Genomic DNA, 57671 nt, shown 5'->3' with positions numbered 1-57671 from the left:
AGCGCTTTCTTCCCGGTCTCATGGCAAACCTTCTGCTTAGGCCGGTTGGGATAATCGCAAATCAGCGGCAAATCAATAATGCCGTAATCTTCTTCAACCCGTCCCCAGACGCGTGCGATATACACTTTCTTGGTTTCGCGTTCGCGGAACTGGCGTTTAAGCTCACGCTCAGCTTCTTTGGTCAGCGCCACCACAATCACGCCACTGGTCGACATATCCAGACGATGCACCGATTCCGCTTCCGGATATTGCTGCTGAATGCGCGTCATCAGGCTGTCCTGATGCTCGGCTAATTTCCCCGGCACCGAAAGCAACCCGCTTGGTTTATTCACCACCATGATGTGTTCATCCTGGAAAATCACCTGCAACCAGGGATCGGTCGGCGGATTGTAATTCTCCAGCGGCCGGGTTTTGGACGGCTCAGGCATTGTCGGTTGATGTTCGCTCATAGCGGTTTCAGTCTGCATTCAGGGTGAAATAAAAGAAGGGAGGCAGAAGCGGCTGCATCCCGACAGGCTTACTGGTGGCTGACGACCACCAGACGGATCGCATCCAGACGCCAGCTGGCGTCGTTCAGATTGGCCAGCACCTGCTTACGGTTTGAGTCTACCGATTCCAGTTCGTCATCGCGAATGTTCGGGTTCACTTCTTTCAGCGCTTTCAGACGATCCAGCTCTTTCGTCAGTTGCTCGTCCGCTTCGACTTTCGCCGCTTCAATCAGCGCACGCGCCTGCTCAGCAATTTCCGCTTCAGCTTGCTGCAACATGGCGTGAACGTCCTGCTGCACAGCATTGACCAGCTTGCTGGAGTTATGACGGTTGATGGCGTTCAACTGGCGGTTAAAGCTCTCGAATTCCACCTGCGCGGCAAGGTTAGTGCCTTTGCGATCCATCAGCATGCGCACCGGCGTTGGCGGCAGGAAGCGGGTCAGTTGCAGGTGTTTCGGCGCCTGACATTCGACCACGTAAATCAGCTCTGCCAGCAGTGTACCGACCGGCAGCGCTTTGTTTTTCAGGATCGACACCGCACAGCTGCCGGTATCACCGGACAGGATCAGATCCAGACCGTTGCGTACGATCGGATGTTCCCAGCTGATAAACTGCGCATCTTCACGCGACAGCGCCTGTTCACGGTCAAACGTCACCGTACAACCGTCTTCCGGCAGGCCCGGGAAATCCGGCACCAGCATGTGATCGGATGGCGTCAGAACGATCATATTATCGCTGCGATCGTCCTGATTGATGCCGACGATATCGAACAGATTCAGTGCGAAATTCACCAGATTGACGTCGTTATCCTGCTCGCCAATCTCTTTCGCCAGCTGCTGCGCACGTTCGCCGCCGTTGGAATGCATCTCCAGCAGACGGTCGCGGCCATTTTCCAGCTTCTCTTTCAGCGCGTCATGTTCCGCACGGCATTTGAGAATAAAGTCGTCCAGACCTTCCTGCTCAGCCGGTGTGGCGAGGAACGTAATCAGCTGATCGTAAGCGCTGTCATAAATCGTCCGGCCGGTCGGGCAGGTATGTTCGAACGCATCCAGCCCTTCATGGAACCAGCGGACCAGCACGGACTGCGCGGTTTGCTCAAGGTAAGGCACCATGATGTCGATATTATTTTGCTGGCCGATACGGTCCAGACGGCCAATACGCTGCTCAAGCAGATCCGGGTTGAACGGCAGATCGAACATCACCATCTTGCTGGCGAACTGGAAGTTACGGCCTTCGGAGCCGATTTCAGAACACAGAAGAACCTGCGCGCCTTCTTCCTGCGAAGCGAAGTACGCGGCGGCGCGGTCACGTTCGATGATCGACAAACCTTCGTGGAACACGGCGGCGCGGATCGCTTCGCGTTCACGCAGAACCTGCTCCAGTTGCAGCGCGGTGGCGGCTTTGGCGCAAATCACCAGCACCTTTTCGTCACGGTTGGCGGTCAGATAACCGAGCAGCCATTCCACGCGCGGATCGAAGTTCCACCAGGTGGCGTTTTCGCCTTCAAATTCCTGATAAATCTGCTCCGGATACAGCATGTCGTGCGCACGGGCTTCGGCGGTTTTCTTCGCGCCCATAATGCCGGAGACTTTAATCGCGGTCTGATACTGCGTCGGCAGCGGCAGTTTCACCGAATGCAGATGGCGCTCCGGGAAACCTTTTACGCCGTTACGGGTGTTACGGAACAGCACGCGGCTGGTGCCGTGGCGATCCATCAGCATGGAAACCAGCTGTTTCGCGGCGGCTTCATCACCTTTATTGGCGGCGGTCAGCAGCGCGTCGGTGTCTGCATTACCAACGCTTTCGCCCAGCAAGGCCAGCGCTTCCGGCGTCAGCGGCTCTTTATTAAGCAGCAGCGTCACGGCATCCGCGACCGGCTGATATTGCTGCTGTTCTTCAATGAATTCTTCGTAATCGTGGAAACGATCCGGATCCAGCAGGCGCAGACGCGCAAAGTGACTTTCCTGGCCCAGTTGCTCCGGCGTGGCGGTCAGCAGCAGGACGCTCGGGATTTGCTGAGAAAGCTGCTCGATAACCTGATATTCGCGGCTTGGCGCGTCTTCGCTCCACACCAGATGGTGCGCTTCGTCGACGACCAGCATGTCCCAGGACGCATCGGACAACTGCTCGAGGCGGGACTTATTGCGGCGCACGAAATCAAGAGAACAGATAACCAGCTGCTCGGTTTCAAACGGGTTCGTTGCTTCATGCACGGATTCGGCATAGCGGTCGTCATCAAACAGAGAGAAACGCAGGTTGAAGCGGCGCAGCATCTCAACCAGCCACTGATGTTGCAGGGTTTCAGGCACCACGATCAGCACGCGTTCGGCGCGGCCGGACAGCAATTGCTGATGAATAATCATGCCGGCTTCGATGGTTTTACCCAGACCGACTTCATCGGCCAGTAAAACGCGCGGCGCATGGCGCTGCCCAACTTCGTAAGCAATGTGCAACTGGTGCGGGATCAGGCTGGCGCGCATACCGCGCAGGCCGCCGAATTCCAGACGGAACTGCTCGCGCTGATATTTACGTGCGCGGAAACGCAGGGCAAAACGATCCATGCGGTCAATCTGACCGGCGAACAGACGATCCTGAGGTTTGCTGAATGTCAGTTTGCTGTCGAGCAGCACTTCACGCATGGCAACGCCGGTTTCTTCTGTATCCAGACGGGTACCGATATAGGTCAGTAAACCTTTGTCTTCAATGACTTCATCGACTTGCAGCTGCCAGCCTTCGTGGCAACTGATGGTATCACCGGGATTGAACATCACGCGGGTGATCGGGGAATCATTTCGGGCATACAAACGGTTTTCACCGGTGGCGGGGAAAAGCAGGGTAACCATGCGCACATCCAGCGCAACCACGGTTCCTAATCCTAATTCGCTTTCCGTATCGCTTATCCAGCGTTGACCCAATGTAAACGGCATAATCTCTCTCTGTGTTATTTGCTCTGTGTACGACAACTGCGGCAGCGACTGCGCATTGCTCGCCATGCCTCTGATAATGCTTGGGCAATAGTTTTCTTTTCCCGTCAGCAGGCGGGAAGTGATTCACTGTGTGAGGATGATTCAGAAATGGGAAAGGGCGCTATGGTAATGGAAGGTAAGCGATTCGTCACCTTAGAATCACATCCGCAGCGCCTTCTTTTGCTTAAAATAACCCCATCTGACCTGTAATGAGTGTAGCAAAATCGTCATGAAGGAAAGGCAAAATGCCATCGGCCACCGGTTCCAGCTGGCGTTCGATGTAGTGATCGTAATCGACCGGTGACTGGCGGTTCTCCAGCGGTTCCGGCCCGGAAGTGGTCATCACGTAGCTTATCCACCCGCCGTTCTGGTACTGCTTTGCGCGGCCATGCTGCACATTATACTCATCCGCCAGCCGGGCAGCGCGGACGTGCGGCGGCACATTTTTTTCGTAATCACTGAGCTTACGGCGCAGGCGTTTGCGGTACACCACCTTGTCGTCCAGCTCGCCGTTGAGCGTGCGCGCCACATAATCGCGGACATAATCCTGATACGGTTTCTGATGGAAAATCCGCTGATACAGCTCCTGCTGAAACTCCTGCGCCAGCGGCGTCCAGTCGGTGCGCACCGTTTCCAGCCCCTTATAAACGATGTGTTCGCCGTCTGCGTCTTTCACCAGCCCAGCATAACGCTTTTTACTGCCGGTTTCGGAACCGCGGATCGTCGGCATCAGAAAGCGTTGATAATGCGTTTCGAATTCCAGCTCCAGCGCGCTTTCCAGCCCGTATTCCTGCTGCAAATGCTGTTTCCACCAGGCATTCACCTGCTCCACCAGACGGCGGCCAATGACATTGGCGTCTTCCTGCGTATGCGCTTTATTGAGCCAGACAAAGGTGGAGTCCGTATCGCCGTAAATCACCTGATAACCTTCGGCCTCAATCAGCTCGCGGGTCTGGCGCATGATGTCGTGCCCGCGCAGCGTAATAGAAGAAGCCAGACGCGGATCGAAGAACCGGCAGCCGCTCGAGCCGAGCACGCCATAAAAGGCGTTCATGATGATTTTCAGCGCCTGCGACAGCGGTTTGTTGTTGTGTTTTTTCGCGGCTTCGCGCCCCTGCCAGATCTGGCTGACGATTTCCGGCAGGCAATGTTTTTCCCTTGAGAAACGGGCGTTGCGGTAGCCGGGAACAGAATGTTCATCGTCCGGCTGTTGCAGCCCGGCCACCAGCCCGACCGGGTCGATCAGGAATGTGCGGATAATCGACGGGTACAGACTTTTGTAATCGAGCACCAGCACGGAATCGTATAGGCCGGGGCGGGAATCCATCACGAATCCGCCGGGGCTCATTTCACCTTCCAGCTCGCCCAGATTTGGCGCGACATAACCGGCGCGGTGCATGCGCGGTAAATAAAGGTGGGTAAAGGCGGCGACTGAACCGCCGCTGCGGTCGGCGGCCAGCCCGGTTACCGACGCGCGCTCGAGAAGAAACGGCATCAGCTCGGTTTTGGCAAAAATACGCGTGACCAGCTCGCAGTCTTTCAGGTTGTAACGCGCCAGCGCGGGTTTGTTTTCACGAAAACGTTGTTCGATTTCGGCCAGACGCTGATACGGGTTATCGCTGGATTTCCCTTCGCCTAATAAACTTTGCGAGACGAATTCAAGACTGAAGGAATTGAAGTTCCAGAAGGCGGATTTCAGGGCCTCAATGCCGTCGATAATCAGGCGGCCAGCGGCGGCGGCAAAAAAATGCCCCTGTTTGAAGCCGTGCTCGCGCCATTCCAGCTCACTGCCGCCACGCCCGAATTTGAGCGGGATTTTGTAGCGGTCGGCATGCTTTTGTAAAACGCGCAGATCGAACTGTATGACGCTCCAGCCGATAATCGCATCCGGATCGTAAGTTTCCAGCCACTCGTTGAGCTTTTGCAGCAGTTGCGGACGGCTGTCGACGTATTCGAGATTGAAATCGAACTGACTGTCCCGGTCACCGTTCGGCGGCCCGAGCATATAAACGTGGCGCTGCCCGCAGCCTTCCAGCCCGATGCAATACAACTCGCCGTTACCGCTGGTTTCGATATCCAGAGAACAGAGTTTCAGCGGCGGGCGGTATTCCTGCGCCGGTTTCATCTTCGTGTCGAGCAGCAGATTGCCCGCCCCCGGCTTGCCGCTGAACCACACCGGCGCGGTGATATAACGCTCCATCAGAAAACGTTCCGGCGGGCGGATATCGGCTTCATAGACCCTGACGCCGTTCTCTTTTAACAGCTTTTCAATGCGCATTAACTGCCGGTGTTGCGGGCAATACAGGCCGAGAACCGGCCGGGAATGGAAATCCTGCAACGGTAATTCGCGCAAACTGACATTTTTTTCACCGGTCAGCAGACGTTCAGCCTGCGTACGCTGTTCCGCCGGAATAAAGGCCACCGACTCCTGCAACGGCAGACGAACTTTCTGCGGGCCATCGTCAGTCGCCAGCCACAATTCCACTTCCGTGCCACGCGGCGTGTCGCGCCAGTGGCGGGTCAGTACGAATCCCTGACGCGGCGAGGTGTCAGTGGTGCGTGCGGCGGAGGGAGTGGATTGTGCGTTAATAAGCGCCTCGCAAGCGGAATGAAAAATCAATGACAGAGTATGGTTATTTATACAGTCTTTGTCCACGACTCTGGATTCTGCCAAATACGCATACAATTACTGGGTTGACGGCAATACTTCAGGCGCTGACAATTCAGCCGCTTGATGTATTTACTACAATCAAAGTTCAGAAAACTGACACTAGTCTCATTATTTATCCGTACTGATGCTCTATGCCTTTTGCGTCACAATTACTGGGAATTTATGGAAGCCTATTTACAACATCTGGTCGCTCAGTCGGTGGGCTTTGCTTTAATTATTGTCGCCGTAGTGGCTTTTTTCGAATCGCTGGCGCTGGTCGGGCTGATTCTGCCCGGCACGGTGATGATGGCGACACTCGGGACGCTGATCGGCAGCGGTCAGGTCGGCTTGTACGAAGCGTGGCTGGCCGCCGGGCTCGGTTGCTTCTTTGGCGACTGGGCGTCTTACTTCATCGGGCGGCGTTTTAAAGAACCGCTGCATCAGTGGAAATTCCTGCAACGCTATCAGTCATTGCTTGATAAAACCGGGCACGCGCTTGATCGTCACAGCTTTGCAACGGTGATTATTGGCCGCTTCATTGGCCCGACGCGTCCGCTGGTGCCGCTGGCTGCCGGTATGCTGAACCTGCCGCCGTATAAATTTGCGCCGCCGAATATCATCGGCTGCATCACCTGGCCGCCGGTCTACTTCCTGCCGGGAATTCTGGCCGGCGTCGCGATCGACATTCCGACCGGCCACAACAGCGCGGTCTTCAAATGGATGCTGTTTGCGGCCTTCGTGCTGATCTGGCTGAGCGCCTGGCTTCTCTGGCGCTGGTTCCGTGCCGGAAAAGCCACGCCGGACGCGATGACAAAATGGTTACCGCTGCCGCGCCTGCGCGTGGTTTGTGTGCTGAGTCTGGTCGCGACGGCGGTGAGCATCGTGATGCTCAGCAAACAGCCGATGATGCCGGTCTACGGTCATTTGCTGTGGAAAGTGATTACCCGCTAACGGGAACGGCAATATCCTGCAAAAAGTCTTGTGCAGGATATTGCCGCATTATTTCGGTTTGCGTGAAAATAATATCGTCTGCTAATTGTTCGTGATAACGTGTCCCCGTAAACCGCTCGCCTTACTGTTAATATTGACTTTATTTCCTTAATTTGAACTCACTCTCATATCTGACCGATAGTTTATTTTTTCTTTCGGTTTTACTGCTTTGCGATTTTTTATAATGAGTTGTTTTGTATAGATAAAAATCCTTTTTTGGCTATTTATAGATAAAAGCTATAAATGCCCCGCTAAATCAATATTGGTTTAGCCCTTTCCTCATCGTGAATACTCCCAGCGCTCGGACTTTTGAATCTAATATGCACAGTTTTCAGGAATGTGCATTTCTGGCTAAGGGAATTAAGCGCGATGAAGAAATTAATTAAATATACATTACCTCTGGCATTAATATTTTTAGCGCCCGGCGCTCAGGCTGAATATTTATGGGGCTTCTTTGATACCGGTTTGCATTATCTGGACTGGACACAAAACACCACGCACCGGACCGGAATGAAATCGCATAAAGATGACTTTTTCTATCTTGAACTGGAAGGCGGTGCGGGATTTACCTGGGGTGAAACTTACGGTTTCTTCGATCTGGAAAATCCGCTGAATAAAGAACATGACCAGCCGGGAGATGAACAGCGCTATACCTTTAAAAGCACCAACCGGTTCTATCTGGGTAATTCAGGTTTTAATCTTTACGGCCATTTATATGGCACCTACGGTGCGCCGCTCGGCGTGCATTTCCATGATGTCATGGCGTTATACGGAATAGGCTACAACATTAAAGCGGGTAACTTCTGGTACAAGCCTTTTATCGCCAAACGTTATACCGATCAGACGTATTACACCGGCGATAATGGCTATGTATTTGGCTGGGTCGCCGGATATGACTTCACCGCATGGGGCGAGAATTTCAGCCTGACCAACTGGACGGAATATGAGTTTGACCGCGCCGATCAATATGCTGCCGGCAACGGCGGTAAAGAGGGCGTCAACGGTGGCGCAGGCTTCTGGTGGAAGCCCAATCCCAGCCTGACGATCGGATTACAATATCGCTATGCGGATAATAAATTGGGTGAAAGTTTCCTCCAGGACGGAATTATCTACTCCATAAAATATAACTTCTGATCTGCTCGCATCGCATTGCTCATGCTCTTCTGAAAGGAAATAAAATGACAATACAAATCCGGCTGAAAATTATGTTCTTCCTTCAGTTCTTTATCTGGGGTTCCTGGCTGGTGACGCTGGGTTCTTATATGATCAACACATTGCATTTTACCGGAGCGCAGGTGGGTTTAGTTTACGGCGCTAAAGGTATTGCCTGTATTATTATGCCCGGCATCGTCGGTATTATTGCGGACCGCTGGGTAAAGGCCAATAAACTGTATGCGCTGTGTCATTTCTTGGGTGCGCTTGCTTTATTTACGGCGGCCGGCATTGCTGATCCCCATCTGATGTTCTTTGCGATGCTATTTAATGCCATGGTATATATGCCGACCATCGCGTTATCCAATACCATTTCCTATATTTGCCTTGAGAAAGCCGGGCTGGATACGGTGAAAAACTTCCCTCTGGTGCGCGTGTTTGGCACGGTCGGGTTTATTTTTGCAATGTGGGTTATCAGCCTTTCCGGTTTTGAGCTCAGCAATATTCAGCTGTATATCGCGTCGGGCATCTCGGTGGCGCTGGCTCTGTACGCGTTAACGCTGCCGGCTTGCCCGACATCCGGCGTGAAAAAAGGCAGCTCGTGGGTGAGCTTGCTGGGGCTTGACGCGTTTGTGTTGTTCCGCCAGAAGAAGATGGCCGTTTTCTTCCTGTTCGCCATGCTGCTGGGTGTTTCCCTGCAAATCAGCAACACATTTGCCAGCCCGTTTATGCATGATTTCTACCGTAATCCGCTGTTCCACGACAGCCTGGTGGTGAAGTATCCGTCCATTCTGTTGTCGATGTCCCAGATCGCCGAAGTCTTCTTTATTCTGACCATCCCGTTCTTCCTGTCCCGGTTTGGGATCAAGCGGGTCATGATGATCAGCATGGCGGCCTGGACGCTGCGCTTCGCACTGTTCGCTTTCGGCGATCCGTCGTTTGGCGGGATGGTTTTCCTGTTGCTGTCGATGCTGGTGTACGGCTGCGCGTTCGACTTCTTCAATATTTCAGGGGCGATTTTTGTTGAAAAAGAAGTGGCGCATAACATCCGTGCCAGCGCTCAGGGCTTATTTATGACAATGGTGAACGGCGTCGGGGCGTATGTCGGCGCCATAGCCAGCGGGCATGTAGTTGATCACTTTACGGTGGATGGCGTGAAAGACTGGCAAAGTATCTGGCTTTCCTTTGCCGCTTATACCGTGGCTCTGGTGATCGTGTTTGCCTGCACGTTTAAGTACAAACATAACCCGGCAGAATTCGCCAAACCGGTTCTCAGCCACTGATATCCGGCCGCCGGATGCCCAGCACTTTGGCTTCCGGCGCGGTGCCGTCAGCCAGCGCCTGCGTCGGGCCATCGTAGAAAATCCTGCCGTCCACAATCAGCAAGGTGCGCGGCGCAATCCGCGCCGCATCGTCCAGATTGTGCGACACCATCAGCAGCGTGAGATTACGCTGCCCGCACACTTTATCCAGCAAACTCAGCATTTCGCTGCGCAGCGCAGGGTCGAGCGCAGAAAACGGTTCGTCGAGCAGCAAAACCGGCTGACTGCGTAACAGGCAACGCGCCAGTGCCACGCGCTGACGCTGCCCGCCGGAAAGTTGCGACGGCAGACGCTCCAGACAATCTTCCAGCCCGACCTGCCGGGCGATTTCTTCTAATGCCTGCTTTTGTTGTGCGCTGAGTTTCAGCCCCGGATGCAGCCCCAGCCCCATGTTCTGGCGTACGGTCAGATGCGAGAACAGATTGTTTTCCTGAAACAGCATCGACACCGGACGTTTCGCCGGGGGTGTTGCGCTGTGATCGGCACCGTTCAGTAAAATTTGCCCGCTGACCGGCGTCAGAAAACCCGCCACCAGGCTGAGCAGGGTACTTTTCCCCGCGCCGCTCGGGCCGAGGATCGCCACACGTTCACCCGCCGCGACGCGCAAATCAAAGCGCATCGGCAAATGCTCGTACAGATAGGTCAGTTTATTCAGCGTCAGCATGGCGGCCCGGCAATTTCTCAATCAGGGTAAATAACAGGAAGCATAGCAGCAGGAGTAAAAGCGCCGTGACCGCACCGTCCTGGCTGCGATAGGAACCTATCTGCTGATACAGATAAAACGGCAACGTGCGGAAATTCTCATTGCCAAACAGCGCTATTACACCGAAATCCCCGAGCGACAGCACACAGGCGAACGCCAGTGCCTGCGCAATCGGGCGTTTCAGCGCACTGAGTTCGACGCGGCGCAACCGCTGCCAGCCGTGCATATCCAGCGAAAGGCACAGCGGATTGTAGCGTTCGGCCACGTCGCGCATCGGGTTATCCAGCACTTTTAAAGCGTAAGGTACGGCCATCAGTGCGTTGGTTAAAATGACCAGCGGCCACGGCGATTGCGGCAATCCGGTGGTGTCACTGAGCAGCAGGAAAAAGCCCGTGGCCAGCACGATGCCCGGCATCGCGAGGATCAGCATTCCGCTGAGATCCATTGCCTGCGCCCAGCCATTTTTCTGGCGCAAACGCAGCTCGCGGCTGCTCCACAGCAACATCATCGTCAGCAACACGCACAATAATCCGCTGCCCAGCGCGATGCGGACTGACGTCCATAAAGCCTGCCACAGCGCGGGCTGTTGCAGCACGCTGACGGCGGCGCGATTTATACCATCGAAAACCACGGCCAGCAGCGGCGGCAGGATCAGCAGTAAAGCCAGACCAATCAGCAGGCCGTCGGTAATGCGGCGCAGCGGGGAGTCGTCCGGATTGCGCCAGCGCTGAGCCTGCGTTTGCCCGACCGGCAGCGCCTGACTCAGTTTCTGACTGAGCAAGACCAGCGCCAGACAGCAAAACAACTGGATCAGCGCCAGCGTGGCGGCACGGCCTAAATCATAGTCGTAACTCAGCGCCTGAAAGATCGCCAGCTCAATGGTGGTCGCCTGCGGGCCGCCGCCAAGGGAAAGGACGGTCGCAAAGCTGGCGAAGCACAGCATAAAAATCAGCGCTGCCGCCGGGAAAATCTGACGACGCAGCGCGGGCCATTCGACAAAGCGAAACTGCTGCCACGCGTTCATCCCCAGCTGAGCCGCCAGCTGACGCTGCTCAACTGCGATATTTTCCAGCGCCTGTAATAAAAGACGGGTTGCCAGCGGCAGATTGAAAAATACGTGCGCCAGCAAAATGCCCTGTAAACCATACGGCGAAAAATGGTAATCCACGCCCAGCCAGCCGCAAATCTGCGCCAGCCAGCCCTGTCTTCCGTATACGCTGAGAATGCCGAACACCGCGACTAAAACCGGCAATACCAGCGTCATCGCGCACAATCGTAATAACAGCTGACGGCCGGGAAAACGGCGGCGGAAGAGGGCGCGGGCCAGTAAAATGGCGGGCAGCACCGAGCAGAGCGCCGAAAGCAGCGCCTGCCAGAAAGTGAAGCGGATAACGTGCCAGAGATACGGATCCTGCCACGCGGACGCACCGCTCATTTGTGGCGCATGACGCCACAGCGAGCCTAATGCCAGCGCGGCGACCAGCAGCATCGCCAGTGACGCCACCGCGCCCGGCCACAGCCAGCGGGGGATCAACGGCTGACGGCGTTCTGCCATGCCTGAATCCATTCGCTGCGGTGAGAAGCCACATCCTGTGCGCTGTATTGCAAGGATTTTGCCGGTACAGTCAGCTGTTTAAAGGCATCAGGCAGTGGCGTGCTGATCACCGGATACATCCAGTTGCCGGTCGGAATGACTTTCTGGAAATCTTCAGTAGTGACGAATTTCATGAACTGTTCAGCCAGTTTTGGCTGTTTGCTGCTGGCCAGTTGGCCCGCGACTTCCACCTGCATGTAATGACCTTCGGTGAAGTCAGCGGCGGCATAATTGTCTTTCTTCTCTTCGACAATGTGATACGCCGGAGAAGTGGTGTAGCTCAGCACCAGATCGCTTTCGCCTTTGAGGAACAGGCCGTAAGCCTCGCTCCAGCCTTTGGTGACGGTCACGGTTTTCGCTGCCAGTTTTTGCCACGCTTCAGGCGCTTTGTCGCCATAGACTTTTTGCATCCACAGCATCAGGCCGAGACCCGGCGTGCTGGTGCGCGGATCTTCGTAAATCACTTTCCATTTCTGGTCGCTGTTGATCAGCTCATCAAGGCTTTTTGGCGGGTTTTTCAGTTTATTTTTGTCATACACGAACGCGAAATAACCGTAGTCGTAAGGCACAAACGTCGTGTTATTCCAGCCACCCGGCACCGTCAGTTTAGCATCGGTTTTCGGCGCTTTGGCAAACAGGCCGGTTTGCTCAGCGGCCTGCAACAGGTTGTTATCCAGACCGAGCACCACGTCCGCTTTCGTGTTTTTGCCTTCCATCCGCAGACGGTTCAGCAGAGATACGCCGTCTTCCAGCGCGACATATTTCAGTTCGCAGCCGCACTGTGCCTCAAAGGCTTTTTTGATCGCCGGGCCGGGGCCCCAGTCGGCAGAGAAGGAATCGTAGGTATATACCGTCAGAACGGGTTTTGCAGCAAAGGCAGGTGCAGAAAGTAACAGCAGGCAGGACAATAATTTTTTCAACTTTGCGCTCCAAAAAAGAAAAGGGGCAAAGGATTTTGAGTGAGCATCGCACAGTCTCAAATCCCTCCGCCGGGGTTAACCGGATCAGGTTCGACGGGTATCAGGTCTCAGCCATATTTAAACGTGCTGCGCGTGTGTTGATCGGGCGTCGTGCAGTGCTCGAAATGCTCACGTACTTTGTGTACGCTCCGCTTTCTGTGCGCTGGACTTCACCCGCTGAACACGCGCTCGCGGCGTTTAAAAATCGAGGTCATTCTTTATTACAAAAGAAGTCTCTCGGGCACCCCGTTGAGAACGGATGTCATTCTAGAGATTAACGGCGCAATGCGATAGTCCGATTAGCTGTCGGGCGGCGCGAACCAGGCAGATTTGAAGTCGAACCAGCCGAGGGTGTTCATCCGCACGCCGCGCATACTGCGCTGGCCTTGCAAAACCAGCCAGTGATGAAACAGCGGATGAATATGGTGGCTGGCGATCTGCTTCTGGCTCCAGTCGGCAATCGAGAGCTTTCCGGCGTGCCATAACGCGGCGTCTTCATCCATTGTTTGCGGGAAGCAATACGCCAGCAGCGGCAGTTCGAAGAACGAGGCAAACAGCGAAAACTCGAGCGGCAACGTGAAGTTGGCACTGCCCAGCCACAGATCAGTTTTCACGCCGCCGCGATACCACACCGCATAATCGACAATCTGAATCACCAGCTCAATGCCTTCTGCTGCCAGCAGCGGACGCAGTGCATTGCAGATGGCGTGATGTTCCGAGTGCTCGTTATAAAACGTCAGCGTGACCTGCGTGAGACCGTCAGGTTTGGGCGGGCGAGGCAGCAGCGCTTTATGATGCCAGCGCGGCAACAGGCCGTACGCCGGTGACCAGTAACGCTGGTAAACCGGCTCGGCGGCGTTGAGCAGCGCAATCGGATTGAACAAATCGCACAGCCACTGGCGCGTTTGTGCGTTTTGGCCGACCGGCGAACGCTGGTCGAAAAGCAGAAAATAACAACCTTCCTCAAGGCGGCTTTCAAGCTCACTCTTGCCGGATTCGTCAGCCTGAAGCTGGACGCCGGAATGCACCAGTTCCTCACTGAGTTCAGGTAAAACCCAGATATTGACCTCATCGATCAGCGCCCGGAATCCAAAATATTCGTCAAACGCGCGGATCCGCAGCTGCGTTTTCTGATTCCGTACCACGGCATACGGGCCGGTTCCCACCGGATGGCGGGCAAAATCGGGCAATGACTCCCATTCCTGCGGCAGGATTGTTGCGTGAATATTCCCGAACAGCCACGGCAGCCAGTGGTCGGGCGCGTTCAGATGGATGTCGATGACGTTTGGCGTCGGCGAGATCACTGAGACGATATTGCCGAATAAGCGGTGTGTTTTGAGACGAGCGAAGGTGGTAATAATATCGGCCATTTCCAGCTCACGACCATGATGAAAATGAATGGCCGGACGCAGATAAAACCGCCAGTGCAACGGAGAGATTTCCTGCCAGTGATGGGCCAGATCACCTTCTACTTCCCCTTTTTCCTCATTTATGCGCGTCAGTCCGCTGAAAATCTGTCGCGCGATGTGCGTTTCCGAGCGGCGTAACATAGTACCAGGCAGCAGGTTAAACAGCGGGCGATAGTACAGCACGCGCAGAATATGTTTGCCCTGACGGAAGCTGCGCCCCAGCTGGGATAACAGCATCTGGCGCACCATGCTTTTATCGCCAACCAGCTGTACCAGCTGATCGATCCGGTCCTGTTCAAGCAGTTCTTCGGCGCGTTGTTGCTGGAGCGCAAGGCCGGTGTACAAAAAAGTCAGCTTTGACCGCTTACCGCGCCCGGCTTCGGCATCCCAGCTGAGCCACCCCTGATCCTGCATGGTGCTGAGCAGGGACCGCATATGCCGCCGCGAGCAGTTCAGGATTTCCGATAACGCCAGCAAAGTGGTTTCGGTTTCTTCGCCGTGGCAGCTTTGCCACAATCTGATGAACTGCTGTTGCAAACGGGACGAGGTCATAAAAGAGGAACTCCGGAGGAAATCTCATCAATTTATCTTTCCTCATATTACCCCGATACTGATCTCCAACGAAAGCCAGTCATGAAGGTCAGGAGGTCATCATGAAAAACACGCTAACCGCCCGTTTCTATCAGCGCTACTTCGCTGCCATCAGCAGAAATGCGGCCAGAAATCATGCTGACTGGCTGTCATGGGTTCCGGTGGAATACCGTTTAGACATTCTCTCCCGCCTGACGCAGTGGGACATCGCCTCGCAGGATGATGAACAATACCGCCGTCATTTATAACCCGCAGTCGCGGCCAGATTCGATTTTCTGAGTAATGGTGTAATGTCACCAGCCAGTGGGGTAACTCACTGGTTTTTTTCTATTGATTATCCCCTTCACACTTCGAGCCGCAGATGCGTTGGCCGCTCTTGCTCACCCGAATCACTGACTCATGTCAGCTCATCGGGATTCGCGCGATTGCCGCCTTCCTGCAACTCGAATTGTTTTGGGTATACACTGTATGTTTCTTTGTAAGACTTTCATTTCTCAGGGATGGCGTTATGTCTAAACCTCGTATTAATGCAATTTATGTCACCTTTCTGGTGGTGTCCTTGCTGTGTGGTGTCGCGGGCGCGTTGCAGGCGCCGACGCTTAGCCTGTTTCTGACCAATGAAGTGAAAGTCCGGCCGATGTGGGTCGGTTTCTTTTATACCGTCAACGCGATTGCCGGGATTGCGATCAGCTTTCTGCTGGCGAATCGTTCGGATAACAAAGGCGACCGCCGCAAGTTGCTGATGTTCTGCTGCCTGATGGCCATCGGCAACAGTCTGGTGTTTGCTTTCAGCCGTGATTATCTGGTGCTGATCACCGTCGGGGTTTTGCTGGCGGCGATCGGGAATGCGGCAATGCCGCAGCTGTTTGCGCTGGCGCGCGAACACGCCGATCGTTCATCCAGCGAAGTCGTCATGTTCAGCTCGATGATGCGTGCGATGCTCTCGCTGGCGTGGGTGCTGGGGCCGCCGCTGTCATTCATGCTGGCGCTGAATTACGGTTTCACGCCGATGTATCTGAGTGCGGCCGCGGTGTTTATCGGCAGCATACTGATGATTGCGTTTTTCCTGCCGTCCGTGCCACGCCTCGAACAGCCGGTGGATGAAAAAGTCGTGCCGGTCAGCGCGTGGCGGAACAAAGATGTGCGTCTGCTGTTTTTCGCATCATTGCTGATGTGGACGTGCAATATCATGTACATCATTGATATGCCGCTGTATATCACCAGCGAGTTAGGTTTGCCGGAAGGGCTGGCGGGCTTGCTGATGGGTACGGCGGCAGGGCTGGAAATCCCGGCGATGCTGGTGGCCGGCTATCTGGTCAAACGTTTTGGTAAACGCAAACTGATGCTTTATGCGGTGGCGAGCGGGGTGATTTTCTATGCCGGTCTGGTGGCGTTCCCGTTCAAAGCCGCGCTGATGATCCTGCAACTGTTTAACGCGATTTTCATTGGTATCGTGGCGGGTATCGGGATGCTGTATTTTCAGGATCTGATGCCGGGGCGCGCCGGTTCGGCGACCACGTTATTCACCAACAGTATCTCGACCGGCGTGATTTGCGCAGGTTTGCTTCAGGGCGTGATCGTGGAGAACTTCGGCCACTATCCGGTGTATTGGGCGGCGACCGTTCTGGCGGTTCTGGCGCTCGGCCTGATGTATAAAGTCAAAGACGTCTGACCGCACTGAAAAGAAAAACCCGCGAAGTTCGCGGGTTTTTTTACGCCTGAAGCATAGTCATCAGTGCATAAATGCAGGCTGATTTTTCTCGTAGCCGGAGATGTTCTCTTCGTGCTGCAAGGTCAGGCCGATGCTGTCCAGACCGTTAATCATGCAGTGACGGCGGAAGCTGTCGATGACAAACGGATAGCTTTTGTCACCGGCTTTCACGGTTTGCGCTTCCAGATCCACTTCAAACTGAATGCCTTCGTTGTCTTTCACCAGCTGGAAAAGCTCGTCAACTTCCGCTTCGCTCAGCGTGATGGGCAGCAACTGGTTATTGAACGAGTTACCGTAGAAGATATCGGCAAAGCTCGGTGCGATGACCGCGTGGAAACCGTAGTCGGTCAGTGCCCACGGCGCATGTTCACGGGACGAGCCGCAACCGAAGTTTTCGCGTGCCAGAAGAATGCTCGCGCCTTTGTAGCGCGGTTTGTTCAGCACGAAATCCGGGTTAGGTACCTGACCGGCGTCATCCAGAAAACGCCAGTCATTGAACAGATGCTGGCCGAAACCGGTGCGGGTCACTTTCTGCAAAAACTGTTTCGGGATAATCGCATCGGTATCGACGTTTGCTGCATCCAGCGGAACCACCAGACCGATGTGTTGGGTAAATTTAGCCATGGTGTTTTCCTCAGTTCAGTTCACGGATATCAGCGAAGTGGCCGGTGACCGCTGCTGCGGCAGCCATTGCCGGGCTGACCAGATGCGTGCGTCCGCCACGGCCCTGACGGCCTTCGAAGTTACGGTTGCTGGTAGACGCGCAGCGTTCGCCCGGTTCCAGACGGTCGTTGTTCATCGCCAGACACATGGAACAGCCCGGCAGACGCCATTCAAAACCGGCCTCGATGAAGATCTTATCCAGACCTTCTTCTTCCGCCTGCGCTTTGACCGGACCTGAGCCTGGCACCACAATCGCCTGCACGCCGGTCGCTACTTTGCGGCCTTTGGCAATAGCTGCGGCGGCGCGTAAATCTTCGATACGTGAGTTGGTGCAGGAACCGATAAAGACTTTGTCGATGGCGACGTCGGTCAGTTTAATGCCCGGCTGCAAATCCATATACGCCAGCGCTTTTTCAGCGGAAGCGCGTTCTACCGGATCGGCAAATGATGCAGGATTTGGGATCACCTGATTAACGGCCATCACCTGACCCGGGTTGGTGCCCCAGGTCACCTGTGGGGCAATTTCAGAGGCGTCCAGCGTCACGATGGTGTCAAACTTCGCGCCGTCTTCGGTTTTCAGGGTTTTCCAGTATTCTACCGCGGCGTCCCAGTTCTGCTCTTTCGGCGCAAACTGACGGCCTTTCAGATAAGCAAACGTGGTTTCATCCGGCGCAACCAGACCGGCTTTTGCACCCATTTCAATCGCCATGTTGCACAGGGTCATACGGCCTTCCATGCTCAGCGCTTCAATCGCTTTACCGCAGAATTCCACCACGTGGCCGGTACCACCCGCACTGCCGGTTTTACCGATAATTGCCAGCACGATGTCTTTTGCCGTGATGCCCGCAGGCGCTTCGCCGGTAACTTCAATCTTCATCGTTTTCGCGCGGCCCTGTTTCAGGGTTTGCGTCGCCAGAACGTGCTCAACTTCAGAGGTGCCGATACCGAAAGCCAGCGAGCCGAATGCGCCGTGCGTGGCGGTATGGGAGTCGCCGCACACGATAGTCATGCCCGGCAATGTCATACCCTGCTCAGGGCCGATGACGTGAACGATGCCCTGGAACGGGTGGTTCAGGTCATACAACTGCACGCCAAATTCCGCACAGTTTTTGATTAATTCCTGCATCTGAATGCGCGCCATTTCGCCGCTCGCATTGATGTCTTTGGTTTGCGTGGATACGTTGTGATCCATGGTCGCAAAGGTTTTTCCCGGCTGGCGCACAGGACGGCCCATTGCGCGCAGGCCGTCGAATGCCTGCGGAGAGGTCACTTCGTGAACCAGATGGCGGTCGATATATAACAATGGCGTTTCGTTTTGTGCTTCGTAAACCACGTGAGCATCAAACAATTTTTGATACAGAGTCTTGGCCATGTTATGCCCCTTCTTTCACAAAGCGGGCAATAATGTCGCCCATTTCACTGGTGCCCAACGCCTGCTGGCCGTTCGCCAGATCGCCGGTGCGGTGACCTGCTTCCAGCGCTTTATTCACGGCCTGTTCGATTGCATTTGCCGCGTCATCCGCGCCCAGGCTGTAACGCAGTAACAGCGCCGCAGACAGGATTTGTGCAATCGGGTTAGCGATGTTTTTACCGGCGATATCCGGTGCAGACCCGCCTGCCGGTTCGAACAGACCAAACGCCTGCTCATTCATGCTGGCAGAAGGCAACATGCCCATAGAACCGGTGATCATCGCGCATTCGTCAGACAGGATGTCGCCGAACAAGTTGGAACACAGCAGCACGTCAAACTGGGACGGATCTTTAATCAGCTGCATGGTCGCGTTGTCGATGTACATGTGGCTCAGGCTGACGTCCGGGTAATCTTTTGCGATTTCGTTAACCACTTCGCGCCACATAATCGAGGTCTGCAACACGTTGGCTTTATCGATGGAGGTCACTTTGCTGCGGCGTTTACGCGCAGATTCAAACGCGATACGTGCAATACGTTCGATTTCAAAGCGGTAATAGACTTCGGTATCAAACGCTTTTTCGTGCTGACCCTGACCTTCGCGGCCTTTCGGCTGACCGAAGTAGATACCGCCAGTCAGTTCGCGTACGCACAGAATGTCGAAGCCTTTTGCGGCAATGTCGGCACGCAGCGGGCAAAACTCCTCCAGACCCTGATACAGACGGGCAGGGCGCAGGTTACTGAACAATTTGAAGTGCTTACGCAGCGGTAATAATGCGCCGCGCTCCGGCTGATCGTTAGGTGGCAAATGTTCCCATTTCGGGCCGCCGACGGAGCCAAACAGAATGGCATCAGCTTGTTCGCAACCCGCAACGGTGGCTTCCGGCAACGGGCTGCCGTGTTTATCGATGGCTGCGCCACCGACGTCATATTCGCTGGTCGTAATTTTCAGGCCAAAACGCTGACGCACTGCGTCCAGAACTTTGTAGGCCTGGGCCATAACTTCAGGGCCAATTCCGTCTCCGGGTAAGACGGCAATATGATGGGTCTTGCTCATGTTCACACCGTTTCCTGATTATTTTGAATGTTGTTGTGTTGCTGACTTTCCTGCTGCAAACGTTGTTTTTCAATCTCAACTTGTTTGCTGCGCCAGATGTTGTTCAGTACGTGCACCATCGCTTGTGCGGAGGATTCAACGATGTCTGTCGCCAGACCCACGCCGTGGAAGCGGCGGCCATTAAAGGAGACGACAACGTCGACCTGGCCCAGTGCGTCGCGGCCCTGGCCTTTTGCACTCAGCTGGTATTTGACCAGCTCAATCTGATAGCCGGTGATGCGGTTGATGGCCTGATAGACAGCATCAACCGGGCCGTTGCCGGTGGCGGCTTCGGTCATGATTTCTTCGCCACAGGCCAGATTCACAGAAGCCGTGGCGGTAATTTTGGAGCCTGACTGCACGCTGAAGTTATCCAGACGGTAGAATTCCGGCTCTTCCTGCTGCTTATTAATGAAGACCAGTGCTTCTAAATCGTAGTCGAAAACCTGACCTTTTTTGTCGGCCAGCTTCAGGAATGCGGTATACAGATGATCCATGTTGTAATCGGATTCTTTATAGCCCATTTCTTCCATACGATGCTTCACGGCCGCGCGGCCGGAGCGGGAAGTCAGGTTCAGCTGAATCTGGTTCAGACCGATAGATTCCGGGGTCATGATTTCGTAGTTTTCGCGGTTTTTCAGCACGCCGTCCTGGTGAATACCGGAAGAGTGTGCGAACGCGTTAGACCCGACAATCGCTTTGTTGCCCGGGATTGGCATGTTGGTGATCTGGCTGACAATCTGACTGGTGCGGTAGATTTCTTTGTGATTGATGTTGGTGTGGACATTCATGTATTCCGAACGGGTGCGGATTGCCATGATCACTTCTTCCAGCGCGGTATTCCCGGCGCGTTCGCCGATACCGTTCAGCGTGCCTTCAACCTGACGCGCACCGGCCTGAATGGCGGCGATGGAGTTACCGACCGCCATACCCAAATCATCGTGACAGTGTACGGAGATAATCGCTTTATCGATGTTAGGTACGCGTTCGTACAGGTTAGTAATGATGCCGCCGAACTGAACTGGTGTGGTGTAACCGACGGTATCGGGGATATTAATGGTGGTCGCACCGGCTTTGATGGCGGCTTCCACGACGCGGCACAGGTTGTCCAGCGGCGTACGGCCTGCATCTTCGCATGAGAATTCAACGTCATCGGTGTAATTACGGGCGCGTTTCACCGAGTGAACCGCCATATCCAACACCTGATCAAACGAACGCTTCAGTTTGGATTCAATGTGCAGGGTAGAGGTTGCCAAAAAGACGTGGATACGGAACGCTTCAGCTACGCGCAACGCTTCGGCTGCGGCATCGATGTCACCGTCTACGCAACGGGCCAGACCGCAAACACGGCTGTTTTTAATCTGGCGCGCGATGGTTTGTACAGACTCGAAATCGCCGGGAGAAGAGACCGGGAAGCCGACTTCCATGACATCCACGCCCATTCTTTCCAGCGCCATTGCAATTTGAATCTTCTCTTTAACACTCAGGCTGGCTTGTAACGCCTGTTCACCATCACGCAGCGTGGTATCGAAAATAATGACTTGCTCGCTCATGGGTTATTCCTTGTCTGTTTTATTTTCGCGCCCTGCGGGGAGATAAAAAAAAACCCGCGCATCGGCGCGGGTTTATTGTCTGTGGAAGTTGAAATCAGTTCTGATTTTCGCCCACTGGCTTACCGCGCAAATTTTCTGCGTTGAGTAGTAGGCCTAGGAGACGGGTAATCATGAACATGTTTTCAGCTTCTCATAATCGGGTGGTCAGAACGGATATCGTTCAAACAGTGCCTAAAGTGATACGGGAATGTCCTTTGTATGTCAACCTTCACTGTGTGGAAATCGCTAAAAACCGTGCAAATGATATTTTATCTCATTTAGCATAAAAAACTGGTTGCGGGAGTCTGTCCGGCGCAAAGCTTTTTGCGGTTTTTTCCCTCACTCTGCGTATATAAAAAGGTCAAAAAGAGACACCATTTTTAAACAGCGTGCTAAATTACCTTTCTAATACAGGTGATTAGGGATGATGTAGTTCTGCTTAACTTATTATTCATTTTTCGCATGTTGTTTACCCAACTATTTTATTGTCTTATATCATCAGTTTTTAAGGGGGAAGTGAGATTCATATTTCCCTTTATGATTATTAGGAAATGCGTTTCTATATCCTTTCCTAATTAACATGATGAAATTCCACGGAATTACCGGTCATTGTTTCTGCAGGTCTGATATTCCTCCGTGTCCTGTTTTTATAAAGAAAGTTATTAACGTCATTACTGCTTTTATTGGAGTAATTTTGATGGAGAACTTCATGTCAGATATCACTACAGAAATTAAAACTAAGCAGCCGGAAGCCGAAACACATCTTCGTAATGTGGATTTGAATTTACTGACGGTATTCGATGCTGTAATGCAATTACAGAATATTACCCGCGCTGCCAATATGCTGGGAATGTCCCAGCCCGCAGTTAGTAATGCCGTAGCCCGGCTGAAAGTGATGTTCAATGATGATTTATTTGTGCGTTATGGCCGCGGTATTCAGCCCACCATGCGCGCCCGTCAGCTCTTCGGACCTGTCCGTCAGGCTTTGCAGCTGGTCATGAATGAGTTGCCGGGTGCAGGTTTTGATCCCAATATCAGCATGCGCCAGTTTAATGTGGCAATTTGCAGCCCGCTGGATAAACGCCTGACGTCTCAGGTTTTAAATGCCATTGATACATTATCAACCGGTGTCAGCATTAAATTGCAGACCATCGTCAATGATAATATCGAGCACCAGCTGCGTTATCAGAATATTGAATTTATGATCAGCTATCGTAAATTTGAACGTGCTGATTTTTGTAATCAGGCATTATTTAATGACGAACTCGTTCTGGTCGCCGCGAAAAATCATCCGCGTATTAGCCCGCATATGTCAGATGAAAAATATCTGAAAGAAAAACACGCCGTGATGGTTCTGGATCGTTTCTATTCATTCAGTTCGGCTTATTACGACGATCCTGAGTTGCAATCTCTGATTGCTTATCAGGGAACCGATCTTTTCAGCGTAATGGAAATTGTGTCGAAGACCGATATGGTCGCTCTGGTTCCGCGCTGGCTGGCACAATCCAATGCCGGAATGCTCAATTTATCCGTGATCCCTTTGCCGTGGATGAAAAATCATCTGACCTGCTACCTTTCCTGGCATGAATCTTCCAGCAAAGATAAAGGTAATATGTGGATGAAATCTTTATTAAGCCAATGCGTTCTGTCCTTGTAGTAAGCCAACGAATCACACTTTTACTGAGGCTCAGGCTGAAGTAAAAGTGGCTGGTTATGAAGTTCTTTGGAGTTTTTTATCCTGCCTGTTTTTTTCACCTCGTTAAAAGCTGGCAGGTTTTTTTTTGCAATAAAAAACGTCCGTCCCCCTTTCCAAAAGCGCGTTGCGCACCCACAATTTAATTTCACCGTGCACGGTTTGCCGGTAGACTGCGTTAAATTTTTGTAATGACGCTATGCAGTCAGATCCTCCTCCTTTCCTGATTACGCTGGATGCCGGTACAAACACTCAATGAATCCAACCTTAAAAAACTATCATCTGATTACCCGTTTTCGCCAGCAAGTCAGTGCCCGTGCTGAGCAAGTTGCTTTCCGTGAATGGTCCCCTGCGGCAGAAACCTCCCTGACCTGGCGCGAGCTTGGCGAAAAAGTGGATGCCCTGTCCGACGTGTTATTGCAGGAACAGGTGAGTGTTCAGGAACGCATCGCGATTTGCGGAAATAACTCCATGGCGTGGGCCATCGCCGATCTGGCGATCCTCCAGTTACGTGCCGTGACCGTGCCCATTTATGCCACGAATACGCCTTCCCAGTCGGCGTATGTGCTCAATGATGCCGATATCCGCATTCTGTTTGTTGTGGGCCAGAAACAGTATGACGCGGCAGTTGCCCTACGCGATTTGTGTCCACAGCTGAAACATATCCTGGTGCTGGACAGCAGCGTTGACCTGCGCGGTATCGCGATGGCGCGGCACGTTTCCCAATTCGTTCCGCAGGACCGGCTGCTGGCAGCCGAACGTGAAGCCCGCGTGAACGCCGGCGATCTGGATGATTTGTTCACGCTGATTTACACCTCCGGCACCACCGGCGAGGCGAAAGGCGTCATGCTCGATTACACCAGCATGGCGACGCAACTCCGGCAACATGAAGAACGCCTGAGCATTTCGGACAGCGATGTTTCACTGTGTTTTCTGCCGCTGGCGCACGTTTTTGAACGGGCCTGGAGTTTTTTTGTGCTCCACTCCGGCGCGCAGAATGTTTTCCTGCGCGAAACCGATCTGGTTCGCGATGCGTTGCAGGCAGTTAAACCAACGGTCATGTGCGCCGTTCCGCGCTTCTATGAAAAAGTCTTCAGTGCGATCCACGATAAAGTTGCGCGTTCTGGCTCGCTGAAAAAACGGCTTTTCCACTGGGCGGTGGCGCAGGGCAAAGAAAAGTATCTGACGGAACGTCGCGGCGAACGTTATTCGTTCTGGCTTTCTCCGGCTCATTTTCTGGCGGACAAACTGGTGCTGAAAAAACTGCGTGGCCTGCTCGGCGGTAATCTGCGTTTTCTGCCTGCGGCTGGTGCGAGCCTGGATGACAATGTCATTCTGTTTTTCGAATCTCTCGGGCTGCACATTAAATACGGTTATGGCCTGACGGAAACCTGCGCCACGGTGACCTGCTGGGAAGAAAAAGATTTTCGATTTGGCTCAGTAGGAACGGCGTTACCGGAGATAGAAGTGCGCATCGGGGATGAAAATGAAATCCAGGTGCGCGGCCCGACGTTGCTGCGCGGTTACTTTAATAAGCCGGAAGAAACTGCCGCCAGTTTTACCGCTGATGGCTGGTTCAAAACCGGCGATGCCGGGAAAATGGACGAGCAGGGCAACGTATTCATCACTGAACGCCTCAAAGATCTGATGAAAACGTCGGGCGGGAAATACATCGCGCCGCAACGGATCGAAGGCACGCTGGTGCAGGATCGTTACATTGAACAGGCGGCGGTAATTGCCGATGAGCGGCATTTTGTTTCCGCGCTGATCGTGCCGGATTTTGATGTGCTGAACATGTATGCACAGGCGCATCACATTGATTATTTCAACCGCGCCGGGCTGGTGAAAAACGAACAGATCCTGTCGCTCTTTGCGCATCAGTTGCGCGAGATCCAGCACGATCTGGCTGGTTTTGAGCAGGTGAAAAAGTTCGTGCTGCTGACCAAACCGTTCACGATGGAAGCCGGTGAACTGACACCAACGCTCAAACTGCGACGGAAGATCATTTTCAGCCGCTATCAGCAGGAAATCGATCAGCTTTATCGCGAGTAACGGCGAACCTGCCGTTTGCTGCTTTTCTTCTAGAAATACCGGCCGACGCCCGTTTGCCGGTTTCTTCCTGATTTTTATGTCAGCCCCGGACATAATTTAATACTGTAATTTTTCCGACCTTCCTGATATTTCTGACTGGTTCCCGCACGCAGGCAGTGTTTTGTCCCGAACGGGTGAATGAAGGCAGCGTGAGGCAAAAAAACAACAGTTCCGGACAATTTTTGGCGTTTGCCTGACTCAGATTCTGACGCTAAGGTACTGAGTTAGATTCGTGAACGCCAATAAGAACAGCAGGGTTTTTTAAGCCCGACAGAAAGTCCTAAAATTCAGCGATTTATCATTAAATCGTTGCCTGATAGAACAGCTAGCTGAAAGAAAAGTCATCCTATAAAAGAAGCAAAAAGCCTGGAGGCAAAACCATGGAGATGTTGTCAGGAGCCGAGATGGTCGTCCGGTCGTTAATCGACCAGGGCGTTAAGCACGTATTCGGTTATCCCGGCGGAGCGGTGTTGGATATCTATGATGCCCTGCATACGGTCGGTGGGATTGATCATGTGCTGGTGAGACATGAACAGGGTGCTGTTCATATGGCTGACGGTTATGCGCGCGCCACAGGCGATGTGGGCGTGGTGCTGGTGACTTCCGGTCCCGGCGCAACCAATGCTATCACCGGTATTGCCACGGCTTATATGGATTCCATTCCACTTGTGGTGCTATCCGGCCAGGTACACAGTTCACTCATTGGGTATGACGCGTTTCAGGAATGCGACATGGTAGGGATTTCCCGCCCGGTGGTGAAACACAGTTTTCTGGTAAAACGCGCGGAAGATATTCCGACTGTATTGAAAAAGGCGTTTTATCTGGCATCAACCGGCCGACCTGGTCCGGTGGTGGTCGATTTACCTAAAGACGTGGTGAACCCGCAAATCAAGCTGCCGTACGCCTATCCCGAGCAGGTTACGATGCGTTCGTATAACCCGACCGTGCAGGGCCATCGCGGGCAAATCAAACGTGCGGTTCAGACTCTGCTGGGTGCGAAAAAGCCGGTGCTGTATGTCGGCGGCGGCGCGATCAACTCTGAATGTGATGCTGAGTTACTGCAACTGGCCGAGAAACTGAATCTGCCGGTGACCAGTTCCCTGATGGGACTGGGCGCGTTCCCGGGCACGCACCGCCAGAGCCTCGGCATGCTTGGCATGCACGGTACGTACGAAGCCAATATGGCGATGCACAATGCGGATCTGATCTTCGGTGTGGGCGTGCGTTTCGATGACCGGACCACCAACAATCTGGCGAAGTACTGCCCGAATGCGACGGTCATGCACATTGATATCGACCCGACTTCTATCTCCAAAACAGTCAATGCGGACATCCCGATTGTCGGCGATGCGAAGCAGACACTGGTTCAGATGCTGGAACTGCTGGCGCAAAGCGATGAGAAGCAGGAGTTCGATGCGCTGCGCGACTGGTGGCAGAATATTGAGAACTGGCGCGGACGCGAGTGCCTGAGCTACGACAAAAATACCGGCACCATCAAACCGCAGGCGGTTATCGAAACGCTGCATCGTCTGACCAAAGGCGAAGCGTATGTGACGTCTGACGTCGGCCAGCACCAGATGTTTGCTGCGCTGTACTACAAATTCGACAAACCGCGCCACTGGATCAACTCCGGCGGTCTGGGCACCATGGGCTTCGGCTTACCGGCCGCGCTGGGCGTGAAACTGGGCCTGCCAGACGAAACGGTGATTTGTGTGACCGGCGACGGCAGTATCCAGATGAATATTCAGGAGCTTTCTACCGCACTGCAATACGATTTGCCGGTGATTGTCGTCAACCTGAACAACGGTTATCTCGGCATGGTGAAACAGTGGCAGGACATGATTTATTCCGGCCGCCATTCCCAGTCTTACATGCAGTCCCTGCCTGATTTCGTCAAACTGGCGGAAGCTTACGGTCATGTGGGTATTGCTATCCGTAAGCCTGAAGAGCTGGAAAGTAAACTGGCGCTGGCGCTGGAACAGAAAAATCGTCTGGTATTTGTTGATATCAGCATTGATGAAACAGAACACGTTTACCCGATGCACATCCGTGGCGGTGCGATGGACGAAATGTGGTTAAGCAAAACGGAGAGGACCTGATCATGCGCCGGATTTTATCAGTATTACTGGAAAACGAATCGGGCGCGTTGTCCCGCGTAGTCGGCCTGTTCTCTCAGCGTGGCTATAACATTGAAAGCCTGACCGTGGCCCCGACCGATGATCCGACGTTGTCCCGCATGACGATTCAGACCGTGGGTGACGCCAAAGTGCTGGAGCAAATCGAAAAGCAGCTGCATAAGCTGGTTGACGTACTGCGTGTAACCGAACTGATCCAGGGCGCGCACGTTGAGCGTGAAATCATGCTGGTGAAGGTGCAGGCTTCGGGTTATGGCCGTGAAGAAGTGAAGCGTTCGACAGAGATTTTCCGCGGGCAAATCGTGGATGTTACTGCAACGCTTTACACCGTTCAGCTGGCGGGAACCAGCGATAAACTTGACGCATTCTTAGCCAGCATTCGTGATGTGGCTGAAATTGTGGAAGTTGCCCGTTCCGGCGTTGTCGGCGTTTCCCGCGGTGAGAAAATCATGCGCTAAAGAGTAAATAATCAGCAGGATGTAAAATTTATCTGCTTCATAAAAGCCCAACTTTTTCGTTGGGCTTTCTTTTTTGCGCCTCAGGTGAAGCGATTCGGTAAAACACCTTGCCCGGCAATGGCTTCTGGGGTTAGATAAAGCATTATCTTTATTAAGGGGTTTTCTCAGTGAAGCTGGATGAGATCGCGAGGTTAGCGGGCGTTTCGCGTACGACGGCCAGTTATGTCATTAACGGCAAGGCGAAACAGTATCGTGTCAGCGATAAGACAGTCGAAAAAGTCATGGCTGTCGTGAAGGAACATAACTATCACCCGAATGCGGTGGCAGCAGGTTTGCGTGCCGGCCGTACACGTTCTATTGGTCTGGTGATCCCCGATCTGGAAAACACCAGCTACACCAAAATCGCAAATTTCCTTGAGCGTCAGGCCAGACAGCGTGGGTATCAGCTGCTGATCGCCTGTTCTGAAGATCAGCCGGATAACGAGATGCGCTGCATCGAACATCTGCTTCAGCGACAGGTCGATGCGATAATTATCTCCACATCTTTACCGCCGGAACATCCTTTCTATCAGCGCTGGGCCAACGATGATTTCCCGATCATTGCACTCGACCGCGCACTGGATCCTGAGCATTTCATCAGCGTCGTGGGCGCTGATCAAGACGACGCCCTGATGCTGGCACAGGAACTGCGCACATTCCCGGCTGAATCGGTGTTGTATCTGGGGGCGCTGCCTGAGCTTTCCGTGAGTTTCCTGCGTGAGCAGGGCTTCCGCCAGGCGTGGGCCGAAGATTCACGTCAGCCAAAATACCTGTACGCCAACGCGTACGATCGCGAATCAGCGGCGGTTGTTTTCGCCGAGTGGCTGAAAACCAACCCGATGCCGCAGGCGTTGTTCACCACGTCGTTCCAGCTGTTGCAGGGCGTGATGGACGTGACGCTGAAAACCGAAGGGCGTCTGCCGGTGGATCTGGCGATTGCGACTTTCGGCGATAACGAGCTGCTCGATTTCCTTGAATGTCCTGTTCTGGCGGTCGCTCAGCGTCATCGTGACGTGGCTGAACGCGTGCTTGAACTGGTGCTGGCTTGCCTTGATGAGCCGAAGAAACCGAAAGCCGGACTGACGCGGATCCGCCGTAATCTGTTCCGCCGTGGCCGTCTGAGCCGCAAGTAAAACCCCAACGGGCATTCTTCCTGAGTGCCCGCCACTTTCCTCCCCGCACGTCCCAATCTGTGTTCCAGCTTATTCGACTTATTTTTGCGGATAATACAATTATGAAAATTCCCATAGGAGATGAATGGGTAATTTAGGAGCATTCCCAGACAACTGAATTATTAAGAAATGTTTTCGCGCTTCCGTTGCCGATATAAACCTCCCAATCAATTTCTAAAATACGTTAATGCTGCCTGCAAAAGTGCTGTAGAATTCCCCGCTTAATTTCCCTCAGCATGCGTTTTGAAGAACGCTGATGGTTTTTAAAACGCCTCAAAGGCTTATGCCATGCGGGCTGGCATACAAAATGATGATGATTTAGCAGTGATAGCCAGAAAAAAATTGAGAATGATTTTTTTTATGGCAAACCGGTCAAGAAATGAGAGTTAGATAGCAGAAGAATATAAATAGTTAAATAATGTTCAGTTTGGTTTTTTTTTAAACGAAATTATTAACCCTGCGAAATTTCTTCAACTAATCATGACGTTATTTTCTATCCCTCCTCTAAAACACCTCACTACAATGCGCAGTGCTTTCGTTTACCTGCGTAAATATTGCCAAACCGCCTCTGCTCTGGCTTGACAAGGTTTTAAAACCATCCGTAAACTCTTTTCTGTGGGAATTTGTGGGGGAAAGTGGTGAAAAGGGTCATAGAGGGGTAGATCGGTCATGTTTCGTGGCGCGACGATGGTTAACCTCGACAGCAAAGGGCGACTTGCCGTACCCACCCGTTATCGGGATTTGCTGAGCGAAGAATCGCAAGGTCAAATGGTGTGCACCATAGACCTCCATCACCCATGTCTTCTCCTTTACACCCTCCCTGAATGGGAAGTTATCGAACAAAAATTGTCCCGTCTGTCGAGCATGAATCCCGTCGAGCGCCGCATTCAGCGCCTTTTACTCGGGCATGCCAGTGAATGTCAGATGGATAATGCCGGACGTTTACTGATTGCAACCACACTGCGTCAGCACGCCGGGCTCGCAAAAGAAGTGATGCTGGTTGGACAGTTCAACAAGTTTGAACTGTGGGATGAACAGACCTGGTATCAACAAGTTAAGGAAGACATCGACACTGAACAATCGTCTCAGGAACCGCTTTCTGAGAGATTACAGGACTTGTCATTATAAGCATGGTTGAAAACTACAAACACACTTCCGTTTTGCTGGATGAAGCCGTCAACGGCCTCAACATTCGACAGGACGGCATTTACATAGACGGAACTTTTGGCCGTGGTGGCCATTCACGTCTGATTCTGTCCCAGCTTGGGCCGGACGGACGCTTGCTGGCGATTGACCGCGATCCACAGGCAATCAAAGCCGCAGAAGCTATTGACGACTCACGGTTCTCGATTGTTCACGGGCCGTTTTCCGATCTTGCAGAGTATGTCCGCGATCGTGGCCTTGAAGGCAAAATTGATGGCGTGCTGCTGGATCTGGGTGTTTCTTCACCGCAGCTGGACGACGCCGAACGCGGCTTCTCTTTCATGCGCGACGGGCCTCTGGATATGCGTATGGATCCAACCCGGGGTTATTCAGCCGCAGAATGGCTGATGAAAGCGGAAGAAGAAGACATCACCTGGGTATTGAAAACGTTTGGCGAAGAGCGCTTCGCGAAGCGTATTGCGCGCGCGATTGTTGAGCGTAACCGTGAATTGCCAATGACCCGTACTAAAGAACTGGCGGATTTGATTGCGAATGCCTCACCGTTTCGTGAAAAGCATAAGCATCCGGCTACGCGCAGTTTCCAGGCGATCCGCATCTACATCAACAGCGAGCTGGAAGAAATTGAACGTGCGCTGGACGGCGCGCTGGAAATTCTGGCACCAAAAGGGCGTTTGTCCGTGATCAGCTTCCACTCGCTGGAAGACCGTATCGTGAAGCGCTTTATCCGCCAGCACAGTCGTGGCGCTCAGGTTCCGGCGGGTATCCCGATGACCGAAGCGCAGATCGCTGAACTCGGCGGACGTTCGCTGAAATCTGTTGGAAAAATGATGCCGTCCGAAGCGGAAGTTTCGGAGAACCCGCGGGCACGCAGCTCTGTTCTGCGTTTTGCTGAGAGAACGAGCGCGTGATTGGCAACGAACGCCACGGACTGGTGGGGGTCATTGCCAGCGATATTCTTCGCAACGGCAAGATCCCAATGATTCTGCTGATCGCCGTTCTGGTCAGCGCAATATTCGTTGTGACCACGGCGCACCGCACGCGTTTACTGACGGCGCAGCGTGAACAACTGGTACTGGAAAGGGACGCGCTGGACATTGAATGGCGCAACCTGATCCTCGAAGAGAACGCTCTCGGCGATCACAGCCGGGTAGAACGCATCGCAACGGAGAAATTGCAGATGCAGCACGTTGATCCATCTCAAGAAATTATTGTGGTTCAGCCTTAAAATGCGCACGGAGAATACAGGCAGCTAATGAAAGCAACACGCACCGCGAAGTTAAAGCGTCCCGAAGATCAAGCCAGCTTTATCAGCTGGCGTTTTGCGTTGTTGTGCGCCTGTATCCTTCTGGCTTTGGTTGGCCTGATGTTGCGTGTGGCTTATCTGCAAGTTATTAACCCAGACAGACTGGTCAAAGAAGGGGATTTACGTTCCCTGCGCGTCCAGACCATTCCAACATCTCGCGGCATGATCACCGACCGTTCAGGCCGTCCTCTGGCGGTGAGCGTTCCGGTCAATGCGATCTGGGCCGACCCGAAAGAAATTAACGATCGCGGTGGCATCACGGTTGATACGAAATGGAAAGCACTGGCCGACGCGCTGAACATGCCGCTGGATCAGCTTTCAGCCCGAATCAATGCGAATCCGAAAGGCCGCTTTGTGTATCTGGCGCGTCAGGTGAATCCGGCCGTTGGCGAATATGTCCATAAACTCAAGCTGCCGGGCATTTCCCTGCGTCAGGAATCCCGCCGTTATTATCCGGCCGGGCAGGTTACGTCGCACGTCATTGGCGTCACCAACATTGACGGCGAAGGCATCGAAGGCGTTGAGAAGAGCTTCGACCGCTGGCTGACCGGTAAACCGGGTGAACGTACCATCCGTAAAGACCGTTTTGGCCGCGTTATTGAAGACATCTCCACCGTCGACAGCCAGGCTGCACACAATCTGGCGCTGAGCATTGATGAACGTCTGCAAGCGCTGGTGTATCGCGAGCTGAATAACGCCGTGGCTTTCAACAAAGCGGAGTCCGGCACTGCGGTATTGGTCGATGTGCAAACGGGTGAAGTGCTGGCGATGGCTAACAGTCCGTCTTACAACCCGAACAACATGCCGGATACGCCGAAAGACGTGATGCGTAACCGCGCGATTACTGACATTTTCGAACCGGGTTCTACCGTTAAACCGATGGTCGTCATGACCGCGTTGAAAAATGGCGTGGTTCGTGAGAACAGCGTGCTCAATACGCTGCCGTACCGGATCAACGGCCATGAGATTAAAGATGTGGCCCGTTACGCGGAGCTTTCCGTGACGGGTATCTTGCAGAAGTCGAGTAACGTCGGTGTTTCACGACTGGCGTTATCGATGCCATCCGCAGAGCTGGTAGACACTTACTCGCGATTCGGATTGGGAAAACCAACCAATTTGGGGCTGGTTGGAGAAAGCAGTGGCTTATACCCTAAAAAACAACGGTGGTCTGACATAGAGAGGGCCACCTTCTCTTTCGGCTACGGGCTAATGGTGACACCTCTCCAGCTAGCGCGAGTCTATGCCACGATCGGCAGTATGGGCATTTATCGTCCGTTGTCGATCACACGTGTTGATCCGCCGGTTTCCGGCGAGCGCGTGTTCCCTGAACCTCTGGTGCGCACCGTCGTTCATATGATGGAAAGCGTTGCGTTGCCGGGCGGCGGCGGCGTGAAAGCCGCGATCAAGGGTTACCGTATTGCGATTAAAACCGGTACTGCGAAGAAAGTCGGTCCGGATGGCAAATACGTCAATAAATACATTGCCTACACCGCAGGCGTTGCGCCGGCCAGCAATCCAAAATTTGCTCTGGTGGTCGTCATTAACGATCCGCAGGCAGGGAAGTATTACGGTGGGGCCGTTTCCGCACCGGTGTTTGGCGCCATCATGGGCGGAGTATTGCGCACCATGAACGTTGAACCTGACGCGCTGACTGCCGATGAAAATGCAGACATAGTAAATAATCAAAAAGAGGCAACAGGTGGCAGATCGTAATTTGCGCGACATCTTAGCGCCCTGGGTGAGTGAAGCCCCAGCAGTAGCGCTAAAAGACATGATCTTAGACAGCCGCATTGCGGCTGCCGGTGATCTGTTTGTCGCGGTCTCAGGCCATACCAGTGATGGGCGTCGTTTTATTCCCCAGGCAATTGCTCAGGGCGTCGCTGCCGTCGTGGCCGAAGCAAAAGGTGAACAAGAGCACGGAACGGTCTGCCAGATGCATGGTGTACCGGTGATTTATCTTGAGGATCTCAACGTCTTGCTTTCCGAACTGGCAGGACGTTTTTATCAGCAGCCAGGCAAATCATTGCGTCTGGTTGGCGTGACCGGCACCAACGGTAAAACCACCACCACACAACTGCTGGCGCAGTGGAGCCAGTTGCTGGGCGAAACCAGCGCGGTGATGGGGACCGTGGGGAATGGCCTGCTCGATAATGTGGTTCCGGCGGAAAACACCACCGGTTCTGCCGTTCAGGTCCAGCATATTCTGGCTGATTTAGTAAAACAGGGTGCCACCTTCGCCGCGATGGAAGTCTCTTCCCACGGGCTGGTGCAGCATCGTGTCGCCGCGCTGCCGTTTGCTGCCGCTGCGTTTACCAACCTGAGCCGCGATCATCTGGATTACCACGGTGACATGCAGAGCTACGAAGATGCCAAATGGCTGCTCTTCTCCTCGCATCCGGTCGGTCAGAAAATTATCAATGCTGACGATGAAGTCGGGGCGCGCTGGCTGGCGAAAACCCCGGATTCCGTTGCGGTCAGCATGGAAGACAAAATCCCGGCGGGCTGGAAAGGCCGCTGGCTGGTTGCCCGTAGCGTGAACTATCACGACAACGGCGCGACGGTGAATATCGATTCAAGCTGGGGCGAAGGCAAGCTGGAGAGCCGCCTGATGGGCGCGTTCAATGTCAGCAATCTGCTGGTTGCACTGGCGACTCTGCTTTCCCTTGATTATCCGCTGGCACAATTGCTGGCGACGGGGTCCCAGTTACAACCGGTTTGCGGGCGTATGGAAGTCTTCAACGCGCCGGGTAAACCGACCGCCGTTGTCGATTACGCACATACGCCGGATGCGCTGGAAAAAGCGCTGGCGGCTGCCCGTTTGCACTGCAAAGGTCAACTGTGGTGCGTGTTCGGTTGCGGTGGCGATCGCGATAAAGGTAAACGTCCTCTGATGGGCGGGATCGCCGAACAGTTCGCCGATCGCGTTATCGTGACCGATGACAACCCGCGCAGCGAAGAACCTCGCGCCATCGTGGCGGATATTCTTGCCGGATTGCTTGATGCAGGCCGTGTGCAGGAAATCCACGGTCGTGCGGAAGCGGTGACCAGCGCCATCATGCAGGCGAAGGAAGATGACGTCGTACTGATTGCCGGTAAAGGCCATGAAGATTATCAGCTGGTGGGAAATCAGCGTCTTGATTACTCCGATCGCGTGACTGTCGCACGTTTGCTGGGGGTGATCGCATGATCCGCGTTTCTCTGCAAACTCTGGCTGACGCGCTCAACGCCGAACTTGTCGGCGCGGATACACAAATTGACAGCGTGACGACGGATACCCGTCAGATCACCTCCGGCTGTCTGTTTGTGGCGCTGAAAGGCGAAAAATTCGATGCACACGATTTTGCGGCAGACGCCGTTAAAGCGGGTGCCGGAGCATTGCTGGTGAGTAAGCGCTTACCGGTGGAGGTCCCTCAGTTAGTGGTCGCTGACACCCGCATTGCGCTGGGCCAACTCGGCGGCTGGGTTCGCCAGCAGGTTCCTGCCCGCGTGGTCGGCCTGACCGGCTCTTCCGGCAAAACCTCTGTGAAAGAAATGACCGCAGCAATTTTGCGTGAGTGCGGCAATGTGCTGTATACCGCAGGCAATTTCAATAACGACATCGGCGTACCGCTGACGTTACTGCGCCTTACCGCAGAGCATGATTTTGCCGTCATTGAGATGGGCGCAAACCATCCGGGCGAAATCGGCTATACCACCGCGCTGGCACGTCCTGAGACGGCGCTGATCAACAACCTCTCTGCGGCCCATCTGGAAGGTTTTGGTTCTCTGGCTGGCGTTGCCCGCGCAAAAGGCGAAATTTTTGAAGGATTGCCTGAAAACGGTATTGCCGTGATCAACGCTGAGAGTAATGACTGGCCAAACTGGCAGCACAAACTGACCGGAAAAACCGTCTGGCAGTTCTCTTCTGCACAAAATGAAGGCATCGATTTCAACGCGACCGACGTCAGACTCAGCCCGCTGAACACCGCTTTCACTCTTCATTCACCAAAAGGCAGCATTGATGTTTCGTTGCCGGTGCCGGGACGCCACAACATTGCCAACGCTTTGGCTGCGGCTGCGCTGGCGCTGTCTGTCGGCGCTTCGCTTGAAAACGTGCGTGCTGGCCTGAATACCCTGCAATCCGTCAAAGGGCGTCTGTTCCCGATTGCCCTTAGCGAAGGTAAAACCCTGCTCGATGACAGCTATAACGCGAACGTTGGTTCAATGACGGCAGCGGCACAAGTGCTGTCAGAAATGCCGGGCTACCGCGTGATGGCCGTAGGCGATATGGCTGAACTGGGCGCTGAAAGCGAAAGCTGTCACCGTCAGGTCGGTGAAGCGATACGTGCAGCAGGTATCGATAAAGTATTCAGTATTGGCCACGACAGCCGCATCATCAGCGATGCCAGCGGATGTGGTGAGCATTTAGAGGATAAGGCAGCCCTGACGGCCCGTTTAACGAGCTTACTGTCTGAACATGCGGTAATTACCGTTTTGATTAAAGGTTCACGTAGTGCCGCAATGGAGCAGGTAGTACGCGCGTTACAGGAGAATGCAACATGCTAGTTTGGCTGGCCGAACACTTGGTCAAATATTATTCCGGCTTCAACGTCTTTTCCTACCTGACGTTTCGCGCCATTGTCAGCCTGCTGACTGCTTTGTTCCTGTCTTTGTGGATCGGACCACGGATGATTGCCCGTCTGCAAAAAATGTCTTTTGGTCAGGTTGTCCGTAACGACGGCCCTGAATCGCATTTCAGTAAACGCGGGACGCCAACGATGGGCGGCCTGATGATCCTGGCTTCCATCACGATTTCCGTCCTGATGTGGGCTTACCCGTCTAACCCGTATGTCTGGTGCGTGCTGTTTGTTCTGCTGGGTTACGGTGTTGTCGGTTTTATCGATGACTACCGCAAAGTCGTCCGTAAAGATACCAAGGGTCTGATCGCCCGCTGGAAATACTTCTGGCAGTCAGTTATCGCACTTGCCGCCGCCTTCACGATGTATGCCATCGGGAAAGACACGCCAGCCACCGAGCTGGTTGTTCCGTTCTTCAAAGACATCATGCCGCAGCTTGGCCTGCTGTATATCCTGCTGAGCTACTTCGTGATTGTCGGAACCAGTAACGCAGTCAACCTGACGGATGGTCTGGATGGTCTGGCGATTATGCCAACCGTGTTCGTCGCTGCCGGTTTTGCGCTGGTGGCTTGGGCGACCGGTAACATGAATTTTGCCAGCTACCTGCACATTCCTTACCTTCGCCACGCCGGTGAACTGGTGATCGTGTGTACCGCCATTGTCGGCGCCGGTCTTGGCTTCCTGTGGTTCAATACCTATCCGGCCCAGGTCTTCATGGGCGATGTCGGTTCACTGGCTCTGGGCGGTGCGCTGGGGACTATCGCCGTGTTGCTGCGTCAGGAATTCTTACTAGTGATTATGGGCGGTGTGTTTGTGGTTGAAACGCTGTCGGTCATCTTGCAAGTCGGGTCCTTTAAGTTACGCGGTCAGCGCATTTTCCGTATGGCGCCGATCCATCACCATTACGAACTTAAAGGCTGGCCGGAACCGCGCGTTATTGTGCGCTTCTGGATCATTTCGCTGATGCTGGTCCTGATTGGCCTGGCGACGCTGAAGGTGCGGTAATTATGGCTGACTATCAGGGTAAAAAAGTGGTCATCATCGGGCTGGGTCTGACCGGCCTGTCCTGTGTTGATTTCTTTATGGCACGGGGCGTGACGCCGCGTGTTATTGATACCCGCGTCAGCCCGCCCGGACTGGATAAACTCGCGGATAACATTGAGCGTCATCTTGGTTCGCTCAATGAAGACTGGTTGCTCGATGCGGATCTGATTATCTCCAGCCCCGGTATGGCGCTGGCCACCCCTGCACTGAGCGCTGCCGCCGATGCGGGTGTGGAAATAATCGGTGATATCGAACTGTTCTGCCGCGAAACGCAAACGCCGATTGTGGCGATCACCGGTTCTAACGGTAAAAGCACTGTCACAACGCTGGTCGGCGAAATGGCGAAAGCTGCCGGATGGCGCGTCGGTGTGGGCGGTAACATTGGTCTGCCAGTCCTGACCATGCTTGATCATGAATACGATTTGTTTGTGCTCGAACTGTCCAGCTTCCAGCTTGAAACCACGCACAGCCTGCACGCAGCGGCCGCGACGATCCTCAACGTGACCGAAGATCATATGGATCGCTATCCGTTTGGTTTGCAGCAGTACCGCGCGGCAAAACTGAAAGTTTATGAGAATGCCGCGCTGTGCGTTGTTAACGCTGATGATGCGCTGACAATGCCGGTGCGTGGCGCTGATAAGCGTTGTGTGAGTTTTGGTGTGGATGTCGGTGATTACCACCTGACACGCCAGCAGGACGATATCTGGCTGCGCGTGCGTGGCGAGAAAGTTCTGAATACCAAAGAAATGCCGCTGACGGGTCGCCACAATTATACCAATGCGCTGGCTGCCCTGGCGCTCGCAGATGCCGTGGGGATTCCTCATGCATCAGGCCTGAAAGCCCTGACGACCTTTACCGGTCTGGCACACCGTTTTCAGGTGGCGTGGCAACACAATGGCGTCCGTTGGATCAACGATTCCAAAGCGACCAACGTGGGCAGCACCGAAGCGGCCCTCAACGGCCTGCACGTTGAAGGCACATTGCATCTTCTGCTGGGTGGTGACGGAAAATCTGCGGATTTCTCGCCGCTGACGAAATATTTGCAGGGCGATAATCTGCGCATCTACTGCTTTGGCCGTGACGGCGCGGAGCTGGCGGATTTACGTCCTGAAGTTTCTTCTCTGTTTGAAACGATGGAACAGGCGATGCGTGATATCAGCACGCGTGTGGTGTCAGGCGACATGGTTTTACTGTCTCCGGCCTGCGCGAGTCTTGATCAGTTCCGCAGTTTTGAACAACGCGGTGATGTTTTCACTGCGCTGGCGAAGGAGCTGGGTTGATGCGGATCCGTATCCCGGGGCTGAGCCTCGTCGGAAAATTTAACGACTGGGTGATGGGGTCGAAAGAAAACGACTCGCTGACGCTGGTGCTGTATGACCGGACGCTGCTGTGGCTGACCTTTGGTCTGGCGATTATCGGCTTCGTGATGGTGACATCGGCTTCGATGCCGATCGGCCAGCGTCTGGCTGATGACCCGTTTTTGTTTGCCAAACGTGATGCGATTTACCTTGCCCTGGCCTTCGGACTTTCGCTGGTCACGCTGCGTGTACCAATGGCGATCTGGCAGAAATACAGTAACGTTCTGCTGCTGCTTTCCGTGGTGATGTTGCTGGTTGTGCTGGTGGTGGGGAGTTCGGTTAACGGGGCATCGCGCTGGATTTCACTGGGGCCATTGCGTATTCAGCCCGCAGAGTTTTCCAAGCTGTCACTGTTTTGTTATCTCGCCAGCTATCTGGTGCGAAAGGTCGATGAAGTCCGGAGTAACTTCTGGGGTTTTTGTAAACCGATGGGCGTAATGGTGGTTCTGGCGGTTCTCCTGCTGGCTCAGCCTGACCTCGGTACCGTAGTTGTACTGTTTATTACCACGCTGGCGATGTTGTTCCTGGCGGGGGCAAAGATGTGGCAGTTCCTGGCCATCATCGGGTCCGGTGCTTTCGCCGTTGTGCTGCTGGTTCTTGCTGAACCCTACCGTATGCGCCGCGTAACGTCCTTCTGGAATCCATGGGCCGATCCGTTTGGCAGTGGCTACCAGTTAACCCAGTCACTGATGGCATTTGGTCGGGGTGAATTCTGGGGCCAGGGGCTCGGGAATTCGGTGCAAAAACTGGAGTATTTACCGGAAGCGCATACCGACTTTATCTTCTCCATTTTGGGTGAAGAGTTAGGGTATTTCGGTGTGGTTTTGGCTTTGTTGATGGTATTCTTCGTCGCTTTTCGCGCCATGTCCATCGGGCGTCGCGCCCTGGAGATTGACCAGCGTTTCTCCGGCTTTTTGGCCTGCTCAATTGGCGTGTGGTTCAGCTTCCAGGCGCTGGTTAACGTTGGGGCAGCGGCGGGGATGTTACCTACGAAAGGTCTGACCTTACCGCTCATCAGTTACGGTGGTTCGAGTCTGTTAATTATGTCGACGGCAATCGTGTTATTGCTGCGAGTGGATTTTGAAACGCGTCTGGCAAAAGCCCAGGCGTTTGTAAGGAGCGCCCGATGAGTGGCAATACCCGGCGTTTAATGGTGATGGCGGGCGGTACCGGCGGGCACGTTTTCCCCGGTCTGGCCGTTGCACATCATCTGATGGCGCAAGGCTGGGAAGTTCGCTGGCTGGGCACGGCAGATCGAATGGAAGCGGATTTGGTGCCGAAAAATGGCATCGAGATTGATTTCATTAAAATCTCAGGATTACGTGGGAAAGGTCTGAAAGCGCAACTCACTGCCCCTGTTCGCATATATCATGCGTGGCGCCAGGCGAAAGCTATCATGAAAAGCTTCCAGCCTGATGTGGTTTTAGGTATGGGCGGTTACGTTTCCGGCCCCGGCGGTCTGGCGGCATGGTCGCTGGGTATTCCGGTGGTGCTGCATGAACAAAATGGTATTGCGGGCATGACCAATCGCGGTTTGTCGCACATTGCCAAAAAAGTATTACAGGCGTTTCCCGGTGCATTCCCGAATGCAGCCGTGGTGGGGAATCCGGTGCGCAACGATGTGCTGGCGCTGGAATTACCGCAAACCCGTCTGGCCGGGCGTGAAGGTCCAATCCGTGTGCTGGTCATTGGCGGAAGTCAGGGCGCACGGGTGCTGAATCAGACCATGCCGGAAGTGGCAGCGCTGATGGGCGAAAAAATTACGTTGTGGCATCAGGTCGGTAAAGGCGCGCTGGAGTCGGTGAATCAGGCTTACGAAAAAGCCGGTCAGACTCAGCATAAGGTCACCGAATTTATTGATGACATGGCACAGGCTTATGCCTGGGCAGATGTCGTGGTCTGCCGTTCCGGTGCGCTGACCGTCAGCGAAATTGCCGCTGCGGGTTTACCGGCGATCTTCGTGCCGTTCCAGCATAAAGATCGTCAGCAGTACTGGAATGCGTTGCCGCTGGAAAAAGCCGGTGCCGCGAAGATCATCGAGCAGACAGATTTTAGTGCCGCAGCCGTCTCTGATCTGATGGCCAGATGGGACAGAACCCATCTGATGGAAATGGCTATCGCTGCACGCGCAGCCGCTATTCCCGATGCGACAGAGCGCGTGGCCGCAGAAGTGGTCGCCGTCAGCAAAAAATGAAATTGAACGGGCCATGCGCAGCGTGGTCCCAGCCGTAAGAAACGGATTAATCAGTAACCTGAAATAGTGAATAAAAACGTGAATACACAACAATTGGCGAAACTGCGTACCTTCGTGCCTGAGATGCATCGTGTCCGGCACATTCACTTTGTTGGCATCGGTGGTGCCGGCATGGGTGGTATCGCCGAAGTGTTGGCCAATGAAGGCTATCAGATTAGCGGTTCTGACTTAGCGCCGAACGCGGTCACTCAGCAACTGACTGCACTGGGTGCGACAATTTATTTCAATCACCGCCCGGAGAATGTGCTGGATGCCAGCGTGGTGGTGGTTTCGACGGCAATCTCTTCCGATAACCCGGAAATTGTTGCCGCCCGTGAAGCGCGTATCCCGGTTATCCGTCGTGCGGAAATGCTTGCCGAGCTGATGCGTTTTCGTCATGGCATTGCCGTAGCTGGGACACACGGTAAAACCACGACCACGGCGATGGTCACCAGTATTTACGCAGAAGCCGGGCTGGATCCGACTTTCGTAAACGGCGGGTTGGTTAAAGCTGCGGGGACGCATGCGCGTCTGGGTTCCAGCCGTTTTCTGATTGCAGAAGCGGATGAAAGTGATGCGTCGTTCCTGCATCTGCAACCGATGGTGGCGATTGTGACCAACATCGAAGCAGACCATATGGATACGTATCAGGGCGATTTTGAAAACCTGAAACAGACGTTTGTGAATTTCCTGCACAACCTGCCGTTCTACGGACGTGCGGTGATGTGCATTGATGATCCGGTGATCCGTGAGCTGATCCCACGCGTAGGCCGCCATATGACGACCTACGGTTTCAGCGAAGACGCGGATGTCATTATCGAGAATTACCGTCAGGTTGGCGCACAGGGGCACTTCACGATACGTCGTCAGGATCTGCCGCTGATCAGCGTAACTTTGAACGCACCGGGCCGACATAACGCGCTGAATGCCGCTGCGGCCGTTGCTGTTGCGACAGATGAAGGTATCAGCGATGACGCAATCTTGCGCGCGCTGGAAGGCTTCCAGGGAACGGGGCGTCGTTTTGATTTCCTGGGCGATTACGCGCTGGAAAATGTGAATGGAAAAACCGGAAGCGCAATGCTGGTTGATGACTACGGTCACCATCCGACAGAAGTGGATGCGACAATCAAGGCTGCGCGAGCGGGCTGGGCGAACAAGCGTCTGGTGATGATTTTCCAGCCTCACCGTTACACGCGTACCCGCGATTTGTATGACGACTTCGCGAATGTGCTGTCTCAGGTCGATGTGCTGATCATGCTTGACGTTTACCCGGCCGGTGAAGCGCCCATTCCGGGTGCCGACAGCCGCTCGTTATGCCGCACCATTCGTGCGCGAGGCAAGCTGGATCCTATTCTGGTTTCTGATATTGACGCAGTACCTGAAAGTCTGGCGCAGATCCTCGAAGGTGACGATTTAGTGCTGGTGCAGGGTGCCGGTAACGTTGGCAAAGTGGCCCGTAAATTGGCTGATCAAAAGTTGCAGCCAGTGAAAAAAGGTGAAGAACATCATGTCTGAGAAAGTAGCGGTATTGTTGGGTGGTACTTCCGCAGAACGCGATGTCTCATTGCAGTCCGGTGCTGCCGTGCTGGCAGGTTTACGCGAATCAGGTGTGGATGCGCATGGCATCGACACCAAAACATTTAACGTGGCGCTTCTTAAAGAAGAAGGGTTCAGCAAAGTCTTTATCGCGCTGCATGGCCGCGGCGGTGAAGACGGTTCGCTGCAAGGACTGCTTGAACAAATCGGCCTGCGGTATACCGGCAGCGGCGTGATGGCTTCCGCGCTGACCATGGATAAATTCCGCACCAAGCTGGTGTGGCAGGCGCTGGGTTTGCCAGTTGCTCCGTTCGTGGCATTGCATCGTTCACAAATTGAAGAAGCAGGGCAGGGCGCTCTGGCGGCTAAAATCGCCGAGTTAGGCCTGCCGGTTATCGTCAAACCGAGCCGCGAAGGTTCCAGCGTTGGCATGAGCAAAGTGACAACTGAAAAAGAGTTGTTGCCAGCCCTGCAGGAAGGCTTCCGTCATGACGATAACGTACTGATTGAAAAATGGTTAAGTGGCCCGGAATACACGGTAGCTATCGTTGGCGATCAGGTTATGCCATCAATCCGTATCCAGCCAGCCGGAACGTTTTATGACTATCAGGCGAAGTATCTGTCTGACGAAACACAGTATTTCTGCCCGAGCGGTTTAAGCGAGGAGCAGGAAAAACAGTTATCTGCGCTGGCCTTACAGGCTTATCAGGCACTCGATTGCAGTGGCTGGGGGCGTGTTGACGTGATGCAGGACGGTGACGGCAGTTTTAATTTGCTGGAAGTGAATACTTCGCCGGGAATGACCAGCCACAGCTTAGTGCCGATGGCGGCTAAACATTCCGGGCTGAGCTTCCCGCAACTCGTTTTCCGTATTCTGGCTTTGGCTGACTGATATGTCTCAAGCCGCCCTGAATACCCGAGAGCGTGAGACGGCCGAGAGCAACAGCGGCCGTCGCAGTAACGGTGGCCAGCTGGCAGGGATTGTGTTCTTGCTGTTGGTGGTAGGAACTATTTTATGGAGTGCGTGGGCCGTTATTGGCTGGATGCAGGATGCGAACCGGTTGCCGTTATCCCAGCTTGTGGTTACGGGAGAACGTCATTACACGACCAACGATGATATTCGTCAGGCGATTCTGTCCTTAGGGGCACCAGGAACGTTCATGACGCAGGATGTAAACGTCATTCAGCAGCAGATTGAACGTTTACCCTGGATAAAACAGGTCAGCGTCCGCAAGCAATGGCCGAATGAATTGAAGATACACCTGGTGGAGTATGTGCCGGTCGCACACTGGAATGATCTGCATATGGTTGATGCCGATGGCAAATCATTCAGCATACCCGCTGAACGTGTGGTCAAACAGAAAATGCCGTTGCTTTACGGTCCGGAAGGCAGCGAACAGGATGTTTTGCAGGGCTTTCAAACGATGAGCCAGGCGCTGGCCGCCGGGAAATTCACGCTGAAGGCAGTAGCAATGAGTGCGCGTCACTCGTGGCAGTTAACTCTGGATAGCGACGTCCGGCTGGAATTGGGAAGAGATGACCGGATGGGGCGTTTACAACGTTTTATCGAGCTTTACCCGCGATTCCAGCAACAGGCTGAAGCCGATAAAAAACGCATTACGTATGTCGATTTACGTTATGACAGCGGTGCGTCGGTAGGTTGGGCTCCGGAGTTTATTGACCAGCAAAACAGTAATCAGCAACAGAATCAGGCACAGGCTAAACAACAATGATCAAGTCGACGGACAGAAAACTGGTAGTTGGGCTGGAAATCGGTACGGCAAAAGTCGCCGCATTGGTGGGGGAAGTTCTGCCCGATGGCATGGTCAATATTATCGGTGTGGGCAGTTGCCCGTCCCGGGGCATGGACAAGGGTGGCGTGAATGATCTGGAATCGGTGGTGAAGTGCGTACAGCGCGCCATCGATCAGGCTGAACTGATGGCGGATTGCCAGATTTCCTCTGTTTACCTTGCTTTGTCCGGTAAACATATCAGTTGCCAGAATGAAATAGGGATGGTTCCTATTTCAGAAGAGGAAGTCACGCAGGAAGATGTAGAGAACGTTGTGCATACCGCGAAGTCGGTCCGCGTACGTGATGAACATCGTGTTCTGCATGTGATCCCTCAGGAATATGCCATTGATTATCAGGAAGGGATCAAAAACCCTGTCGGACTTTCCGGCGTGCGTATGCAGGCAAAAGTTCACCTGATTACCTGCCATAACGATATGGCGAAGAACATTGTGAAAGCGGTTGAACGCTGTGGCTTGAAAGTTGACCAGCTGATTTTTGCCGGTCTGGCGGCCAGTTATGCGGTTCTGACCGAAGATGAGCGTGAATTAGGGGTCTGTGTCGTCGATATTGGTGGTGGAACCATGGATATCGCGGTTTATACCGGCGGCGCACTACGTCATACTAAGGTCATCCCTTATGCAGGGAACGTGGTCACCAGCGACATCGCTTATGCGTTTGGAACGCCACCGACTGATGCCGAGGCCATCAAGGTTCGCCACGGTTGTGCATTAGGTTCGATTGTCGGCAAAGACGAAAACGTCGAAGTGCCGAGCGTAGGCGGACGCCCGCCACGCAGTCTGCAACGTCAGACACTGGCTGAAGTCATCGAGCCTCGTTATACAGAATTGCTGAATCTAGTGAACGACGAAATTTTGCAATTGCAGGAGCAGTTACGTCAGCAAGGCGTAAAACATCATCTGGCCGCAGGTATTGTTTTGACAGGCGGCGCAGCACAAATTGATGGTCTGGCAGCTTGTGCGCAGCGGGTATTCCATACCCAGGTGCGTATCGGGCAACCTCTGAACATCACAGGGCTGACAGATTATGCGCAGGAACCTTACTACTCAACTGCGGTAGGGCTGCTGCACTATGGAAAAGAGTCTCACCTGAGTGGTGAGGCCGAAGTGGAAAAACGCGCCTCGGTGGGCAACTGGTTCAAACGAATCAACAGCTGGCTGAGAAAAGAGTTTTAATGTTTTAACAACGGGATCATGCTGTTATGGCTTTTGATCCCGACGCGACAGGCACAAAACGGAGAGAAACTATGTTTGAACCTATGGAACTGACCAACGACGCGGTGATTAAAGTCATCGGCGTCGGCGGTGGCGGCGGTAACGCTGTCGAACACATGGTGCGTGAGCGCATCGAAGGTGTTGAATTCTTTGCCGTTAACACAGACGCCCAGGCGTTGCGTAAAACGGCTGTAGGCCAGACAATTCAGATCGGTAGCGGTATTACCAAAGGTCTGGGTGCTGGCGCGAACCCTGAAGTGGGTCGCAATTCTGCAGAAGAAGACCGTGAAGCCCTGCGCGCTGCGCTTGAAGGTGCTGACATGGTCTTTATCGCAGCGGGCATGGGCGGCGGTACCGGTACCGGTGCTGCGCCAGTGGTAGCTGAAGTTGCAAAAGATTTGGGTATTCTGACCGTTGCTGTCGTGACTAAGCCTTTCAACTTTGAAGGCAAGAAGCGTATGGCATTCGCGGAGCAGGGTATCGCTGAACTGTCCAAACATGTGGACTCCCTGATCACTATCCCGAACGACAAGCTGTTGAAAGTTCTGGGTCGCGGAATCTCTCTGCTGGACGCCTTCGGTGCGGCCAACGACGTGCTGAAAGGTGCGGTGCAGGGTATCGCAGAGCTGATCACCCGTCCGGGTCTGATGAACGTCGACTTTGCAGACGTGCGCACCGTAATGTCCGAAATGGGTTATGCCATGATGGGTTCCGGCGTGGCATGTGGTGAAGACCGTGCTGAAGAAGCGGCTGAAATGGCGATCTCCAGCCCGTTGCTGGAAGATATCGACTTGTCCGGTGCGCGCGGCGTTCTGGTCAACATTACAGCGGGCTTCGACCTGCGTCTGGATGAATTCGAAACCGTGGGTAACACTATCCGTGCTTTCGCTTCTGACAACGCGACCGTGGTTATCGGTACTTCCCTTGACCCGGAAATGAATGACGAACTGCGTGTTACCGTGGTTGCGACCGGCATCGGCATGGACAAACGTCCTGAGATCACTTTGGTGACCAACAAGCCAGCCAGTCAGCCAGTGATGGATCACCGTTACCAGCAGCACGGGATGTCTCCGTTGCCGCAGGAAACCAAGCCAGCGGCTAAAGTGGTGAATGATCAAAGCGCGCAATCTAATAAAGAGCCCGACTATTTGGACATCCCGGCCTTCCTGCGTAAGCAGGCAGACTAGTCCGAATTGTAGGATCTCCGCTCTTTGTGCTAAACTGTCCCACCGATCTTAAGGTAAGCTTAGGTCGGTTGGATGGATAACATTGCGAGATAAATACGATGATCAAACAACGTACATTAAAACGTATCGTTCAGGCGACGGGCGTCGGTTTGCATACCGGCAAGAAAGTCACCCTGACTCTGCGTCCTGCACCGGCAAATACCGGGGTCATCTATCGTCGCACTGACTTGAATCCACCGGTTGATTTCCCGGCAGATGCAAAATCCGTGCGTGATACCATGCTCTGTACTTGCCTGGTCAATGAGCATGACGTACGCATTTCTACGGTTGAACACCTTAATGCGGCACTCGCTGGCCTGGGCATTGATAACATTGTTATCGAAGTCGATGCGCCTGAAGTGCCGATTATGGACGGTAGCGCTGCGCCTTTCGTCTATCTGTTGATGGACGCTGGGATCGAAGAACTGAACAGCGCGAAGAAATTTCTGCGCATCAAAGAAACTGTGCGTGTTGAAGACGGTGATAAGTGGGCAGAGTTCAAACCATTCAATGGTTTCTCTCTGGACTTCACTATCGACTTCAATCACCCGGCGATTGATTCCAGTTCACAGCGTTACAAAATGAACTTCTCCGCAGAAGCATTTGTTCGCCAAATCAGCCGCGCACGTACTTTTGGTTTCATGCGTGATATCGAGTATCTGCAGTCACGTGGTTTGTGCCTGGGTGGCAGCTTTGATTGCGCGATTGTTGTGGATGATTACCGTGTGCTTAACGAAGATGGCCTGCGTTTTGAAGATGAATTCGTTCGTCACAAAATGCTTGATGCTATCGGTGACCTGTTCATGTGTGGGCATAATATCATTGGTGCGTTTACCGCATTCAAGTCTGGCCATGCGTTGAACAACAAGTTATTGCAAGCGGTACTGGCTAAGCAGGAAGCCTGGGAATTAGTTACCTTCCAGGATGAAGCTGAAATGCCTCTGGCTTTTAAAGCACCTTCCACAGTATTGGCGTAATCGGTACTGATATCATTACTTATTACGACTGGTTGTTTTGGCACCCTCTCCGGCCAATTCAGCCAGTCGTTCTAATGCCTTTCTGAGTTTTTCCGGGCTACGGCTCGCCAGCCCTCTTAATTCTTCCGCACTCTGCGCACTCAAATGTCTGACCGGCATGGATTCAGATGCGATCGCTTTATTTTTAACCGCAATCTGCGAAGCATTTTCCATTTTCGCCATGAGCGAAGGATTAATCCTGATGTCGATTGACGACAATGATGGTAGAATTTGCGCTCGAAGTGCAGAGAGCAATGCGGGTTGTTCATAGCGTAAGCGCATCATCCAGCTGGCATTAGCTATCTCAAGTACTAAAACTCCCTGTCGATAATTACCGACACGACACCATGGTTGCATGGGCGCCGGTAACAGACCTTTCACTGCGCGGTTAAGTTTTAATAACGCCGCAGCACGCTGTTGAACAATACGCAGCGGGCTTTGCTCTGTAGAAGAGGCATCATCGAACAGGATATCTAATAATTGTGGGCGGCTATCGCGCATGATGGGCTCCGGCGGATTGTAAACTTGTGATTGGTATTCTAAATCGTTGGCGACAATTTGGCAGAAGGTATTTTTGGCCGCATCTCCTGTTGGGGATGGTCGCGGCGAGCCTTGGCGTGTCAACGAACCTCTCGCAAACGGAACTGCCTGCGGTTCCCAATACGTCCTCAAGTCTAAACCGACTTAACATCGGCAGTACAGGGCTGAGTAACCTCGCGTTGCTACAGGCAAATCGCCGCCCGTCTTTCGGTGTGGATTACTGGCAGCAGCATGCACTGCGCACGGTCATCCGTCATCTTTCTTTTGCGCTGGCGCCGCAGGTGGTTTACACCGCAGCTCAACCTGAAATTGTCGCGCAGGAAGCAGAACCTCTTCACGTACAGCAACTTGCGCTGCTGGTGACCCTGAATGCATTACTGACGCATGAATCCAAACCACCGGTTATCATTCGTCACACGCAACAACCTTTCCTGAATTTCTCTTCATCGCATCAAACCGGACTGTGGTTAGCACAGGTGCAAGGCATTCGTGCCGGCCCTGCCTTCCTGATTTAACAGACTGTAAATCTAAACTCTATCTATAAATCAATAAATTAGTGGCTACATTTAGTGGCCTCCAAGAGATATTAAGCATCATGTTAATCAAATTATTGACCAAAGTTTTTGGTAGCCGTAACGATCGTACACTGCGTCGCATGCGTAAAGTTGTGGACCTTATCGGCCGCATGGAACCTGAAATTCAGAAGCTGACCGACGAGCAACTGAGAGCTAAAACCGATGAGTTCCGTGAGCGTCTGGCAAAGGGCGAAGTCCTGGAGACTCTGATCCCGGAAGCCTTTGCAGTGGTTCGCGAATCGAGTAAACGTGTCTTCGGTATGCGCCACTTTGACGTCCAGTTACTCGGCGGTATGGTGTTGAACGAGCGCTGCATCGCGGAAATGCGTACCGGTGAAGGTAAAACGCTGACCGCAACGCTGCCGGCTTACCTGAACGCATTGAGCGGTAAAGGCGTTCACGTTGTAACCGTCAACGACTACTTAGCCCAGCGTGACGCCGAAAATAACCGTCCATTGTTTGAGTTCCTCGGTCTGAGCATCGGTATTAACCTGCCGGGTATGCCTTCTCCGGCTAAACGCGCTGCTTACGCTGCCGACATCACTTACGGTACAAACAACGAATACGGCTTTGACTACCTGCGCGACAACATGGCTTTCAGCCCTGAAGAACGCGTTCAGCGCAAACTGCACTACGCGCTGGTGGATGAGGTTGACTCCATCCTGATCGATGAAGCTCGTACTCCGCTGATCATTTCCGGTCCGGCAGAAGACAGCTCAGAGATGTACACCCGCGTGGACAAACTGATCCCTAAACTGATCCGTCAGGAAAAAGAAGATTCCGACACCTTCCAGGGTGAAGGCCACTTCTCCGTGGATGAGAAAGCGCGTCAGGTTCATCTGACCGAACGCGGTCTGGTTCTGATCGAAGAAATGCTGGTTGAGGCAGGCATTATGGAAGAGGGTGAATCTCTGTATTCCCCGACCAACATTATGCTGATGCACCACGTCACCGCTGCGCTGCGTGCGCACGTGTTGTTCACCCGCGATGTCGATTACATCGTGAAAGACGGTGAAGTTATCATCGTTGACGAACACACCGGTCGTACCATGCAGGGGCGTCGCTGGTCTGATGGTTTGCATCAGGCAGTCGAAGCGAAAGAAGGCGTAGATATTCAAAACGAAAACCAGACGCTGGCTTCAATTACTTTCCAGAACTACTTCCGTCTGTATGAAAAACTGGCCGGTATGACCGGTACTGCGGATACTGAAGCGTTCGAATTCAGCTCCATTTACAAACTGGATACCATCGTTGTGCCAACGAACCGCCCTATGGTGCGTAAAGACATGGCCGATTTGGTGTACATGACTGAAATGGAAAAAATTGGGGCGATTATCGAAGATATCCGTCAGTGTACTGCCAAAGGCCAGCCGGTTCTGGTGGGTACCATTTCGATTGAAAAATCCGAAGTTGTTTCCAACGAACTGACTAAAGCGGGCATCGCGCACAGCGTTCTGAACGCCAAGTTCCACGCAAAAGAAGCAGATATCGTCGCACAGGCTGGTCAGCCAAGCGCGGTAACCATCGCAACTAACATGGCCGGTCGTGGTACCGATATCGTGCTGGGCGGCAGCTGGCAGGTCGAAGTTGAAAACCTCGGCGAAGAAGCGACCGACGAAAAAATCGCAGAAATCAAAGCAGCCTGGCAGATTCGCCACGATGCGGTTCTGGCTTCCGGTGGTTTGCACATTATCGGTACTGAGCGTCACGAATCACGCCGTATCGATAACCAGCTGCGCGGCCGTGCAGGTCGTCAGGGTGATGCCGGTTCATCACGCTTCTATCTGTCTATGGAAGATGCCCTGATGCGTATCTTTGCGTCTGACCGTGTGTCGAGCATGATGCGTAAACTGGGTATGAAACCGGGCGAAGCGATTGAGCACCCTTGGGTGACCAAAGCGATTGCCAATGCTCAGCGTAAAGTTGAAAGCCGTAACTTTGATATTCGTAAGCAATTGCTGGAATACGATGATGTCGCCAGCGATCAGCGCCGTGCGATCTACAGCCAGCGTAACGAATTGCTGGACGTGTCTGATGTCAGCGAAACCATCGCCAGCATCCGTGAGGACGTGTTCAAGGCGACTATCGACAGCTACATTCCGCCGCAATCTCTGGAAGAAATGTGGGATGTTCAGGGTCTTCAGGATCGCCTGAAACAAGATTTCGAGCTGGAAATGCCGATTGCAGAATGGCTGGATAAAGAGCCTGAATTGCATGAAGAAACCCTGCGCGAACGTATTATGGAAATCGCGAAAGAATCTTACGCCCGCAAAGAAGAAGTGGTTGGCGCAGAAATGATGCGTAACTTCGAGAAAGGCGTGATGCTGCAAACGCTTGATTCCCTGTGGAAAGAGCATCTGGCCGCAATGGACTACTTGCGTCAGGGCATCCATTTACGGGGTTATGCGCAGAAAGATCCTAAGCAGGAATACAAACGCGAATCCTTTGCTATGTTTGCCGCCATGCTGGAATCACTGAAATATGAAGTGGTCAGCGTGCTGAGCAAAGTTCAGGTTCGTATGCCTGAAGAAATTGAAGCAATGGAAATTCAGCGCCGCGAAGAAGCCGAGCATCTGGCCCGTCAGCAGCAGCTGAGCCATCAGGATCAGCAGGAAATTGAAGTGGCTGAAGCTGCACGCCTTGCCGCATCCGGCGAGCGTAAAGTCGGCCGTAACGATCTCTGCCCGTGTGGTTCCGGTAAGAAATACAAACAATGCCATGGCCGCCTGCAAAAGTAAGATCTCAGGCTAAGTCATCGTGTTAATCTTAAAGGCGGCTAATCACCGCCTTTATTTTTGTCTAAAAAATCCTTATATAAGACAGTCATTATAGTCAGTCAATAGGTGGAAAAGTGACGCTTAAACAACTGAATATCGCAGCCGGTATTATCCGGAATTCCGGTAAAGAAATCTTTATTACTCAACGTGATGCGTCTTCGCACATGGCAGGGTTCTGGGAATTTCCGGGCGGTAAAATAGAAGCGGGTGAAACGCCTGAGCAGGCTGTCATTCGTGAGTTGCAGGAAGAAGTGGGCATTGAGGCGAAAGCCCCTGTTTTACTGAAAACGCTTGAGCACCGGTTCCCGGATCGCATAATCACGCTTTACTTCTTTCTGGTGGAAGATTGGCAGGGCGAGCCATATGGAAAAGAAGGGCAACCAAAGCGCTGGGTTAAACAGTCAGACCTGAAAGCGGAAGAATTTCCTCCGGCCAACGAAGCTGTCGTAAACGCTCTGAAAAACAACGAATTCTGATTTTCCGGGCATCAGAGCGCCCACAAAAAAGGGGCTATGCCCCTTTTTAAACTTTGGTGTCTGCGACATCTGCCGGAAGTCAGTGTGAAATCTCTTCTTCACTCCAGTCATCCAGATCATTCACATCCCCTTTACTCGGAATGCGTTTCTCTTCGTCGGCCCACTCACCGAGATCGATAAGCTGGCAGCGCTTGGAACAAAAAGGACGATAAGGGCTTTCTTCGCCCCAGACCACCGTCTTGTTACACGTCGGGCAATTTACTTCAATAATTTCGGGATCCATTTGCAACTCCTAGCAGCAGGCAAGTTCAAAATTCAGTCGTGCCGGAACCACGCCATGCTCGCTGTCCAGCGGTAAGAAGCGAATGGCATAACGGGTTTTGTGCCCGGAAACTTGCGGGTAAAGCAGGTTTTCCAACGAGAGGCGCAAGCGTAACAGATCTGCACCTTCTGCGTTATCCTGGAAAAAACCATTCAGGCTGATTTGATTACGAAAAGCGCCGGACTGGCGAATTAAACCCAGCACCATCGTGAGTGAGTTGTTGAGCGGCGCCAGTGTTTCAAGCCAGTTCTGGACTTCGCTGTCGCGCTGGGATTGAGCCAGATGTAGCCAGATATGCAGCGTCGGCAAATCAAAACTACAGCAACCGCCGGGAATACTCTGACGCTGACGAACCAAAGCAATCAGACGATCTTCTTTAAGAGCCTGACCGATTCGCGGTGCTTTCATCAATACGGAAGCGCACTGTTTCAGTTCGGCACGCAATCCGTCAATCCGCGACGCATCTACCCCCGGAACATCCTGCCATTGGGATAATTTCTGTTGCTGGCGTTCCAGCTCTTTCAGCAAATCAGTACGGACTTCTCCGCGCTCCAGCACGTCCAGTAAATCAGACGCGGTGCGAAAGAACAGCAGGGCGGAAGCCGCAGCAGTAATTTGTGCATTCGCGTGCATCTGCTGTAGCAGGAATTCGATACGCAACCAGGTACGCATTTTTTCATTCAGAGGATGTTCAAAAAGAACGGTTGCAGCTACATCAGTCATGCTTGGCAATATCCTGTCTGTTTTCGCCCGCTGCCAGTTTCAGATAGCAGCGATGTAATTGGGCAACACGCGGTTCGATCGTTTGAGGATCTCCGCTGTTATCAATAATGTCATCCGCGCAGGCAAGGCGTTTTTCACGACTCACCTGCGCGGCAATAATACTTTCAGCCTGATGGCGGTCAACGCCGTCGCGCAACATGGTGCGGGAAAGCTGAATTTGTGGCTCGACGTCCACCACCAGAACGCGATCAGCCTGCGTTTGCAATCCGTTTTCAATCAGCAACGGCACCACCCAAAGCACATAAGGCGTATCGGCCTGCGCAATAAGGTGCTGTGTCCGAGTGTGAATAATAGGGTGTAATAATTTATTAACCCATTCTTTTTCAAGCGGATTACTAAAAATACGCTCCCGTAACGCCGGGCGATTCAGCGAGCCATTGGCAAGAATAATACTTTTGCCAAATCGTTTGCCCAGTTCTTCCAGCGCCTGCTCACCTGGCGCTACAACCTGGCGGGCAATAATATCTGCATCGACAATGCTTATGCCATGACGGCTGAAGCTTTCGGCAACGGTACTTTTGCCGCTTCCGATACCTCCGGTCAATGCAACGACGTAGCTCATACTGGCGCTCTGATAAAATTAGTTAGGTATCTGATAAAATTAGTTAGGTAAATGATAAAGAGATTATGAGTAAGTGCAAGCCGCCGTCGTCTTGGTTTTGATGCGAAAAATTATTCACCAGCCCAATCAAAAGTCTGTGATGTATGTTGTAAAAGCTTCCTTGCCGTTGTCATTTTCCTGTGTATGATAAAACCACTGGAAAGGGTGTCTAAAATTTGTTGTACGCCCTAGCGATCCGTCGCCAAACCAGGACAAAGCCGTCATGCGTATTGAAGAAGATTTGAAGTTAGGTTTTAAAGACGTACTCATCCGCCCTAAACGTTCTACCCTCAAAAGCCGTTCCGAAGTCGAACTGGAGCGCTCGTTCACATTCAAACACTCTGGTATCAGCTGGTCAGGCACGCCGATTATTGCTGCCAATATGGACACAGTAGGTACTTTCCGCATGGCAACGGTACTGGCGTCTTTTGGTTTGCTGACGGCGGTGCATAAGCATTACAGCGTTGAGCAATGGCAGGCTTTCATCACCTCCGCTGAAGAGTCAGTTTTAAAAAATGTGATGGTGTCGACCGGCACGTCTGAAGCTGATTTTGTTAAAACACTGCAAATCCTCGCGCTTTCTCCGCTGCTGAAATTTGTCTGCCTTGACGTGGCTAACGGTTATTCCGAACACTTCGTCGGTTTCCTTCAACGCGTCCGTGAAGCCTGCCCGGACAAGGTTATTTGCGCCGGTAACGTGGTCACAGGCGAAATGGTCGAAGAGCTGATTCTTTCTGGCGCAGATATCGTTAAAGTCGGTATCGGCCCGGGTTCTGTGTGTACCACGCGTGTGAAAACCGGTGTGGGCTATCCGCAACTTTCTGCCGTTATCGAATGCGCAGATGCCGCTCACGGGCTGGGCGGACAGATCGTCAGTGATGGCGGTTGCGCCGTTCCTGGCGATGTTGCTAAAGCTTTCGGCGGCGGTGCAGACTTCGTGATGCTTGGCGGTATGCTGGCAGCACACGAAGAATGTGAAGGCACCGTTGTTGAAGAAAATGGCGAGAAATTCATGCTCTTCTACGGAATGAGCTCAGAATCGGCCATGAAACGCCACGTTGGCGGTGTCGCTGAATATCGTGCTGCGGAAGGCAAAACTGTAAAACTGCCTTTGCGTGGCCCGGTCGAAAATACCGTGCGCGACGTTCTTGGCGGCCTGCGTTCTGCCTGTACCTATGTCGGCGCAGAACGTCTCAAAGAACTGACCAAACGTACTACCTTTATTCGTGTCGCAGAGCAGGAAAACCGCCTGTTCGGCAGCAAATAAACCGGTAAATTATCTGCGGCGAAACACGTTTTCGCCGCAATTATTTTCCCCGCCCATCGTTATCCCATCACCGAACCCAGCTGAAAAATGGGCAAGTACATCGCAATTACTAATCCGCCAACAATCACGCCCATCACTGCCATCAGTACCGGCTCAATCGTTTGAGATAACGTATCCGCCAGCGAATTTGCTTTGTTGTTATGCAACTGTGCCAGTTTAAGTAACAGCTCATCGAGCGTTCCGGATTCCTCACCGATTTTTATCAACTGCTGACATAACGCAGGAAATAACGGTGAATCCTGAAATGCTTTATGCAAAGGCGTCCCCTGCATAATTTTTTCGCGAATCACGTCGAGTGCTGTCTGGAAATGCAAGTTTGACACAGATGCCGATGCGGCAACCAGCCCGGCAATCAGCGTCATTCCTGCGCGTTGTGTCATCGCCAGCGTTTGAAAAACCTGACTGAGGCAACTGTCAGTGACCAGCCGTGAAGTCAGCGGTAATCGCAGAAGCAGCTTTTGTTCGCGCAACTTCCAGCGAATGTGTGGATGCAACTTTTGCTGATAGCCAAAACAGCAACACGAGACAATGCCGGTCAGCCATGGCCCTGAGCTGACCAGCACGTCGGATACGCCTATCAGCATTCGGGTAAACCAGGGCAGCTGCGCATCGAAGGTGGCATAGATCTTCGCAAATTCCGGCAGAACCAGCGTCAGCATTAACAGCGTGACGAAGGTGGCGATGACGCTGACGATCAGCGGATAGCGCAGCGCCTTTTTCACTTTCGCTTTCAGTTGCGCCTGTTGTTCCTGTTGCGCCGCCAGCTGCAAACAGCATTGGTCTAACTGACCGGTCAGCTCGCCGATAGAAACGAGTTGCCGGTAAATCGGCGGGAAAACGTCAGGGTAAGCACTTAACATTGCCGATAACGGTTTACCTTCCCTGACGCCTTTCGCCACGTTATGCAAAACACAGTGCCAGGCGGGTTTCGGATGTTCGTTTGCCAGCAGCGCCAGGCTGCTGACCAGCGGCAATCCAGCCTGTAGCAGTGTGGCGAGTTGCCTGACAACGGAAATACGCTCCTGGTTTTTCCAATAACCGGCCGTCAGGCGCCGGATCATTGTGATCTTCATTGGTTGCAAACCCGCAACGAAAAGTTGCTGATAAATGCTGTCTTTGTTTATCTCAATGACATCGCCTTGCTGGATGCTTCCCAGAGTATCAATAGCCTGCCAGTGAAAAAGCCGCCATTTTGGAGCGATCACTGGCGTTTCACTCATGCGCAATGACCTTCGCCGGTCACCCGGTAAAGCTCTTCAAGTGAGGTGATACCTTGTTCAACCAGCAACATTCCCGCTTCCTGTAATGTCTTTTGCCCCTGTTCACGGGCGATTTTACTCAGCTCGCTGACACTGGCATCGGCCACCAGTGCCTGCTGGAGGCGGGGAGTGATGTTCAGTATTTCGTAAATCCCCATCCTGCCGTAATAGCCGGAAAAGCATTGATTGCAGCCCGCTGCCCGCCACATTGGTGCGGGCCCGCTGTTGCCGTCCGGCCCGTTTACGACCAGAGACAGATGTGGCTTCCGGCAGTGCGGACACAGTTTTCGCACCAACCTTTGGGCAATGACCAGACGCAAACTGGCTGCGATATGGAAACCTTCAATGCCCATCTGCCGCAGCCGGGTAAGTGTTTCGCACGTTGAGTTGGTATGCAGCGTGGAAAGCACCAGATGGCCGGTCTGCGCGGCTTTAACGGCGATCTCAGCCGTTTCTCTATCACGAATTTCGCCGACCATGATCACATCCGGATCCTGTCGCAACAATGCACGCAGAACGCTGGCAAAACTCAGATCCGTCTTGCTGTTGATCTGCGTTTGATTGATGCCACTGACCGGGATTTCAACCGGATCTTCAACGCTGCTGATATTGCGTGTGATGGCGTTGAGATGGCGCAATCCGCTGTAAAGCGTCACCGTTTTGCCGCTGCCTGTCGGCCCTGTCACGAGGATCAGCCCCTGCGGATGCTTGAGCGCGGCTTTAAAGTATTCCAAATCGCGCAGCGTGAAGCCTAACTGAGACATCGCCAGATCCTGCTGGGTCATGTGCAGGATCCTCAGAACGATTTTTTCACCATGCAGGGTGGGCAGGGAAGAGACACGCATTGAATAACGCTGATTTTGCAGCATGACGGAAAGCTGGCCGTCCTGCGGCAAACGACGCTCGGCGACGTTAAGCTGCCCCATGATTTTGAGCCGCGCGCAAACACCCGCTGCCATCGAAAATTCAGGACCAGGGATTTCCTGCAACACGCCGTCAATTCTCACCCGTACGCGGAAACTATTTTCGTAGGGTTCAAAATGGATATCCGACGCCCTGCGGCTGATTGCCTGCCGCAGAATCTGGTTGAGGACATTTACCACCGGCGCATCGCTTTGGTCATTCAGCGCATTATCTTCAGTACCACCAGTTGACGGGGATTGTCCCCCGGTGGCGGATTCCGGCTTCATTTGCGTCGGGCTCTTTTCCTTGTGTTGTTCCATTCTGGCCTGCGGCCAGCGTTCCACCTGAACTTTCAATCCGCTGGCAAAGCGCAGCACGTTACTCAGCGTTTCTGTCTCAGCTTCCGCTTCATGACAGGCAACGCGGATCGTCTGTTTATCGCGATGCACAATGATGGCTTTGTAACGCTGACAAAGGGCGTCCAGCGAGGCGTCGCTGTGCTGCCTTTCGCTATCTGTGGGTGAAACAGGATTGAGCGGGGTATCGGTCATTTTACGGCTCCCGTGGTATCAAAGCGGAAAACGCTTTCGCAGGCTTCCACCATCGCGGCATTGCCGGCGCTGGTGCAGGTGCGGTTCCAGATAATGCCGCCGGCCTGAGCATCCACGGATGGGGTCATGACGACGCTTAGCCCGTTGAGTGCCT

At 53.3% G+C, this 57671-nt stretch carries 48 protein-coding genes (2 of these 48 only partly in view); 30 read left to right on the top strand and 18 right to left on the bottom strand.

Going from position 1 to position 57671, the window contains the following annotated elements; translation table 11 throughout:
• From rluA to IV433_RS08085, 3 genes are all read right to left on the bottom strand, one after another.
• Positions 1 to 449 carry the 5' portion of a bifunctional tRNA pseudouridine(32) synthase/23S rRNA pseudouridine(746) synthase RluA gene (gene rluA / locus IV433_RS08095; RefSeq protein ID WP_101075140.1) on the bottom strand. Its footprint begins 253 nt before the window's first position, so the window shows 449 of its 702 coding nt (coding positions 1–449); the start codon lies at positions 447 to 449; its stop codon lies beyond the left edge, outside the window.
• A gap of 68 nt (positions 450 to 517) precedes the next feature.
• Positions 518 to 3415 (bottom strand): RNA polymerase-associated protein RapA, encoded by a 2898-nt coding sequence (gene rapA, locus IV433_RS08090; RefSeq protein ID WP_195813705.1) that lies wholly within the window; start codon positions 3413 to 3415, stop codon positions 518 to 520.
• A 223-nt stretch (positions 3416 to 3638) separates the two neighbouring features.
• The gene (locus IV433_RS08085) at positions 3639 to 6044 is read right to left on the bottom strand and encodes a DNA polymerase II (RefSeq protein WP_195813973.1); all 2406 of its coding nucleotides are present in this window, start codon (positions 6042 to 6044) and stop codon (positions 3639 to 3641) included.
• Positions 6045 to 6287: 243 nt separating this feature from the next.
• On the opposite strand from IV433_RS08085, the gene IV433_RS08080 reads away from it, so the two are divergent.
• From IV433_RS08080 to IV433_RS08070, 3 genes are all read left to right on the top strand, one after another.
• Positions 6288 to 7055, top strand: coding sequence for a DedA family protein (locus IV433_RS08080; RefSeq protein WP_195813706.1), 768 nt, complete (start codon positions 6288 to 6290; stop codon positions 7053 to 7055).
• 408 nt (positions 7056 to 7463) lie between these two features.
• Positions 7464 to 8228, top strand: a complete 765-nt coding sequence (locus IV433_RS08075) for a nucleoside-specific channel-forming Tsx family protein (protein WP_195813707.1) — start codon at positions 7464 to 7466, stop codon at positions 8226 to 8228.
• A 44-nt stretch (positions 8229 to 8272) separates the two neighbouring features.
• Positions 8273 to 9529 carry a nucleoside permease gene (locus IV433_RS08070; protein WP_195813708.1) on the top strand — a complete coding sequence of 419 codons (1257 nt, stop codon included), beginning with the start codon at positions 8273 to 8275 and terminating at the stop codon, positions 9527 to 9529.
• Here the strand turns inward: IV433_RS08070 and thiQ are convergent.
• The 4 genes from thiQ to sgrR all read right to left on the bottom strand — a co-directional run bounded on the left by thiQ (position 9519) and on the right by sgrR (position 14785).
• Positions 9519 to 10232, bottom strand: coding sequence for a thiamine ABC transporter ATP-binding protein ThiQ (gene thiQ, locus IV433_RS08065; protein ID WP_195813709.1), 714 nt, complete (start codon positions 10230 to 10232; stop codon positions 9519 to 9521). The genes IV433_RS08070 and thiQ overlap by 11 nt on opposite strands.
• Positions 10216 to 11826 carry a thiamine/thiamine pyrophosphate ABC transporter permease ThiP gene (thiP, locus tag IV433_RS08060; RefSeq protein ID WP_195813710.1) on the bottom strand — a complete coding sequence of 537 codons (1611 nt, stop codon included), beginning with the start codon at positions 11824 to 11826 and terminating at the stop codon, positions 10216 to 10218. Before thiP ends, thiQ begins: the two co-directional genes overlap by 17 nt.
• Positions 11802 to 12785, bottom strand: coding sequence for a thiamine ABC transporter substrate binding subunit (gene thiB / locus IV433_RS08055; RefSeq protein WP_101075146.1), 984 nt, complete (start codon positions 12783 to 12785; stop codon positions 11802 to 11804). The genes thiP and thiB overlap by 25 nt, the downstream gene beginning before the upstream one ends.
• 338 nt (positions 12786 to 13123) lie before the next feature.
• Positions 13124 to 14785: an HTH-type transcriptional regulator SgrR gene (gene sgrR / locus IV433_RS08050; protein ID WP_195813711.1), complete on the bottom strand. Its 1662-nt coding sequence runs from the start codon at positions 14783 to 14785 to the stop codon at positions 13124 to 13126.
• A 101-nt stretch (positions 14786 to 14886) separates the two neighbouring features.
• Here sgrR and sgrT point away from each other — a divergent pair, with 101 nt between their 5' ends.
• The gene (gene sgrT, locus IV433_RS08045) at positions 14887 to 15072 is read left to right on the top strand and encodes a glucose uptake inhibitor SgrT (RefSeq protein WP_195813712.1); all 186 of its coding nucleotides are present in this window, start codon (positions 14887 to 14889) and stop codon (positions 15070 to 15072) included.
• A gap of 260 nt (positions 15073 to 15332) precedes the next feature.
• The gene (locus tag IV433_RS08040) at positions 15333 to 16496 is read left to right on the top strand and encodes an MFS transporter (RefSeq protein ID WP_195813713.1); all 1164 of its coding nucleotides are present in this window, start codon (positions 15333 to 15335) and stop codon (positions 16494 to 16496) included.
• Between the two features lie 60 nt (positions 16497 to 16556).
• Here the strand turns inward: IV433_RS08040 and leuD are convergent, their stop codons facing one another.
• Genes leuD through leuA form a run of 4 tightly spaced genes read right to left on the bottom strand, consistent with a single transcriptional unit; the run spans position 16557 to position 21255 of the window.
• Positions 16557 to 17159 carry a 3-isopropylmalate dehydratase small subunit gene (leuD, locus tag IV433_RS08035; protein WP_195813714.1) on the bottom strand — a complete coding sequence of 201 codons (603 nt, stop codon included), beginning with the start codon at positions 17157 to 17159 and terminating at the stop codon, positions 16557 to 16559.
• Between the two features lie 10 nt (positions 17160 to 17169).
• Positions 17170 to 18570, bottom strand: coding sequence for a 3-isopropylmalate dehydratase large subunit (gene leuC, locus IV433_RS08030; protein WP_101075152.1), 1401 nt, complete (start codon positions 18568 to 18570; stop codon positions 17170 to 17172).
• A gap of 1 nt (position 18571) precedes the next feature.
• Positions 18572 to 19663 carry a 3-isopropylmalate dehydrogenase gene (leuB, locus tag IV433_RS08025; protein ID WP_101075153.1) on the bottom strand — a complete coding sequence of 364 codons (1092 nt, stop codon included), beginning with the start codon at positions 19661 to 19663 and terminating at the stop codon, positions 18572 to 18574.
• Positions 19664 to 19665: 2 nt separating this feature from the next.
• Positions 19666 to 21255 (bottom strand): 2-isopropylmalate synthase, encoded by a 1590-nt coding sequence (leuA, locus tag IV433_RS08020; protein WP_195813715.1) that lies wholly within the window; start codon positions 21253 to 21255, stop codon positions 19666 to 19668.
• A gap of 748 nt (positions 21256 to 22003) precedes the next feature.
• Between leuA and leuO the strand changes: the two genes are divergently transcribed.
• From leuO to lpxC, 21 genes are all read left to right on the top strand, one after another.
• On the top strand, positions 22004 to 22951 hold the full coding sequence (leuO, locus tag IV433_RS08010; protein WP_195813716.1) for a transcriptional regulator LeuO: 948 nt from the start codon (positions 22004 to 22006) through the stop codon (positions 22949 to 22951).
• Between the two features lie 291 nt (positions 22952 to 23242).
• Positions 23243 to 25039: an AMP-dependent synthetase/ligase gene (locus tag IV433_RS08005; protein ID WP_195813717.1), complete on the top strand. Its 1797-nt coding sequence runs from the start codon at positions 23243 to 23245 to the stop codon at positions 25037 to 25039.
• Between the two features lie 419 nt (positions 25040 to 25458).
• On the top strand, positions 25459 to 27177 hold the full coding sequence (gene ilvI, locus IV433_RS08000) for an acetolactate synthase 3 large subunit (protein WP_195813718.1): 1719 nt from the start codon (positions 25459 to 25461) through the stop codon (positions 27175 to 27177).
• Positions 27178 to 27179: 2 nt separating this feature from the next.
• Positions 27180 to 27671 carry an acetolactate synthase small subunit gene (ilvN, locus tag IV433_RS07995; RefSeq protein WP_192938010.1) on the top strand — a complete coding sequence of 164 codons (492 nt, stop codon included), beginning with the start codon at positions 27180 to 27182 and terminating at the stop codon, positions 27669 to 27671.
• 167 nt (positions 27672 to 27838) lie between these two features.
• Positions 27839 to 28843, top strand: coding sequence for a catabolite repressor/activator (cra, locus tag IV433_RS07990; protein ID WP_195813719.1), 1005 nt, complete (start codon positions 27839 to 27841; stop codon positions 28841 to 28843).
• 708 nt (positions 28844 to 29551) lie between these two features.
• Positions 29552 to 30010 (top strand): division/cell wall cluster transcriptional repressor MraZ, encoded by a 459-nt coding sequence (mraZ, locus tag IV433_RS07985; RefSeq protein WP_104923345.1) that lies wholly within the window; start codon positions 29552 to 29554, stop codon positions 30008 to 30010.
• Positions 30011 to 30012: 2 nt separating this feature from the next.
• Entirely contained in the window at positions 30013 to 30954 is a 942-nt protein-coding gene (rsmH, locus tag IV433_RS07980) for a 16S rRNA (cytosine(1402)-N(4))-methyltransferase RsmH (RefSeq protein ID WP_195813720.1), read from the top strand.
• Complete coding sequence (gene ftsL, locus IV433_RS07975) at positions 30951 to 31271, top strand: cell division protein FtsL (protein WP_152325136.1); 321 nt, start codon at positions 30951 to 30953, stop codon at positions 31269 to 31271. The genes rsmH and ftsL overlap by 4 nt, the downstream gene beginning before the upstream one ends.
• A gap of 27 nt (positions 31272 to 31298) precedes the next feature.
• Complete coding sequence (locus tag IV433_RS07970) at positions 31299 to 33062, top strand: peptidoglycan glycosyltransferase FtsI (protein WP_152325135.1); 1764 nt, start codon at positions 31299 to 31301, stop codon at positions 33060 to 33062.
• The gene (murE, locus tag IV433_RS07965) at positions 33049 to 34536 is read left to right on the top strand and encodes a UDP-N-acetylmuramoyl-L-alanyl-D-glutamate--2,6-diaminopimelate ligase (RefSeq protein WP_195813721.1); all 1488 of its coding nucleotides are present in this window, start codon (positions 33049 to 33051) and stop codon (positions 34534 to 34536) included. Before IV433_RS07970 ends, murE begins: the two co-directional genes overlap by 14 nt.
• Complete coding sequence (gene murF, locus IV433_RS07960; protein ID WP_195813722.1) at positions 34533 to 35894, top strand: UDP-N-acetylmuramoyl-tripeptide--D-alanyl-D-alanine ligase; 1362 nt, start codon at positions 34533 to 34535, stop codon at positions 35892 to 35894. Before murE ends, murF begins: the two co-directional genes overlap by 4 nt.
• Positions 35888 to 36970, top strand: coding sequence for a phospho-N-acetylmuramoyl-pentapeptide-transferase (gene mraY, locus IV433_RS07955; protein ID WP_101075164.1), 1083 nt, complete (start codon positions 35888 to 35890; stop codon positions 36968 to 36970). Before murF ends, mraY begins: the two co-directional genes overlap by 7 nt.
• Before the next feature lie 2 nt (positions 36971 to 36972).
• Positions 36973 to 38289 (top strand): UDP-N-acetylmuramoyl-L-alanine--D-glutamate ligase, encoded by a 1317-nt coding sequence (gene murD / locus IV433_RS07950; RefSeq protein ID WP_195813723.1) that lies wholly within the window; start codon positions 36973 to 36975, stop codon positions 38287 to 38289.
• 5 nt (positions 38290 to 38294) lie between these two features.
• Positions 38295 to 39497, top strand: a complete 1203-nt coding sequence (gene ftsW, locus IV433_RS07945) for a cell division protein FtsW (protein ID WP_370530255.1) — start codon at positions 38295 to 38297, stop codon at positions 39495 to 39497.
• Entirely contained in the window at positions 39494 to 40561 is a 1068-nt protein-coding gene (murG, locus tag IV433_RS07940) for an undecaprenyldiphospho-muramoylpentapeptide beta-N-acetylglucosaminyltransferase (protein ID WP_195813724.1), read from the top strand. The genes ftsW and murG overlap by 4 nt, the downstream gene beginning before the upstream one ends.
• Before the next feature lie 78 nt (positions 40562 to 40639).
• Complete coding sequence (gene murC, locus IV433_RS07935; protein WP_152325128.1) at positions 40640 to 42115, top strand: UDP-N-acetylmuramate--L-alanine ligase; 1476 nt, start codon at positions 40640 to 40642, stop codon at positions 42113 to 42115.
• Positions 42108 to 43028, top strand: coding sequence for a D-alanine--D-alanine ligase (locus tag IV433_RS07930; RefSeq protein ID WP_195813725.1), 921 nt, complete (start codon positions 42108 to 42110; stop codon positions 43026 to 43028). The genes murC and IV433_RS07930 overlap by 8 nt, the downstream gene beginning before the upstream one ends.
• A gap of 1 nt (position 43029) precedes the next feature.
• A complete protein-coding gene (ftsQ, locus tag IV433_RS07925; protein ID WP_152325126.1) occupies positions 43030 to 43869 on the top strand; it encodes a cell division protein FtsQ in 840 nt (279 codons plus the stop codon).
• On the top strand, positions 43866 to 45122 hold the full coding sequence (gene ftsA, locus IV433_RS07920) for a cell division protein FtsA (protein WP_009634688.1): 1257 nt from the start codon (positions 43866 to 43868) through the stop codon (positions 45120 to 45122). Before ftsQ ends, ftsA begins: the two co-directional genes overlap by 4 nt.
• Before the next feature lie 71 nt (positions 45123 to 45193).
• Positions 45194 to 46348, top strand: a complete 1155-nt coding sequence (gene ftsZ, locus IV433_RS07915; RefSeq protein ID WP_013577005.1) for a cell division protein FtsZ — start codon at positions 45194 to 45196, stop codon at positions 46346 to 46348.
• A gap of 98 nt (positions 46349 to 46446) precedes the next feature.
• Positions 46447 to 47364, top strand: a complete 918-nt coding sequence (gene lpxC / locus IV433_RS07910) for a UDP-3-O-acyl-N-acetylglucosamine deacetylase (protein WP_152325125.1) — start codon at positions 46447 to 46449, stop codon at positions 47362 to 47364.
• Between the two features lie 15 nt (positions 47365 to 47379).
• Here the strand turns inward: lpxC and IV433_RS07905 are convergent, their stop codons facing one another.
• Positions 47380 to 47904, bottom strand: coding sequence for a DUF721 domain-containing protein (locus tag IV433_RS07905; RefSeq protein WP_152325124.1), 525 nt, complete (start codon positions 47902 to 47904; stop codon positions 47380 to 47382).
• A 26-nt stretch (positions 47905 to 47930) separates the two neighbouring features.
• Here IV433_RS07905 and secM point away from each other — a divergent pair, with 26 nt between their 5' ends.
• From secM to mutT, 3 genes are all read left to right on the top strand, one after another.
• Positions 47931 to 48458, top strand: a complete 528-nt coding sequence (secM, locus tag IV433_RS07900; protein ID WP_195813726.1) for a secA translation cis-regulator SecM — start codon at positions 47931 to 47933, stop codon at positions 48456 to 48458.
• Between the two features lie 80 nt (positions 48459 to 48538).
• A complete protein-coding gene (secA, locus tag IV433_RS07895) occupies positions 48539 to 51256 on the top strand; it encodes a preprotein translocase subunit SecA (RefSeq protein ID WP_195813727.1) in 2718 nt (905 codons plus the stop codon).
• A gap of 113 nt (positions 51257 to 51369) precedes the next feature.
• Positions 51370 to 51771 (top strand): 8-oxo-dGTP diphosphatase MutT, encoded by a 402-nt coding sequence (gene mutT, locus IV433_RS07890; RefSeq protein ID WP_195813728.1) that lies wholly within the window; start codon positions 51370 to 51372, stop codon positions 51769 to 51771.
• Between the two features lie 79 nt (positions 51772 to 51850).
• Here mutT and yacG read toward each other — a convergent pair whose 3' ends face one another.
• Genes yacG through coaE form a run of 3 tightly spaced genes read right to left on the bottom strand, consistent with a single transcriptional unit; the run spans position 51851 to position 53438 of the window.
• Complete coding sequence (gene yacG / locus IV433_RS07885; RefSeq protein WP_152325120.1) at positions 51851 to 52054, bottom strand: DNA gyrase inhibitor YacG; 204 nt, start codon at positions 52052 to 52054, stop codon at positions 51851 to 51853.
• A 9-nt stretch (positions 52055 to 52063) separates the two neighbouring features.
• On the bottom strand, positions 52064 to 52816 hold the full coding sequence (zapD, locus tag IV433_RS07880; protein ID WP_152325119.1) for a cell division protein ZapD: 753 nt from the start codon (positions 52814 to 52816) through the stop codon (positions 52064 to 52066).
• Positions 52809 to 53438: a dephospho-CoA kinase gene (coaE, locus tag IV433_RS07875; protein ID WP_195813729.1), complete on the bottom strand. Its 630-nt coding sequence runs from the start codon at positions 53436 to 53438 to the stop codon at positions 52809 to 52811. Before coaE ends, zapD begins: the two co-directional genes overlap by 8 nt.
• Before the next feature lie 262 nt (positions 53439 to 53700).
• On the opposite strand from coaE, the gene IV433_RS07870 reads away from it, so the two are divergent.
• A complete protein-coding gene (locus IV433_RS07870; protein WP_195813730.1) occupies positions 53701 to 54744 on the top strand; it encodes a GMP reductase in 1044 nt (347 codons plus the stop codon).
• Positions 54745 to 54803: 59 nt separating this feature from the next.
• On the opposite strand, the gene hofC is transcribed toward IV433_RS07870, so the two are convergent.
• The 3 genes in view from hofC to ppdD are tightly spaced (each overlapping or abutting the next) and all read right to left on the bottom strand, a layout consistent with a single transcriptional unit that may run on beyond the window.
• Positions 54804 to 56024 carry a protein transport protein HofC gene (gene hofC / locus IV433_RS07865; protein WP_195813731.1) on the bottom strand — a complete coding sequence of 407 codons (1221 nt, stop codon included), beginning with the start codon at positions 56022 to 56024 and terminating at the stop codon, positions 54804 to 54806.
• A complete protein-coding gene (gene gspE, locus IV433_RS07860) occupies positions 56021 to 57517 on the bottom strand; it encodes a type II secretion system protein GspE (protein WP_195813732.1) in 1497 nt (498 codons plus the stop codon). Before gspE ends, hofC begins: the two co-directional genes overlap by 4 nt.
• A protein-coding gene (gene ppdD, locus IV433_RS07855) for a prepilin peptidase-dependent pilin (protein ID WP_195813733.1) crosses the window boundary here: on the bottom strand, positions 57514 to 57671 show its 3' portion. It continues 292 nt past the right edge of the window; the window shows 158 of its 450 coding nt (coding positions 293–450); the start codon falls outside the window, past its right edge; the stop codon is at positions 57514 to 57516. Before ppdD ends, gspE begins: the two co-directional genes overlap by 4 nt.

The organism is Rahnella laticis (genome assembly GCF_015644585.1).
GTDB lineage: Bacteria > Pseudomonadota > Gammaproteobacteria > Enterobacterales > Enterobacteriaceae > Rahnella > Rahnella laticis.
The sequence above is the reverse complement of the archived record's forward strand: the minus strand, read 5'-3'. Positions and strand labels throughout refer to the sequence as shown.

Excerpts from the sequence above, each read along its gene's own strand:
- hofC (WP_195813731.1), bottom strand. The coding sequence starts at position 56,024 with ATGAGTGAAACGCCAGTGATCGCTCCAAAATGGCGGCTTTTTCACTGG.
- IV433_RS08075 (WP_195813707.1), top strand. The coding sequence starts at position 7,464 with ATGAAGAAATTAATTAAATATACATTACCTCTGGCATTAATATTTTTA.
- leuC (WP_101075152.1), bottom strand. The coding sequence starts at position 18,570 with ATGGCCAAGACTCTGTATCAAAAATTGTTTGATGCTCACGTGGTTTAC.
- IV433_RS07930 (WP_195813725.1), top strand. The coding sequence starts at position 42,108 with ATGTCTGAGAAAGTAGCGGTATTGTTGGGTGGTACTTCCGCAGAACGC.
- lpxC (WP_152325125.1), top strand. The coding sequence starts at position 46,447 with ATGATCAAACAACGTACATTAAAACGTATCGTTCAGGCGACGGGCGTC.
- coaE (WP_195813729.1), bottom strand. The coding sequence starts at position 53,438 with ATGAGCTACGTCGTTGCATTGACCGGAGGTATCGGAAGCGGCAAAAGT.
- thiQ (WP_195813709.1), bottom strand. The coding sequence starts at position 10,232 with ATGCTGACGCTGAATAAACTGACCTATCTGTACGAGCATTTGCCGATG.
- mraY (WP_101075164.1), top strand. The coding sequence starts at position 35,888 with ATGCTAGTTTGGCTGGCCGAACACTTGGTCAAATATTATTCCGGCTTC.
- leuO (WP_195813716.1), top strand. The coding sequence starts at position 22,004 with ATGTCAGATATCACTACAGAAATTAAAACTAAGCAGCCGGAAGCCGAA.
- ftsZ (WP_013577005.1), top strand. The coding sequence starts at position 45,194 with ATGTTTGAACCTATGGAACTGACCAACGACGCGGTGATTAAAGTCATC.
- leuD (WP_195813714.1), bottom strand. The coding sequence starts at position 17,159 with ATGGCTAAATTTACCCAACACATCGGTCTGGTGGTTCCGCTGGATGCA.
- leuB (WP_101075153.1), bottom strand. The coding sequence starts at position 19,663 with ATGAGCAAGACCCATCATATTGCCGTCTTACCCGGAGACGGAATTGGC.
- IV433_RS08080 (WP_195813706.1), top strand. The coding sequence starts at position 6,288 with ATGGAAGCCTATTTACAACATCTGGTCGCTCAGTCGGTGGGCTTTGCT.
- secA (WP_195813727.1), top strand. The coding sequence starts at position 48,539 with ATGTTAATCAAATTATTGACCAAAGTTTTTGGTAGCCGTAACGATCGT.
- sgrT (WP_195813712.1), top strand. The coding sequence starts at position 14,887 with ATGAAAAACACGCTAACCGCCCGTTTCTATCAGCGCTACTTCGCTGCC.
- leuA (WP_195813715.1), bottom strand. The coding sequence starts at position 21,255 with ATGAGCGAGCAAGTCATTATTTTCGATACCACGCTGCGTGATGGTGAA.
- ilvN (WP_192938010.1), top strand. The coding sequence starts at position 27,180 with ATGCGCCGGATTTTATCAGTATTACTGGAAAACGAATCGGGCGCGTTG.
- ilvI (WP_195813718.1), top strand. The coding sequence starts at position 25,459 with ATGGAGATGTTGTCAGGAGCCGAGATGGTCGTCCGGTCGTTAATCGAC.
- thiP (WP_195813710.1), bottom strand. The coding sequence starts at position 11,826 with ATGGCAGAACGCCGTCAGCCGTTGATCCCCCGCTGGCTGTGGCCGGGC.
- IV433_RS08070 (WP_195813708.1), top strand. The coding sequence starts at position 8,273 with ATGACAATACAAATCCGGCTGAAAATTATGTTCTTCCTTCAGTTCTTT.
- murF (WP_195813722.1), top strand. The coding sequence starts at position 34,533 with ATGATCCGCGTTTCTCTGCAAACTCTGGCTGACGCGCTCAACGCCGAA.
- IV433_RS08040 (WP_195813713.1), top strand. The coding sequence starts at position 15,333 with ATGTCTAAACCTCGTATTAATGCAATTTATGTCACCTTTCTGGTGGTG.
- rsmH (WP_195813720.1), top strand. The coding sequence starts at position 30,013 with ATGGTTGAAAACTACAAACACACTTCCGTTTTGCTGGATGAAGCCGTC.
- IV433_RS07870 (WP_195813730.1), top strand. The coding sequence starts at position 53,701 with ATGCGTATTGAAGAAGATTTGAAGTTAGGTTTTAAAGACGTACTCATC.
- IV433_RS07905 (WP_152325124.1), bottom strand. The coding sequence starts at position 47,904 with ATGCGCGATAGCCGCCCACAATTATTAGATATCCTGTTCGATGATGCC.
- murD (WP_195813723.1), top strand. The coding sequence starts at position 36,973 with ATGGCTGACTATCAGGGTAAAAAAGTGGTCATCATCGGGCTGGGTCTG.
- IV433_RS07970 (WP_152325135.1), top strand. The coding sequence starts at position 31,299 with ATGAAAGCAACACGCACCGCGAAGTTAAAGCGTCCCGAAGATCAAGCC.
- mraZ (WP_104923345.1), top strand. The coding sequence starts at position 29,552 with ATGTTTCGTGGCGCGACGATGGTTAACCTCGACAGCAAAGGGCGACTT.
- sgrR (WP_195813711.1), bottom strand. The coding sequence starts at position 14,785 with ATGACCTCGTCCCGTTTGCAACAGCAGTTCATCAGATTGTGGCAAAGC.
- murG (WP_195813724.1), top strand. The coding sequence starts at position 39,494 with ATGAGTGGCAATACCCGGCGTTTAATGGTGATGGCGGGCGGTACCGGC.
- IV433_RS08005 (WP_195813717.1), top strand. The coding sequence starts at position 23,243 with ATGAATCCAACCTTAAAAAACTATCATCTGATTACCCGTTTTCGCCAG.
- ftsQ (WP_152325126.1), top strand. The coding sequence starts at position 43,030 with ATGTCTCAAGCCGCCCTGAATACCCGAGAGCGTGAGACGGCCGAGAGC.
- gspE (WP_195813732.1), bottom strand. The coding sequence starts at position 57,517 with ATGACCGATACCCCGCTCAATCCTGTTTCACCCACAGATAGCGAAAGG.
- zapD (WP_152325119.1), bottom strand. The coding sequence starts at position 52,816 with ATGACTGATGTAGCTGCAACCGTTCTTTTTGAACATCCTCTGAATGAA.
- ftsA (WP_009634688.1), top strand. The coding sequence starts at position 43,866 with ATGATCAAGTCGACGGACAGAAAACTGGTAGTTGGGCTGGAAATCGGT.
- yacG (WP_152325120.1), bottom strand. The coding sequence starts at position 52,054 with ATGGATCCCGAAATTATTGAAGTAAATTGCCCGACGTGTAACAAGACG.
- rapA (WP_195813705.1), bottom strand. The coding sequence starts at position 3,415 with ATGCCGTTTACATTGGGTCAACGCTGGATAAGCGATACGGAAAGCGAA.